The sequence below is a fragment of the Saccharopolyspora taberi genome (assembly GCF_039534165.1).
Lineage (GTDB): Bacteria > Actinomycetota > Actinomycetes > Mycobacteriales > Pseudonocardiaceae > Saccharopolyspora_D > Saccharopolyspora_D taberi.
This window is the reverse complement of the sequence record NZ_BAAAUX010000043.1, coordinates 1-54,384: the sequence shown is the minus strand read 5'-3', so window position 1 is coordinate 54,384 and position 54,384 is coordinate 1. Positions and strand designations below refer to the sequence as shown.

Here is a 54,384-nt window from a genome sequence, read left to right as displayed (position 1 = left end):
CGATCCTCGTCGGCCCTGGCGGGCCGACGCCACCTGCCCGGCACCGGCGAGCCGACGGTGACCACATGGTTGCGATCCTCGTCGGCCCTGGCGGGCCGACGCCACTTCCGGACGTCGCGTCGGTGCGCCGCGGTTCAAGAAGTTGCGATCCTCGTCGGCCCTGGCGGGCCGACGCCACCGGACCGGTGCGGCCACACCCACAGCGGCCCTGCGTGTTGCGATCCTCGTCGGCCCTGGCGGGCCGACGCCACCCTGCCCGAACAGGGGTGATGGGTTGCCGTCCACCACAGCGTTATCCGACTGTGCACAACACACCCGGGAAACGCTTCGGAAGCCCTCGGCGTGTCGGCAAACGCTTACCATTCCGAACCCAGACACAACAACCCCACCCAACACGATCTTGGTTCACCTGCTCGCCATGGCGGCAGTTCTGCACAGTAGAGATCCACGGCGGCCCGAAGATGCCGTCACAGCTGCCGCGCAAACCGCAGCAGCCGGGACGCCAGGGCTGGCGCCCGGCACGTCACGCCAGCGAATGCGCACGCTCGACCACCAGCACCCCACCCGAAAACCGCTGGCCAAACCCGGCCCCACTCTTGGGCGCTCCTGCCAAGGGCACGATAAGTTGAGACACCGATTCGACTGTGGCCATGCCAGAAACGCCGCTGTCCGCACGACGATCCATCCGGGTAATCCGTCACGTCTACCTCGACACCGAGCCAACCCCGTAGGTCTGTTTCAGCACCAACCGCCCACCATCTGGCGTTGCCCCTGCTTTTCGCGCCCTGCTGGGGGCGCATAGCGCCTGGTCGGGACGCCGGGGGTTGATCTCGTTCAAGATCAACCCCCACCAGCGGGTGGGGCGCACGATTCACACATAGCCAGTTCTCCCTGTTTTCAATGGCTTCCGGGTCGGCTTGCGAGTCGGTTCCCGTGTGACCGGCGATCCGCCGAAGGCGAAGAACGCCAGTGCGGGGGCGATCGTGATGGCTGCGCTGACTGCGGCTGTGGTGGCCGGGCCGGCGAGGGTGAGACCGACGGTGGCTGCGGCGGTGACCAGCGCGGCGATGGCGCCGTACGCGGCGACGGTGAGGCGGATCAGGCGTAGCCGTTCTGCTTCCGGCCGCCGGGTACGGCTCAGCAGCCAGGCCAGGGAGGGCAGCAGCAGGACGGCATGCATGGTGACGGCATGGGCAGGGCGCAGGAAGCCCGCCGACTGGTAGGCGTCGGCCGCACGGCCCGCGCTCTCCAGCGTCAGTCCGTAGGCGATCATCACCGCTCCGGCCGCCATGGACAGGGTGAGCGCCACCAGTCCGGCGCGAAGCGCGAGCCGCATGCTGGGGGCGGTTGCCGGGTTGGGGCGCAGTGCGGCGATGGTGAGTGCGATGACGACCGCGATGAGGACGACGCCGCCGAACGCGAGGGCGCGGGTGACTGCGGTGTCGAAGGTGGTCTCGGTGTTGAAGTGCGCGGGAACACCGCGCCATGCCTGAAGGGTTATCAGGCTCGTCTCCAGCAGGGCCGCCGAGGTGAACGCGCCCAGCAGGAGAGCGCGGGTGCGCGCGGCGGGCGGGAGGAGACTGCAGATCCAGGTGACGGTGAGCACGCTGACCCCGAAGGACAGCCCGAACGTGATCGGTTTTCGCCAGGAGACCGGGCCGTCCCACGGACCGCCGACAAGCAGGAGGACCACGGTGTGGAAGGCGGCGGACGCGAGCAGCAGGAAGCTCGCACCGACGGCGAGCCGGTGGGCCGGCGAGGTGGTGGTCACGCGTTCACCTCGGACGCGGTCGGCCGTGGGCGGGCCAGTGCGACCGCGGCCCACACCAGCCATGCGGTGCCACCGAAGCGGACGACAGGCAGCAGGTAGCTGAACCCGAAGACCAGCAGCAAGAGGGTGGCGGCCAGCCCGGCAGCGGCGATGACCAGCCCGGTCGCGGCACATGCCCGCGGCAGCAGTCCGCTCTCGCGGGCTGCCAGGCAGGTGCCCGCCGCCAGGAGGGCGAAGGACACGGCGTACCCGAGACCACCGGCGAGGAAGGACAGGTCTGCCAGGGCGCGGGCCAGGGCCGCGGGGGACTCCTCCGGAAGCCGGCCGAGGGTCCAGCTGAGCGCGGCGCTGGCGGTCAGCGCGCCGCTGGCCAGCAGTCCGCCTGCGAGGGCTGTCGCCGCGGCGGCAGACCCGTCCGCGGGCTTCCCGCGCCGCACCAGCCCGGTCAGGGTGGTGGTGACGGGTACCAGGAGCACGGCGGCTACGACCAGCAGGAAAGCCCCCAAGTTGATCTCCGTGCCGTGGTGGCGCACGTAGTTCAGCAGGATGTCCTGGCCGGGTGTGCCGGGCTGCGGGGTGGCGCGGTTGGCCACGACGTAGGCAGCGGTGAGCACGGTGTAGGAAAGCGAAGCGGCGAGCAGCGCGACGGCGCCGCGCGGGCGCCGGAGGGAGTCCGCGCGGGACTCGGGTGCCGACGTGGGCATGACATCTCCTGGAACGTTGGCGAACGGCTTGGCGTGGAGCCCGATGGAGTCCGGGCGTGGAACGCGGAGCAATGATCGATCGGCCAGGGCCGCCCGCGCGTCGTCGCCAGCGCTGATTCGCGCGTACGCAGGACTGCGTACGGCGCCGCACTTCGTGATCGCCGCCGGGGCGTTGGTGGTGGGAACCGTCAACGCCTGTGGGCGCTCTGGTAACCCGGCGGCCGCATCCGCTGGAACCTGCCCACCGGACACTCCACGCGCTGACCACCATCCGGCAGATGGGTCCATCCGCGCGGCGGCGGGCCGCCAAGCGGCAGCTCGTCCGCACGGCCGTTCAGATGATCTCGCCGAATATCGGTGGATCGCCGATCGGGTTCTGGCAGCATGCGGGACGCCTGCGAGGGCAATTTCGACAATCTGGGGGAATTGATGTCAAGGATCTTGACCGCCCTGCTTGGGGCGGTGGCCGTCAGCGCGCTCTTCGTCGTTCCGGGTTCCGCCGCAGCGGAACCGGTGGCATCGCGGGAAGCGGCGCCCGCGCCCTGCGGGCCGGGCTCCGGCGCGTTCTGCTTCTTCTCCGAAGCGAACTTCACCGGGGCGGCCTTCTCCGTGGGGGACGCGGAGTCGGGCGTCTGCTACGGGATGCCCGAGAACGTCATGAGGTCCGCCCGTTCCATGCAGAACTACGCACCGCTGGAAGAGGGATACTTCTTCGCCGGAGCCGGATGCACGGGCGAGTCGGTGATCGCGGCCAGGGGCGGGGAATCCCGCGATTTCGGCTTCTACGCGGTCAGTTACCTCTCGGCGTGCGTTTCGTGCGCTGCTGAAGATCCGCGGAGCCGCTAACTTCCCGGAACTCCGGGAAGAACGGGCAGCTCCTCCTCCTGGGGCTGGGGCGTCGGTTGTCCAGGGGTGGGAGCGATCGTTCCCGGAACGCTCGGCGAAGGGATCGGCGGCCCGGTCGGCGGCAGCGGTGTTTCGAGCGGCGGTGGCGTGCTGGACGGCGGAGGAACGACCTCCGGCGGACCAGGCGCCACCGGTCGTTCCTCCGCAGGCCGAACCGGGAACGGCGATGCGAGGTACGCGCCCAGCACGCCGCCCGCTCCGGCGATCACCAGACCAATCACCACGAACGCGGAGCGGGCACCCCATCGCCGGTTTGCTTTTTCCCGCTTATCCATGGCGCCACCGTTTCGCCTCGGAACACGACCGCCCGGGAGAATATCCGCCCCGGGATAAAATCGGCGTCGTGCGGCGGATCCGGCATTTACCCGGCGAACTCGGTCAGTTCGCGGTTGAAGCGCGTGGGCTCGTCCCAGAAGGGGGCGTGACCGGCGGTCGGGTAGACCGTGAGCGTCGCGTTCGGATTGAGGCCGAGCACGCGCTCGGCCATGGCGGGGCGGACGATTCCGTCCTTTGACCCGTAAGTGAGCCACAGCCGGCTCGGCGCGGCGAAAGCTTCGTCGATGCCGTCGTTGGTGACCTGGCCGTAGCCGTTGAGCAGCGCCGTGGGCGGCATGGCGTTGAAGGCCAGGGCCTGGAGGTGGTCCGAGTCGTCCAGCGGGGTCGGGAAGGTCAGGGCGAGCGTTTCCCGGATTCCCCTGATGCGTTCGGCGACGTCGGGCGAGGTGACCTTGGGACCGAGCTCGATCGCCTCGGGCTGGAGCAGCTCCGGCGACATCCTGGTGACGGCTCCGGTGAGGGCAACGCCTCGGAGGCGGTCCGGGCCTTGGTGCTTGAGGTAGTGGCCGATCGCGAAGCCGCCGAAGGACCAGCCGACCGCGGTGGGGCGGCGGAGTTCCGCGGCGTCGATGACCGCCTGGATGTCGGCCGCCCACCGGGCGCCGTCGGTGTAGGCGTCCGGTGCGTCCGGGCGGGACGAGGCGCCGTGCCCGCGCAGGTCGAAGGTGACGATCCGGAACCGGTCCGCCAGCGCGTCCACCTGCCGCTGCCAGGACAGCCTGCTCTGGCCGAGGCCGTGCACGAACAGGATTTCCGGCGCGGCCGGGTCGCCGTGGGTCGTCGCCGCGAGGGCGAGGCCGTCCGGAGTGGGCACGGTCAGCGTGGTCATGAGTTCTCCTCCGCGAATCAGGTTCGCGGCTACGCTAAAAGCTGACGTTGACGTCAGGGGCAAAGAACTGAGACCGCCGTCACCGACGCAAGGAGCGCTCGTGCGCATCGGGGAACTCGCCGCGGCCACCGGGGTCAGCGTGCGCGCGCTGCGCTACTACGAGGAGCAGAACCTGCTCACCTCGTGCCGCAGCCGCAGCGGCCAGCGGCACTACCCCGACAGCGCCGCCGACCGCGTCCGGCTCATCCAGGAGCTCTACGCCGCCGGAATACCGAGCAGGAAGATCGCCGAGTTGTTGCCATGCATCGAAACCGGCGAGATCACCCCGGCGCTGCTGGACCGCCTCACCGCCGAGCGCGACCGCATCGACGGCCGGATCCACGAGCTGATCGCCACCCGCGACCGGCTCGACGCGGCCATCGACGCCGCCGCGAACGCCATGCGGCAGGGCGTGCCGTGTCCGCGCCCGAAGGCTTAGCCGATCACCACCCTCGGCTCGACCGGCGACAGCAACCCGCGCGCCCTGATCAGCTCGGCCAGCGCCTCGGCGTCGACGATCCCGGCCGGGGTCCGCACCCGCGCGCCCGGGAACGCGCGCTGCGCGGCGAACGTGGTGATCGCCAGCGTGTAGGTCGCCCGCGGGTCCACCGGCTCGCCGTTTTCCAGTCGCAGCTCGGAAATCCGGGCCCCGGCCGGCGCCGCGGGCGTGTAGCGGAACCGGAATCCGGACGGCCGGGCCTGATCGCCGCCCTCGGACCGCTCGATGCCCGCCGCCAGCTCCGCCCCGGTGACCTCGATGACCGAAACCTGGTTGCCGAACGGCAGGACCGAGTAGGCGTCGCGCAGGGTCACGTCCGGACCGGGGATGTCCGCCCGCGCTCCGCCGAGGTTCATCCAGCCCAAATCGGAGCGCCCCCATGCGCGGAAGGCGTCCGCGGCGAGGTAGCGGGTGTTCTCGCGGTCCAGATGCGCGGTGGTGGTGCCGAGGTGTTCGCCCAGCCTGCGCTCCAGGTCCGCGGCGTAGAAGTCCTCGAACTGCTTGAGCTCCGGATCAGGCGCGATCCGTTCGTCCACGTCGAGCACTTCGGTGCCGAGCCGGACCTCGTCGCCGTCGACCGAGATGTCGAGCCGCAGCACGGTGCCCATGTTCCCCTCGGGCGCGAGCAGGAGCCGCCCGTCCTCCCGCACGGTGATCTCCGAGGGCGTGTCGTAGTCGTCCTCCTCGCGCAGCGCCGCGGAGATCTCGGGGACGTTGTCCAGCAACCGCTGGTTGGCTTCCCGGCTGATCTGGGTGACGGCGATGATGACGTCCACGTCCTGCTCCCGCAGCCGCCGCACGGCTTCCTGCGCCGCGGGAACCGGATCGACATCGGTCAGCGTCCCGGCGGTGACCGTGTTGGCCATGTCCCCGGTCAGTCCTAGGTAGCCGATCCTGACCTGGCCGAGGTGCTGGACGCGGGTCTGCGCGTGGGGCAGGAAGGGCCTGCCCGCGTTGTCGACGATGTTGCTCGACACCCACGGGAAGTCCGCCGCGGCGACCAGGTCCCTGGTGTTTTCGGCGCCGAAGTCGAAGTCGTGCTGGCCGAAGCCAGCCAGCCGCACGTCCATCCGGTTGAACGCCTCCACCATCGGGAATCCGCGGTAGATGCCGCCGAACAGGGTCCCGCCCGCGAGGTCGCCGCCGAAGACCGCGGCGGAGTGCGGGTGTTCGGCCCGCTGCCGGTCGAGGACGGTCCGGACCCGCGCCACACCGCCGCGCCACCCGTCGTCCTGCAGCACCGGGGCCACGTCGTGGGCGTCCTGGAAGTACAGCAGCGACGCCGTCCGCGGCGGCGCGTCCACGGGCGCGGGCAGGGTCAGCAGCACGCCCAGCAGGGCCATCAGCTTCATGGCCCGTTCCTAGCCGGACCCGTTGACACGCGGGCGAAATCGAGCCGAACTTCAGCGATCCCGCAGGCGTTCGAACAGCCTGCGCGCCAGCGGGTGCTTCTTCGGCTTCTTCTTGGCCAGCTCGCGCAGCCACTCGTGCCAGCCCGCCGCGCCGTCGGCGTCGACCGCCCGCAGCAACCTGCTGACGTTGCGGTACTCGACCTGGCCGTGGCCGCCTGCCCACTCCTCCAGGGCCTTGTCGAACTCCGAGCGCATCGTCTGCGACACGTCGTCGGACCAGCCGGTGAGGAAGGCCAGCGCCACCGCCGCGTCCCGGCGTTCGGCGGACGGGTCGTCGGTCCAGACCGCCTTCAGCTCCCGCACCAGGACCTGTTGCAGCACCTCGCCGCCCTTGACGACGGCGGCGACCGCCTTCGCCGTGCCCGCGTCCAGCAGCGCCGCCGCGATGCCCGGCCCGCGGGCCGCCAGAACCGGTTTGGACACGTCCTTGAGCTCGGGTGGCGACTCGGATTCCTTGCCGCGCTGGAGAGAGGTCAGCCAGCGCCGCAGCGTTCCGTCCTCCTTCCACAGCGCCAGCAGGGATTCCGCCCGGATGTGCTCGACCAGCAGCCGCAGCAGATCCAGGTACCGCGCCGACACCTGGGCCTTGCCCAGGACGGATAACGCCTTCTGCGCCAGGGTTTCCGAGACGGTGGCGGTCGGCATCCCGGAGAAGATCCGCAGCATCTCGTCCAACGTGGGGCCGGTGTGGGCGAACAGCGCGTCCCACACCGCGTCGCCGACGCCGGGCCGGTCCGGTTCGCCCAGCGGGACGAGCATCGCCTCGATCGCGTCCTCGCGGCTCCTGCCGCCGTGCTCGACCGCCGCCCCCGCCACCGCGGCGTCGAACCGCGCGAACGGATCGCTGATCGACGAGACGAACAGCGGCCACCAGTGCTCCCGGATCGCGGCCTCGTTCTCGCTCCGCGACGCCAGTCGCTCCCGGAGCAGCCCGATCAGCGGCGGCGCGCAGGACCAGCGCCCGGGGTCGACCGCGCCCGGGTTGTCCGCCCACCAGGCCGCGAATCCGGCGGCGGCCTCGGAGAACCGGGCGGGCCGGGGCTCCAGGCCGTGCCGGGCGGCCAGCCGCAGCAGCGCGTCCAGCCGCTCCGGATCCGCGCCTGCTGCCGCCGCCTCGACCAGGTCGGTGGCCTTCTCCCGCTCCTCCGGCGTCCAGGGCCGCTCCGGCAGCGGGTCGCGTTCGACCGCGACCCCGCGCGCGATCTCGTCCACTTCCGCCCACAGCAGCGCGTAGCGCACCCGGCCCGCCAGCTCGTGGTGTCCATCGTGGACAGTGATGGCGAGCTTGCGCAGCACCGCGACGTCCGGACCCGCCTGCACCACGGCCCTGGCCACCCGCTCCACGGTGTCGGCCGAGGTAGACGACGGCGCGTCGGCCAGCCAGTCGGTGAGCTCCTCGGCGTGCGAGTCGACCGGCTCGCCGAACACCAGCGCGCCCGCCACGATCCGGTCGGCCGCCCGCGCCCGGTCGCTGCCCCGGTCCCGCGCGAACCGGTGGGCCAGCTCGACCGCGTCCACCACGTCGTAGGGGTCGGCCCGCAGGAAGCGCGGCACCCAGTGCACCGCCGACTCGGTCGGTTCCACCGCCGACCAGCTGCCGGTGACGAGGTTGAACACCGCGAAGTCGTCACCCCGACCGGCCTCGGCGAACCGGTCGGCCCAGTCCGGGTGCAGGGCGAGCACCTGGTGGTCGCTGTGCTGCGGATCGGTCGCGTAGACGCGGAAACCGATGCGCAGCGCCCGTTCCTGCGGCATCAGCAGGGTCGCCACCGCGATCCAGCGCACCACCTCGCCGGGATCCGGACCGACGAACACCACGCGCCTGCCGCCCCGGTCGTGCACCCGGTCCAGCGCGGAGAGCAGAGCCGTCAACCGCTGCTCGGCGTCCGGCAGCCCGAGCACCCACTCCCGCAGCAGGTCCACCGCCCACGGCCCGGGTTCGGGTTCGGCGGGCACCTGCTCGCACTCGCCCTCCGGCGGCTCGTCCGACCACCACGGCGCGTCCCACAGCTGCGCGGGGCGGATCGGCCCGTACCGCTGCGGATCGATGGTCGCGACCGCGTGCGTGAAGCGGCTGCCCTCCCACTCGCCGGAGGCCACGTGCACACCGCGGGCGGTGACGTAGACGCCGTCGACCGCGTGGGCCAGCGACGGCGGCCGGTCGGCGGGGTTGGCGTCCCACTGCCAGCCGACCGGGGCCTCGTACACCGCGGCGCGTTCGACCAGGGCGCGCATCTCGCCGGTCGCTCCGGCCGACGAGGCTCGCAGCTCGGCGCCTTCCCGGTCACCCGGTCCGCGGTCGGTGTAGCACAGCGACTCGAACCCACGCCCGCTCATCACCGCTCCGTTCGATCGTCGCCAGGGCCCGACCTTGATCAGAGACCATAGCGCCGATGCTCGGCGGGGCGGAACGCCGTCACCCGTGCGCCGGAGCCGGACAGCGCGACGCGCCGGGACGAGTGGAATCCCGGCGCGTCGCAGTGGTGCCCGGAGCACCTGCCCCGGCCTGTCCGAGACCGGGGGACGCAACTCAACGAAGAGCAGGCACGGCGTCGAGGTACGTCCGGCGTTCCGGCACCACGCCCTGCGCGAAGTTCTGCTCGACCTCCGCGATCTCGGCGTCGTTCGGGTTGGGGTTCTTGCAGCTGGTTCCGGCGCTGGCACCGGACATCAGCTCCTCGCAGATCCCGGTGCGGCGGTCGGGCAGACCGAGGATGTGGCCCAGCTCGTGGGCGGCGATGCGCAGCGTGTCGTGGCCTTCGTCGACCGCCTGCCGACCCATCCAGACGGTGCCGCGGCCCAGCCCGTCGACCTGCGCCCGCGGCCAGCCGTCGTCGGCCAGCACGGTCAGGTCGGCAGGACCGCCGTTGGCGGGCTGGAACTGGACGTTCTTGACGCGCTGGTTCCAGACCTCGGCGCCCTGGTTCACCACGTCGACGAACTCCTGGGCACCGCTGGCGTCGTAGGTCACGACCTCCGCGGCCTGCGGCGCGGCACCCGCCTGCAGCGGGAGGCCGAGCAGCACGGCGAAGGCCATGAGGGCGCCGAGAACGGCACGGATCATTCGGGGCGGGGTCATCTGTCCTCCTCGCGAAAGGCCGGAGTATCGGCAGCCCAGAACCTAGGTCCGCGTCCGGCCGGAAATCAGGAAATGGCGAACTTGTGCCAGCCGGGGCCGCGAAATCGGTGGTACTAATGGGAATTCGGCCGCGAGCTGAACCGTCCGAGCCGGACCGGTTGCCGTTCGTGGTTGGATTAACTGGGAAAACGTCCGTTATTCGAACTGGGGAGATGGCCGTGGTCGTGGACTCCTTGGAACAGGTCTGGCGCGCCTGGGCGGAACTGGGCGCGAGCCTGGACGACGAGGGCTGGAACACCCCGACGCGACTGGACGGGTGGACGGTCAAGGACGTCTACGCGCACTACGGCCCGGCCCTGACCGGTGGCCTCGCCGCCGTCGAAGGCCCCGACGTGGACAAGCCGCTGACGCACTCCACGGCGGCGGAGCTGCTCAGGGAGTTCCAGCGGCCCGGCGGCGTCGCGCACACCCTGGCCGACACCATCCGCGACACGGCGGTGGAGCAGTCCCGGGCGCAGTCCGCCGACGACGTCCTCCGGCCGTTCACCGAGACCGCCCCGCTGCTGGTCGCGGCGATCCGGGAGAACTCGCTCGACCGCCGGATCGACTACCTGGGCGCGGCGGTGCTGACCGCGCACGAGGGGCTGCGCATCGCGCTGATGGAGGGGGTCGTGCACTACCTCGACATCGCCGACGCGCTCGGCCTGCCGGCGCCCGGACCGGTGGGTGGCGAGCCGCTCACCGAGACCGTGCACCTGCTCGCCGACCTCGCCGATCCGGTCGGGTTCGTCGAGGCCGCCAGCGGGCGCGGGACCGCGCAGGTGCTGCCGGTGCTGCGCTGACCAGCGGTGTGACGGAAGGTGGCAACGCGAGTAGCATCGTCGGTATGAAGGTCAGTGTGAGCTTGACCGACGAGGACGTCACCTTCGTCGACGAGTACGCCCAGCAGGTCGGCGCGCCCTCGCGCTCGGCGGTGATCCACCAGGCCATCAACCTCCTGCGCACTGCCGAGCTCGAGGACGCCTACGCCAGCGCGTGGGAGGAGTGGGACGACAGCGCCGACGCACGCCTCTGGGAAACCGCCGCGGCCGACGGCATCGCCGATGCGCCGCGGTGACGTCTACTGGGTCGACTTCGAGCCCATCCGCGGATCGGAGGCGAACAAGACCCGCCCCGCGGTCGTGGTGAGCAACGACGCCGCGAACCGCAGCGCGGAGCGGACCCGGCGGGGCGTGATCACGGTCGTTCCGCTGACCTCGAACACCAGCCGCGTGCTGCCGTTCCAGGTGCTGCTGCCCGCCGCCGAGTGCGGCCTGGCCAGCGACTCGAAGGCCCAGGCCGAGCAGGTGCGCGCGGTCGCCTTCCACCGCTTCGGCGAGCGGATCACCAGGCTCCCGCAGGGCGCGGTGGAGAAGCTGGACAATGCCCTGCGCCTGCACCTCGGGCTCTGAAGACGCGGTCGCACTCGCCGTACGTGGGTGGTCGCTTGGCGGAACCTCAGGCGCCCGCTGGCTCCGGAATCTTTTTCCGACGTATGTCCAATACGACGGAAAAAGCTGTCCTCGCCAGCGAACACCTGAGAACCCGCGGGTGGTCGCCTTGCTCAGGTGGGCTAAGCGGCTGGCGCCGCTTGAGGACGATGGCTGGGTTGCAGAGAGCCCAGGTCAGCCCAGGGCCGGCAGGCCGATGGCGGCGTCGACGGCGATGGCCACGAACAGCAGCGCCAGGTACGAGTTCGACAGGTGGAACAGCTTCATCGGGTTGTAGGCCCGGCCCTGCCGGATCGAGTTGTGCAGCCGCTGCGCCACGATCAGGAACGCGCCGCCCGCCAGCACCGCGAAGGCGACGTAGACCCAGCTCGTCGCGGGCACCAGCAGCAGCGTGCAGGCCACCGTCGCCCAGCTGTAGACCAGGATCCGGGCCGAGACCTGGCGCGGGGTGGCCACCACCGGCAGCATCGGCACCCCGGCCCGGGCGTAGTCGTCGCGGTACTTCATCGCCAGCGACCAGAAGTGCGGCGGCGTCCACAGGAACACCACGCCGAACATCACCAGCGCCGGCCACTCCACCCTGCCCGTGACCGCCGACCAGCCGATGACCACCGGCATGCACCCGGCCGCGCCGCCCCACACGATGTTCTGCGAGGTCCGGCGCTTGAGCACCATGGTGTAGACGAGGACGTAGAACAGGATCGCGGCCAGCGACAGCAGCGCCGACAGCAGGTTCGCGCCCAGCGCGAGCACCGCGAACGACACCACGCCGAGCACGATGCCGAAGACCAGCGCGTGCGCGCGGGGAACCTCGTAGCTGACCAGCGGGCGCTTCTTGGTCCGGTCCATCACCGCGTCGATGTCGGAGTCGACCACGCAGTTGAGCGCGTTCGCGCTGCCCGCCGACATCGCGCCGCCGACCAGCGTGACCAGCACCAGCCACGGCGACGGGATCCCGCGCTGGGCCAGGAACATCGCGGGCACCGTGGTGACCAGCAGCAGCTCGATCACGCGCGGCTTGGTCAGCGCCAGGTAGGCCGCCAGAACCCCGCGGCGGCGGGGCGTGGGTGCGGGGGCCGCGCCGTCGGCGGCTTCGGGAACAGCGGTCATGACTGCGCCGATCCGGTCCCTTCCGCCACCGGCGTCTCGCCAGGCAGCGCCTTGCCGTCGAGCCGCAGCCGCTGCCACAGCGTCACCTTGCGCTCGGCGAAGAACGCTCCGAACGGGATCGTTCCGGCCAGCAGCACCAGGATCATGCGCCCCAGCGGGGCCTTGAGCTGAACCGTCGCCACCAGTGCGATGAACAGGTACACGATGTAGAGGTAGCCGTGCCCGATGCCGATGGTGGTGGTCCAGGTGTCGCCGAACTGCTGCACGGCCGAGCCCTCCGGCCAGGCGTACTTCAGCACCATCGTCAGGCACAGAGCGATCAGCAGCACCGCGGTCACGTAAGCCATGATCCGGTAGAAGGTCAGAACACCAGGCTTCACCACAGATCCCTCAATTCCGCCTCGTGCCTACATACCGGTATCACCAGACCGTACGCCACGGGCGGTGACCGCTCCGCGCAGACCTCGTGCGGAGTGGCGCCGCCCACCTTGCGGCGGATCAGCGCAGCCGGTACGCCTTCGCGACCAGTTCGAAGGAGCGCAGCTTGGCGGCGCGGTCGTAGACGTTGGCGGTGAGCATCAGCTCGTCGGCGCCGGTGCGCTCGCGCAGCTCGTCGAGCTCGGCCCGGACCGTCTCCGGCGAGCCGTACACGGCATCGGCCAGCCAGTTGTCGACGAAGCCGCGCTCCAGCTCGCTGTACTCGTAGGCGGCGGCCTCGGCCGGGCTGGGCAGCCTGCCGGGGTTGCCGCGGCGAAGCCGCAGCATGCTCAGCGCGATCGGCCGCGCCAGGTGCAGCGCCTCCTCGTCGGTGTCGGCGGCGATGGTCTGCACGCCGATCAGCGCGTACGGCTCGTCCAGCACCGTCGAGGGCTGGAACGACTGCCGGTAGAGGTCCAGCGCGGGCAGCGTGTTCTGCGCGCTGAAGTGGTGGGCGAAGGCGAACGGCAGGCCGAGCGCGCCCGCGACCTGGGCGCTGAAGCCGCTGGAACCGAGCAGCCAGATCGGCGGGGTGTCGCCGTGCGGCACCGAGTGCACGTCGGCGTAGGGGTGGTCGATCGGGAACTCGCCGCCGAGGAACGAGATCAGCTCGCCGAGCTGCTGCGGGAAGTCGTCGGCGCTGAGCGGTCCGGTGGTGCGCCGCAGCGCGCGGGCGGTCGCCTGGTCGGTGCCCGGGGCGCGGCCGATGCCGAGGTCGATCCGGCCCGGGTGCAGCGCCTGGAGGGTGCCGAACTGCTCGGCGACGACCAGCGGCGCGTGGTTGGGCAGCATGACCCCGCCCGAGCCGAGCCGCAGCGTGCTGGTGGCCGCGGCGAGGTGGGCGATCACGACGGCGGGGGCGGAACTGGCGATACCGGGCATGCCGTGGTGCTCGGCGACCCAGAACCGGTGGAAGCCCCACTGCTCGGTGGAGCGCGCCAGCTCAGTGGTCGTCTCCAGCGCGTCCGACGGCGTGATCTCGGCCCCCACCGGGGCGAGGTCGAGCACCGAGAGCGGCACCGGCGAGTCGCCCTTGGCGGCTCCGCGGATCGGGTCGGGGTTTTCGGCTGCAGCGTCCATCGGCCGGTGCAACCGCGATCAGCCGCGATGTGTTCCCGCTTTGCCCTGTCACTCCCGCCACGCCGTCACTTCCGCCATGCCGGGGTCAGCTGCCGGTCAGCGCGACCTCGCGCACCGCGGCGCCGCGGGCGGCGAGCACGGAGTCGCGGATCTCGCCCGCGCGGACGGCACCGTTGGACAGCAGCGACGACGAGATCCCGTGCGTGTGCTCGGTGCCGCCCTGGAGGTAGACGCCGCCGGGGAAGTCGGCGCGCAGCCGGTAGTCCCGCTCGACCTGGGGCCTGCCCTGCTCGTCGCGGGCGCAGCGGCGGCCGAGGTCGCCGAGCAGCGCCAGCGGATCCCGCGGCCGGCAGCCGGTCGCGTAGACCAGCACGTCGGACTCCAGCACCGTCCGCTCCCCCGTCGGCAGGAACTCCACGGTGACCGCCACGCCGTCCGGCCCGGTGCGGGTGTCGACCACCCGCGAGGCGTTGAACATCCGCAGCCGCTGCTCGCCGCGCACCTTCTCCTGGTAGGCGCGGGAGTACAGCTCCTCGATGAGATCGAGGTCGACCACCGAGTAGTTGGTGTTGCGGTGGTAGTCCAGCAGCGTCCGCTTGAACTGCTCCGGCGAGGCGTAGAAGTCCTCGACCGCCTGCGGGTCGAAGATCCGGTTGGCGAACGGGCTGTCGTCGGCGGGGCTGTAGCCGTAGCGGCTGAACACCGAGCAGACCTCGGCGTTCGGGAAGCTGCGGTGCAGGTACTCGGTCGCCTCCGCCGCGCTCTGCCCGGCGCCGACGACGGTGAACCGCCGGGACGTCCGCGGGTCGAGCTCGCCGACCCGGTGCATCAGGTCGAGGTTGTGCCACACCCGGTCGCCGAGTTCGGCACCCGCCGGAACGCTGGCCTCCAGGCCGACCGCGACCACGACGTTGCGCGTGCGCCAGGCCGAACCGCCCGCGGTGACGGTGAACAGCCCGTCGGCGTCGAGCCCGACGCCGGTGACCTCCGTGCCGTACCGGACCACCGGGTCCATCCGGGCCGCCGCCCACTCCAGGTAGTCGTGGTACTCGACGCGGGTCGGGAACATCGTCTTGTGGTTGATGAAGTCGACCAGCCTGCCCCTGGCGTGCAGGTACGACAGGAACGAGAAGTCGCTGGCCGGGTTCCGCTGCGTGACGAGGTCCTTGAGGAACGACACCTGCATCGTGGTGCCCTCGATCAGCATCCCGCGGTGCCAGCCGAACCCGGGCTGGCGGTCCAGGAACAGCGCGTCCAGCCGGTCCGCCCCCGCCGCGCGGTTGTGCTCGTCGATGGCGATGGCCAGGGCCAGGTTGGACGGGCCGAAGCCGATCCCGATCACGTCGTGCACGGGGCCCTGCTGGTCTAGTGGCGCAGACACGGTTGTCCCTTCGGGTTTTCCTCGCGGGCTAAGGCATTCCGGGCAGCTGGGGTCTTCCGGGTCCGGGGTCCTCCAGCGACGACGAGTGCGGAGCCCGCCCTTCAGTCGCGGTCGTGGTTGTGCTTGTCGTGGTAGTCGGGCTCGGCCATGCCGTGCTTCCAGTAGCCGACGGCCAGCACCGAGGCCGCGTCGAGCCTGCGCTCGTCGCGCAGGTGCCGCCGGATCCCGCGCACCATCGACGACTCGCCCGCCACCCAGGCCGACGCGCCGCTGGGCACGTCGACGGCGCGGACCGCGTCGGCGAGCAGCGTCGAGCTCCCGGCAGGCACGCCGTCCCGGTGCAGCCAGGTCAGCCGCAGGTCCGGCGGGCAGACCAGGTGCTGCTGCTCGGCGGCGTCGGCGACCTCGACGAACACCTGGCCGCGGGCGGTCACCGGCAGCTGCTCGACGATCGCCGCGATGGCGGGCAACGCCGTCTCGTCCCCGACGAGCAGGTACCAGTCGGACTCGCGGCAGGTCCTGCCGCCAGGCCCCATCACGCCGAGCAGGTCGCCGGGCCGGGCGTCGCGCGCCCAGCTGGAGGCGACGCCGTGGTCGCCGTGCAGGACGAAGTCGATGTCGAGCTCGCCGCGCTCCTCGTCGTAGCGGCGCACGCTGTAGGTGCGCATCGTCGGGCGTTCGTGCGGTTCCGGCCAGCGGTAGCGGCCGGTGGCCGGGTCGAGCACCGGCAGGACCGGACGCGACTGCTCGGGCCGGGGGACGAAGACCTTGATGTTCGGCCCGGTGTGCTGGTCGCGGAAGCCGGCGAGCTCCTCGCCGCCCACGGTGATCCGCCGCATGGACGGGCTCAGCTCCGCCGTGCGCAGCACCTCCAGCGTGCGCGCGGGTGGACGGGTCCGGTTCGCTGCGCTCATCCCGCGTTCCCTCCCTGATCCATTGACTAAGGCTAGCCTAACCATAGATGCAATCGGCAGTCCGGCGCGGCGTGGCCTACTTCACCGCTGACGCCGCCGGTCGCGCGGATTCCTTGACGCGCAAGGCAAGGATCACTCCGGCCAGCGCGAAACCCGCGGACAGCAACATGCCCAGGTGGTAGGTGGCGGGTTCGGTCGGCGCGCCCTGGGTTGCCAGCACCGCCGCCGTGACGGCCACGCCCAGCGCCGAACCGATCTGGCGCTGCACGTTGAACAACGTGGAAGCCGAACCGGTGTCCGCCGACCCGATCGTCGTGAAGGCGACGACCTGCAGCTCCGCCGAGGCCGCCCCGACGAACAGCCCGGACGCGAACTGCACGACGGCGGCGAACCACGGCCCCTGGACCAGGTTCATCAACGCGAAGGACGCGGCGGCACCGAGCATCGCGACCGCGATCAGCCGCCGCGGCCCGAATCTCCGGTGCGCCCACGGAACCAGCTGCGAGGCGACCATCAGCCCGACCGCCTTGGGCAGCGTCACGAGCCCCGTCTCCCACGCCGAGGCGCCGAGCGCCGTCTGGTACATCAGCGTGAACCCGTAGAGGGTGCCCAGGAATCCGGCGACGCAGAGCAGCAGGACCAGGCTCGCCCGCCGGAACGACGCGTCCCCGAACAGCCGCAGGTCCAGCATCGGCGACTCGGACCTGAGCTGCGCGCGAACCAGCAGCGCGAGGCACGCGAGCCCGGCCGCGCCCGCCGCCCAGGATCCGGTTTCCAGCCCGTACATCAGCAGCCCGAGTCCAGGGGCCGCCAGCGCGAACCCGAGCACGTCGAACCTCCGGCCGACCGATTCCACGTGCTCGGCGAGGAAGAACGCGCCGAACAGCAGCGCCAGCACGCCGACCGGGACGTTGACGTAGAAGCCCCAGCGCCAGGTGAGGTGGTCCACGAACAACCCGCCCAGCACCGGCCCGAGCGCGGGCGCGACGGCGGTCGGCAGGATCAGCACCCGGGTCAGCCGGATCCGCTGCTCCGGCGGGTAGGCGCGGAACAGCATCGTCAGCGCCACCGGGCTCATCACACCGCCGCCAGCGCCTTGCAGCACCCGCGCCAGCGTGAGCTGCGTGAGGTCCTGCGCCGCGCCGCACAGCGCCGAAGCGAGGACGAAAACCCCGAAGGCGCCGAGGAAAACCCGCTTGGTGCCGAACCGGTCGCCGAGCCAGCCGGAGACCGGGATGCACACCGCGAGGCTGACCAGGTAACCGATGTTGACCGCGGAGGTCGCGCTCGGCGGCACCGCGAACTCGGCGCCGATCGCGGGGAGCGCCACGTTGACGATCGTGGCGTCCATGCCGTTCATGAACATCGCGGCGACGTAGACGACGCACACCGCGACCCGCGGATCGATCACGTCCCCGGCGCTCCCGCTGGGCGCAGGTCGGTCCAGCTCGCCTCGATGTGCTCCAGGCACGACGCGCGGTCGGCCGGACCGTGCGCGACCGTCCAGCCCGCGGGCACCGCGATCGCCCGCGGCCACAGCGAGTACTGGTCCTGATCGTTGATCAGGGCGTAGAAGGTCCCGTCCGGATCCTCGAAGGGGTTCATCGCTTGCCTCCTCGCAGGCGCTGGTCGACGAGGGCGCCGATCTCGGCGATCGGCCCTCGCTGGGTCATGTCCTTGTGCTCGCAGGCGATCGGGTGGTCCTCGACCACGCCGTCCACGTACGGCTGCCACATCTGCGCGCTCAGCGATTCCTTGGCCGGGTTGACGGTGGCGGTGAAGAACAGCACGTCGCCCCGGAACTTGTCGTGGTCGGCCTCGTTCTCCAGCACCGCGCAGTTGGCGAAGTTGTCGATGACGGCGTTGATCGTGTGCTCTTCGAGGTTGGCCAGCGCGCTGCCCTCGGCCGAGAGCACCTCCATCACCTCGGCCCGGTCCAGCTCCCGGCCGCCGAAGTCGTAGCCGGCCATGTACAGCAGCGCGTTCAGCGCCTCCTGCTCGGTCGGCAGCTCGTCCCAGACGTCCTTGGGATAGGAGTCGAGCATGCACAGGAACCGCACTTCCTCGCCCCGCGCCTGGAGTTGCGTGCTCATCTCGTGCGCGACGACCCCTCCGAACGACCAGCCCAGGAAGTGGTACGGGCCGTGCGGCTGGACCGAGCGGACGTGCTCCAGGTACTCCGCGGCCATCTCGTGCAGGGTCGGCGCGACCGGCGCGGGATCGGCCAGGCCGCGCGACTGGATGCCGTAGATCGGCCGGGCCGGGTCGACGTGGCGCATCAGCGCGGAGAACGGCCACGCCAGACCGGCGGCCGGGTGCACGCAGAACAGCGGTTCGGCGTCGCCGCCGGTGCGCAGCGGTAGCAGGATGTCCAGCGCGTCCCGCTTGCCGCTGTGGTGCAGGTTCGCCGCGAGCGCGGCGACGGTGGGCGCGGCGAACAGGCTGCCGACGTTGAGCCGGATGCCCAGCGCCTCGGCGATCCGGCCGACCAGCCGGGTCGCCAGCAGCGAGTGCCCGCCCAGGTCGAAGAAGCTGTCCTCGACGCCGACCCGCGGCAGGTCGAGCACCTCCGCGAACAGCCCGCACAGGACTTCCTCGGTGGGGTTGCGCGGCATGGTGTTGCCGACCGCTTCGCTGAGGTCCGGCGCGGGCAGCGCCCGGCGGTCGAGCTTGCCGTTGGGCATCAGCGGGAGCTCGTCCACCACGACCACCGCCGCCGGGACCATGTAGTCCGGCAGCGCCGTCGCGGCGTGCCTGCGCAGATCGACCGGGTCGGCCGCACCGACCGCGTAGCCGATCAGCCGCTTGTCGCCGGGCCGGTCCTCGCGCACCACCGCGGCGGCCTGGGTGACGCCGTCGTGCGCGGCCAGCACCGCCTCGACCTCGCCGAGCTCGATCCGGAAACCCCGGATCTTGACCTGGTCGTCGGCCCGCCCCGCGAAGTCCAGCGCACCGTCCCGCCGCCACCGCACCAGATCACCGGTGCGGTACATCCGCGATCCCGGCGGCCCGAACGGGTCGGCCACGAACCGCTGCGCGGTCAGCCCCGGCCGCCCGAGGTAGCCCCGGGCCAGCCCGGTCCCCGACACGTAGAGCTCGCCGACCACGCCGGTCGGCACCGGTTGCAGCGCCTCGTCGAGGACGTACAGGCGCGTCCCCGGGTCGGGCACGCCGATCGGCACCGTCCCGGACACCGGTTCGCACTCCCAGAGCGTGGAGTTGACCGTGGCCTCGGTCGGGCCGTAGCAGTTGATCATCCGCAGCTTCCCGGCCCAGCGCCGGACCAGGTCGGAGGGCACCTTCTCGGCGCCGCAGAGCAGGGTCGCGCCGGGCGGGAACTCGGTGTCGTCCGGGAACATCCCCATCATCGACGGGCCGATCGCCAGGTGCGTCACCCCGTGCCGCCGCGCGTACTCGGCCAGCGGTTCGCCCGGCACCCGCCGCTCGGCGGGCACGACCACCAGCGTGCCGCCGCCGAGCAGGCCCATGCACATCTCCCAGAACGCCACGTCGAAGCTGGGCGAGGCGAACTGGAGCACCCGGCTCTCACCGCTGATCCCGACCCGCTCGGTCTGGGTCGCGATCAGCCCGGCGATGCCGCGGTGCTCGACGACGACGCCCTTGGGCGTGCCGGTCGAACCTGAGGTGTAGATGACGTACGCCGGGTCGTCGACCGCCGCGATCGGCAGCGGACCGCTCGGGTCCCGCGGCTGCGCGCGGCTGCTGATCACGCGCACGGGCAGGTCGGAGGCGCTGTCGGCGATCACGACGCCCGGCCGCGCGTCCTCGACCATGTGCCGCAGCCGGTCGGCCGGGTAGTCCGGATCCAGCGCCAGGTAGGCCGCACCCGCGGTCATGGCCGCGAGCAGCCCGATGATCAGCTCCGGCGAGCGCGGCAGCATGACGCCGACGACGTCACCGCGCCCCACGCCGTGCTCGGCCAGCACCCGCGCCAGCGCGCGGACCCGCTCGTCGAGCTCGCGGTAGGACAGCTGCTCGTCCTCGAAGATCAGCGCGGGCTTGTCCGGGTGTTCGGCGACGCGTTCGGCCAGCAGCGCGGGAAAGGTGCCCGCGCGGCCCTGGACCTCGGCGTCGCCCCATTCCAGGAGGAGCTCCCGCTCGCCGTCGGCGAGGATGTCCAGCCTGCCGATCGGGGTGGCCGGGTCGGCGACGGCCGCGGTGAGCAGGCGGACGAACCGGGCCGCCAGGTCCTCGGCGGTGGACCGCTCGAACAGGTCGGTGCTGTACCGGAGCAGCCCCTCGGCGCCACCGCCGGCGCGCTCGTGCACGCTGACCGCCAGGTCGAACTTGGCCGCCCCGGCATCGGCGGTGTCCACAGTGGTCTCAAGCCCGGGCAGCTCGGCGCGGACCTCCTCGGTGGCGCCCCAGTAGGCGAGCATCACCTGGAACAGCGGGTGCCGCGACAGCGAGCGGACCGGGTTGAGCACCTCGGCCAGCCGCTCGAACGGCAGGTCGGCGTGCTCGTAGGCGGCGAGGTCGGTATGCCGGACCCGGTCCAGCAGCTCGGCGAAGCTCGGCTCGCCGGAGGTGTCGGTGCGCAGCACCAGGCTGTTGACGAAGAAGCCGACCAGCTCGTCCAGCGCCTCGTCGCCGCGCCCGGCCACGGGCGTGCCGATCGGGATGTCGGTGCCCGCGCCGAGCCGGGTCAGCAGCGCGGCGAGCCCGGCCTGCACCACCATGAACGCGCTCGCCTGGTGGTCGGCGGCCAGCGCGCGCAACGCCCCGTGCAGCTCCGCGCCGATGTCGAAGCGGACCTCGTCGCCCGCGTGGCTGGGCACCGCCGGGCGCGGGTGGTCGGCCGGGAGCTCCAGCTGGTCGGGCAGGCCGTCGAGGGTCCGGGTCCAGAACGCGAGCTGGCGGGCGCCCGGGCTCGCCGGGTCCTCCTCGGCACCGAGGACTTCCCGTTGCCACATCGTGTAATCCGCGTACTGGACGGGCAGCGGCTCCCACACCGGCTCGGCACCGCGCAGCCGCGCCGCGTACGCCGCGGAGAGATCGCGCACCAGCGGTGCCATCGACCACTCGTCGGTCGCGATGTGGTGCAGCAGCACGAGGAGCACGTGCTCGTCGGGACCGGTCTCGAACAGCACGGTCCGGATCGGCGGCTCCTCGGCCAGGTCGAAGGCGTACCGCGCTTCCTGCTCGATGTCCCCGCCGCGCACCAGGTGCAGCCGCGGAGTGGTGTTGCGGACCTCCTGGTACGGCTCGCCCAGGACCTCCGGGAACACCGTCCGCAGGCTCTCGTGCCGTTCCACGACGTCGGAAACCGCCGCCTGCAGGGCGATCACGTCCAGGCGGCCGGAAATCCGCAGCGTGAGCGGGAGGTTGTAGGTGGCGCTCGGACCCTCCAGCCGGTGCAGGAACCACAGCCGCTGCTGCGCGAACGACAGCGGGATCCGCTCCGGCCGCCGAACCGGGACCGGCGCCGGCCGCCGCACCTCGGCTTCGAAGCAGGTCACCAGCCCGGCGACCGTGGGGTTGTCGAACAGCGCGCGGATCGTCGGCGCGGCGCCGAACTCCGCGCGGATCCGCGACAGCAGCCGCGTCGCGAGCAGCGAATGCCCGCCCAGCTCGAAGAACCCGTCGTCGATGCCGACCTCCGCGGCCCCGAGCACCTCCGCGAACAGGGCGCACAGCCGGGCCTCGACATCGTTGCGCGGGCCGCGCGCACCGGCTTCGAACTCCGGCGCGGGCAGCGCGGCGGAGTCGAGCTTGCCGTTGGCGGTCAGCGGAATCCCGCCGACCACGACCAGCGCGGCGGGCACCATGTACTCCGGCAGGCGGGCCGCCAGGTGCGCGCGCAGGTCGGCGGGCTCGGCGTCGGTGACGGCGTAGCCGACCAGCCGCCGGTCGCCCGGCCGGTCCTCGCGGACCACGACCGCGGCCTGCGCCACCCGGGGATGTGCGGCCAGGTTCGCCTCGATCTCGCCGAGCTCGATCCGGAACCCGCGCACCTTGACCTGGTGGTCGGCCCGGCCCAGGTACTCCAGCGAACCGTCGGCCCGCCACTTCGCCAGGTCGCCGGTGCGGTACATCCGGGTTCCGGGCCGCCCGTGCGGGTCGGCCACGAACCGCTCCGAGGTCAGCGCGCGGCGCCCGAGGTAGCCGCGCGCCAGGCCCTCCCCGGCGACGTACATCTCCCCGACCACGCCCGGCGGCACCGGCTCCAGGTCGTCGCCGAGCACGTACACCCGCAGGTCCGGGATCGGCCCGCCGATCACGCTGCCCGACTGCGAGCCGTCCAGCTCGGCGTGGGTGACGTGCACCGTCGTCTCGGTGATGCCGTACATGTTGATCAGCTGCGGGCCGTCCGGCCGCCGCTCGCGCCAGGAGTCCAACCTGGACGGTTCCAGCGCCTCCCCGCCGAAGATCACGCAGCGCAGCGCCAGGTCCGCTGGCTCGTCCTCGTCGGCCTGGCTTAGCTGGTAGAACGCCGACGGCGTCTGGTTGAGCACGGTGACCCGCTCGCGCTCCAGCAGCGCCAGGAACTCCTGCGGAGAACGGCTGACCTCGTGCGGCACGACGACCAGCCGGCCGCCGTGCAGCAGCGCGCCCCACAGCTCCCACACCGAGAAGTCGAAGGCGTAGCTGTGGAACAGCGTCCACACGTCCTGGTCGGTGAAGGAGAACCAGTGGTCGGTGGCCGTGAACAGGCGGACCACGTTGCGGTGCGGGATCACCACGCCCTTCGGGCGGCCGGTCGATCCGGAGGTGTAGATGACGTACGCGGCGTGGTCCGGGCCGACCCGCCCGCGCTCGCCGGAGCCCGGATCCCGTTGCGAGTGCCGGGAGATCTCCGCGATCGTCGCGGGGTCGTCGAGCAGCAGGGTGGTGATGTCGCCAGGTAGCCGGGCGGCGTGCTCGGTGTCGCCGATCAGCACCGTCGGTTCGGCGTCGGACACGACGTGGGCCAGCCGCTCGGCGGGGTGCCCGGGGTCCAGCGGCAGGTAGGCCGCACCCGCCTTGAGCACCGCCAGCAGCGCCACGACCAGCTCGACCGAGCGCGGCAGGGCCAGCGCCACCAGGTGTTCGGGGCCCACGCCGTGGTCGATGAGGTGGTGCGCGAGCTGGTTGGCCCGCGCGTCGAGCTCGCCGTAGCTGACGTCGACGCCGTCGAAGGTCACCGCGACCGCCTCTGGACTGCGGCGGGCCTGCTCCTCGAACAGCTCCGGCAGCGTCACCCGTGGCGGGGTGACCGGTTCCGGCGCGGGCAGGACCAGTCGCCGCTCCGCCTCCGACAGCAGCTCGATCCGCCCCACCGGGGTCTCCGGATCGGCACCGGCGAATCCGGCCAGGAAGCCCAGGAACCTGCTTCGGTGCCCGGCCAGCTCGTCCTCGCCGTACAGGCCGGGGTTCGCGTCGAACTCGAACCGCAGGTCGCCGCCGCTGGGGTAGATCGAGATGGTCAGGTCGTCGACCGGCCCGGCGGCCAGGTTGTGCACCGTCGCGCGGGCGTCTCCGAAGTGCAGGTCGTAGTCGAAGGACTTGATGTTGACCATCGGGCCGAACAGCGGCCGGTCCGATCCGAGCGTCCGCAGGTCGCGGCGAAGGTCCTCGCCGCGGTGGTTCTGGTGCTTGCGCAGCAGGCGCACGGCCTTGGCGACCTGCGTGACCAGCTCCTCGCGGGTGGTCTCCGGGGTGATCCGCAGCCGCAGCGGCAGCACGTTGACGACCATGCCGGGAACGCGCAGCGCGGCCGTGCCGATCCGGGCCATCACCGGCAGCCCGAGGACCACGTCCCGAGCCCCGGTCATCCGGTGCAGGTACGCGCCGACCGCGGCGATCAGCGCGTCCGGCCACATCGTGCGGCTGCGCTTCGCGGCTTCGGACAGCGCCTCGGCGGTCTCGGCGGGCGCGGAGTCGGACTGGCGCAGGAAGTGGTGCCCGGTCGCCCGGGACCGGCCCGCGAGCGTGACCACCTCGGGCCGGTCGGCGAGGTGCCGGCGCCAGAACTCCTCGTCCTGCCGCCGCTTTTCGGACTCCCGGTAGTCGCGCTCGGCGTCGAGCAGCGCGCTCAGCGGTTCGAACGGCGAGGGATCGGGCCGCTGACCGGCGACGAGGGCGGAGTAGACCTCGGCCACCCGGCGGATGACGATCGAGAACCCGTAGCCGTCGATCGCCACGTGGTGGATCCGCTGGTACCAGAGCCAGCGGTCGTCCTCGATCCGGAACAGCGCCCCCGCCAGCAGCCCGGAACCGTCCAGCGCTGCCGAACCGTTCAGCCCGGAACCGTCCAGCGCTGCCGAACCGTTCAGCTCGGCGCGCATCCGCTCGACGGCGGTGGCGACGTCGCCGGCGTCGACGACCTCGAACGGGAAGTCGGCCTCCGGCCGCACGAGCTGCCGGGGACCGGCGTCGTCCTCGGTCACCCGGACCCGCAGCGCGTCGGCCTCGGCGACGACCTGCCGCACCGCCGCCTCGAACAGCGCCGGGTCGACCGGCCCGTCGATCTCGACGTACTCGGCGGTGTTGAAGATCGGGTTCGCCGGGTCGAGCTGCTGCGCGAACCAGATCCCCGCCTGGGCCGCCGACAGCGGCAACGACTCGGCAGATCGCTCGCCCATCGTTCTCCCCACAGATCAGAATGAAAGTAAGGCTAACCTTACTTATAATTAACCGGCCGGGCCATGGTGCGCCTGATCACCTGCGCGAGAAGACCATCAGCGCGGAGTTCTTGGCGGGCAGGCCGACCTCGCGCTCGCGGACGAAGCCCGCCCTGCCGAACGCGCCCACCGAAGCTCCATTGTGGACGTTCGGCTCGGCCACCACCCGCTCGCAGACCGGGTCCGCGGCCAGCAGCCCGTCGGCGACCGCGCGCAGCAGCGCGGAGCCGACCCCGCGCCCGATCGCGTCCCGCTCCCCAACCGCGATGTGCACGCCCAGGTCGTGCGGCGCGTACGGGTAGCAACCGGCGAGCTTGTCCCGGCACACCCGGTACAGCTCGACGTAGGCGATTTCGCGCCCGTTGAGCGCGACGACGCACGGAACCGAGTGCGCACCGCCCAGCTGCGTGGCGATCTCCTCCCGCCAGCGCTCCAGCGGCCAGTCCTGGTGCCAGTTGACGGCGACGTGCTCGCTGTTCATCCACCGGTGCACCAGCGCGACATCCGCATCGGTGTCCGCCGGTCGGAGCGACCACTCGCCGCCCAGCTCGGGGATCGGCACACCGGGAACCTCCGGATCACCGGCGTAAAGCGGATTCGGCACCTCGTAGCGGACCGGGGTCACCTCGGGCAGGTAGCGCAGATCCTCGCCCACCAGCACGGCGAGATCCGCGGTGGTCGGGCTGTCCAACCGGCGGCTGCCGGCAGCCCGCAGCCGCTCACCAAGCAGACCGAGGAGTTCGTCCTCATCGGCCAGCCCCGCTCGCCCGAACCGGCCGATCATCGCCAACGGCCCCCGAGCCAGAGCCGCCGGATCGTCCGACTTCAGCAGCGCGTCGGCGTGGTCGTGCAGCGACCGCACGGGATCCGACGGCAACTGCGGATCCGGCCCGAGCGACCGCGCCCACTCGACCGGCGTTCCGGCGTCGGCAGCGTTGATCGCCGCATCCGGCAGCGACCGCCGCCGCGCCTCCTCCGCGCACGCGGCGACCAGCGAATCGCCGCCCTCGACGGAGATCGGCGCGAACGCGTGCGCTCCGGTCGGCGACCTGTAGATCACTTCGGTGTCCACGCGCAGCGACCCGATGGTCAGCCGCAGCGCCCCCTCCGCGACCGGCGTGTGCGTCTCGGACAGCCACCGGCGCAGCACGGCGGAACGGCGCAGGTGTGTCGATCCGGAAGGTTCCACGGCACTCCGTCCTCGGATCAGCGAGGGTCCTCCGATTGGCGAGAATCCTCCGATTAGTGAGCCGAGGCTAACCTAACACCTTGCTCCAACCGGGAACATCGAGTCCGCAGTGGACACGGGCAGTCACCGCGCATTCGGGCAGATCAGGACGAGGTTGTTCTGGCGACATGACATCGGATGAAGATCCATGCCTGATCAGGTGATGATCGCCGTGCTCCGCTGGGCGATCACGCGCGCACGGACCTAACCTCCCAACCAGTGACCATGCCCTCGTCGTCCGGATAAAGGAGTCCCCCATGGAAGACGCCGACGCCGTCGTCCCGCTCCGTCCCGGATTCGACATCCAGATCCGGGGATTCCACCGCAACCAGGTGATCGAGCACATCGAGCTGCTGGAGAACCAGCTCAAGCTCGTGACCATCGACCGGAACGAGGCAGCACAGCTCAACGGCGACCTCCGCCGCCTCTGCGACGACACCCGGGACGCCCTCGAAAACGCCGAGCAGCAGCTCAAGCGGATCGAGTCCTCCGACACCGGGCTTCCCGCCGCGTCCCAGCGGGTGCAGAACATGCTCACCATCGCCGAAGAAGAGGTCCAGACGTTGCGCGACCAGGCCCGCAGGCAGGCCGAGATCATCCGCGGCACCGCCGAGAACGAGGCCAGGGAGCTGATCGCCGAGGCCGAGCAGGCCGCGCGGGACCTGCGCACCGAGTGCGCCGAGCTGATCTCCACCCTCGAGTCCCGCCGCGCGGCGCTGCGCCGCGAGCACGACCAGCGGCTCAGCGAACTGCGCAACCGCGAACGGGCCATGCGGCAGTCGATCCGCGACGAGTACAAGAAGACGATGGCGGCGGCTCAGGAAGAAGCCGACGAACTGCTCGCCCGCACCCGCAAGCAGTGCGGCCAGTGGGACGCCGAGAGCGAGCAGCTCCGGCTCGACGTGCTCGACGAGATCCACCGCCAGAGCACCCAGCTCGAAGAACTGCGCACCGCGACCATGTCGGCGCTCAACAACGCGCGGGAGTCGATCGACTCCTCGGCCGCACTGCTCATCCCCCAGCCCGCCCCGCTGCCCGGAGCACCCGACCGGTCGAAGGTCGAGCTCCCCGCGCAGCGAGACGACGTCCAGACCTTCAACGTCGACCTCACCCCGCACACCAACGGCTCCGGCCCGCAGCTCGAAGCGCTCGACGTGGTCCGGCCGAACTGATCGGAGCACGACGTGGACCTGATCGTTCTGACGTTCGTCGCCGGGTTCGCCGTGGCGACCCTGATCTTCTGGCCGCTGCTGCAGAAGGCGCAGCGCCGGCCGGTTCAGCCGCCGCCGGTCCCGCGGACCCCGAAGCACCGCAAGACCACCCAGAGCTCGCCGGTCGTGGTCCCGCGGCAGACCGCCCCGGCCGAGCAGGAGCCGAAGAAGAAGGAGACCGCCGAGCCGGTGGTCTCGATCGGCTACGCGCCCGAGGCGGTCGAGATGCCCGAGCTGCCGACGGACCTGTTCGCGAAGCGCTACGAAGCCCGGTTCAACCGCACCCGCAGGCGCCTGGAACGCCTGCGGGCCCAGGTCGAGGAGTCGTAGTCAGCTGTTCCGCCAGTTGACGACCAGCTGGTCGCGCTGGCCGAAACGCTCCAGGTGCCTGCCGATCACGTCCCGCACGCTTTCGAGGACCTCGGCGTTCTCCGCCTCGGCGCGCAGTTCGAGCACGCCGGGCCGGTAGACCAGCAGGCAGCTACCCGACCCGCGATCGGCGGGCAGCGTGATCCGGATGCCGCCGTCCTCGTCCGCGACCGCGCACTTGCGGCCGAGGTGCGACGCGAGCTGTTTGCCGTAGCGCTCGGGCTTGTCGGTGTCGACGTCAGCGCTCGCGTGAACCATGAGCATCAGCTCCTCCGCGCGTAGTTAGCCTTACCTTACTGTTAGTTTTCCGCACTACTTTCGCCGTGCCACCGTGTGGGTCGTCACAGCGCGCCCGACCGCAGGCAGGCCGCCGCCACGGCCACCGGCCGCCGGTTGTTACCTTCGGCCGCGCCCCCGCCCCCAACCGGCAGGAGCCCCGTGCCGACCGTCTACCTCGTCGCGACCACCGGCCACCCGAACTACGGCGACGAACTGATCGCCGCGACCTGGCTCAAGCACCTCGCGCGGACCGCACCCGACAGCGAGATCTGGGTCGACTGCCCCAACCCCGGTCCCAGCGCGGTCCTGCTCGGGCACCTGCACCCGCGGGTCCGGTTCACCGACACCTTCTGGCGGCTGTGCTGGGAGGCGCCGTCGGACGATCCGTGGGAGGTCGCGGCCTTCGTCCGCAGCGCCGTCGACGACCCCGGCCTCGCACCCCGCTGGGTCGCCGGGATCGAGCTGGCCGCCCGCGCCGACCTCGTGCACGTCATCGGCGGCGGCTTCATCAACGGCATCTGGCCGCACCACGTCGGCCTGCTCGCCGCGGCCGTCGCCGCGACCCGCCGGTCCGGCGGCCGGGCCGCCATGACCGGCCAGGGGCTGTGGCCGGTGGCCGAGGAGGCCCGGCCGCTGCTGCGGGAGCTGGCCGCGCGGTTCGACGTGGTCGACGTCCGGGACGAGCCGTCCGCCGACCTGCTCGGCTCGCTCGACGGGATCACCGCGACCGGCGACGACCTGTTCTTCGGCCTGGACCCGTCGCTGCACCGCGAGGACGAGCACCGCGAGGTCATGGTCTGCCTGCAGTCGGACCTGCTCGACGTGAGCGTGCCCGGGCTGGCCGGGTTCCTGCTCGACACCCTCCGGGAGTGGGGAGTCCGCCCGGAGCAGGTCGGGTTCGTCGAAGGCATCCCGCGCATCGACCGCGAGGTCTTCGCGCTGGTCGAGCACGAACTCGCGGGCGCCCGCTTCTACCCGTTCTCCGAGATCATCGACGCCGGTCTGCCCGCGGCACCCGGGCAGCGGTGGCTGTCGAGCCGCTTCCACGTGCACCTGGTCGCCGCCGCGGCCGGAGCGGACGGTGTCGCCGTGTCGGTCAACTCCGGCTACTACACCAACAAGCACCGGTCGCTGATCGACCTCGGCTCCGGGTGGTCGCTCAGCGAGGGGCTGGCCGTCCCGGCGATCCCTTCCGGCGGCGGGTTCCCACCGGAGGCGCTGCGGAAAACGCGGCAGGACAAGGAAAAGCTCGCCGGGTCGATCTACGGCTGATCCTGCTCGCGCTTCAGCTCCTCGCGCCTGCGGGCGCGGTGGTCGAGGATGTAGAAGGGCGCGGCAGCCAGCACCGGAACCAGCATGCCGACGAAGATGATCAGAAGCGACCCGCCCACTGCACCGAAACCCTGCCTACGGTGGGCGAACCCACGGCCTGCGACTCCGTTCACGACATCGGCGCGGCCCCGGGTTTTCGTTACGGCCGCAACCACTTCGTGGTAGGCCACTCCTCGCGCTCCCACGCGCTGTTCCAGAACAGCCACTCGTACTCGGTCGCACGGGTGAACGCCGCGAGCATCCGCTCCCGCATCGGCTCGTCGGCAGCCGCGGCGGCGCGGTCGGTGAGCTGCCGGGCCGACAGCACCGCGGCGGCGAACTCGTCGTCGGCGTAGGTGCGGATCCACTTGTGGTACGGGTGATCGGCACTCGCGCCGGTTGCCTCCAGGATCGTGCTGCCCACGTGCTGGTAGACCCAGAAGCACGGCAGCAGCGCCGCCACCAGCACCGGGAACGGCTCGGTGAGCGCCGAGGCGCGGAGAAACGACGTGTACCCCAGGCACGACGGGGACGTGTCCACCCCGGCGATGTCGGCGTCGGAAAGCCCGAACTCCTCTACATAACCGGCGTGCAACCGCCGCTCCTCCAGCAGCGCGCCCTGCGCCGCGCCCGCGAGGAACGCGGCGTCCTCGGCCTCCTCGGCGCGGCTGGCCGCCGCCGCGAGCGCCTGCGCGAAGCCGGCGAGGTAGCGGGCGTCCTGGACGATGTAGAAGGCGAACCGCTCGCGGTCCAGCGAACCGTCGGTGAGCGCGGCGTTGAACGGGTGCTCGACGATCGCCTGCTGGAGCTCGGCGGTGTGGGCCCAGGCGCGCGCGCAGAAGCCGTCGGCGGGCGGGGCGGGGAGCTTGCTCATCGGATCAACTCTCGCTCTCTACGCAGTGCTTGCCGGATCCGGGGCATCGCGGGCGCGTCACCACCACTGGTGGAAGTGGTGCACCGGGCCGTGACCGTGACCGACGTCGAGGCGGTGCGATTCGCGCAGCGCGGCGGTCAGGTACTGCTTGGCCTCCCGCACCGCGGTCGGCCAGTCCGGGCGCTGCGGGCGCAGGGCCGCGATCGCGGCCGACAGGGTGCAGCCGGTGCCGTGGTCGTTGTTGGTGACGACGCGTTCGCCGGGCAGGAACTCGCAGACCCCGTCCCCGGACAGCAGGTCCACACTGGACTCGCCGGTGAGGTGGCCGCCCTTGAGCAGGACCTGCTTCGCGCCCAGCTCCGCCAGCCGCTCGGCCTGCGCGGGCATGTCGTCGGCGCGGCGGATCTCCCGCTCTCCCAGCAGATCCGCGGCCTCCGGCAGGTTCGGGGTGATCAGGTCGACCCGCGGCAGCAGCTCGTCCCGCAGCACCGCCACCGCCTCCGGCGCGAGCAGCCGGTCGCCGCTCTTGGCCACCATGACCGGGTCCAGCACGACGTGCGGCGGCGCGTACCGGTCGAGCGCGGCGACCACGGCCCGGATCACCCCGGCGTTGGCCAGCATGCCGATCTTGACCGCGTCCACCCGCACGTCGTCGAGCAGCGTGGTGAGCTGGGCGGTCACGAACTCCGGCGGCACCTCGCGCACCTCGGCGACCCCGGTGGTGGTCTGCGCGACCAGCGCGGTGATCACCGACATCCCGTAGGCGCCGTTCGCCGAGAACGCCTTCAGGTCGGCCTGGATGCCGGCGCCGCCGCTGGGGTCGGTACCCGCGATGGTCACGACGTTGACGATCATGACGTCCCTCCGCTAGTGCGAGCTAGGTCAGGTTCAACGGGTCTGTTCTCAGCCCGGACCACTCCCGGGCACCCCGCGTCAGTGCGACCAACCTACAACCCGGCAGCGCCCCCGGACCACACCCGTCTTCCGCCGCTCCGGCCCAACGCCGTGTCCCCCGTCCGGGTCATGTACATCAGGCAGATGCGCGACGAAACTGACCGGATCGCCCAAGCCGAGCCGGATTCCGGCGGCATCCGCGGTCCCCGTGCAACCGATCGCGCCGGACCGCCGTCCCTGGGGCAGACGAGGATCGACCGAGGGGGTTCGACCGTGTTCGACCGCGAGCAGGTGTGGTGGATCGTCCCGCCCGGGCAGCGCATCAGGCACGCCGTGACCGACCGCCCCGGCGCCCGCCCGGCGGGCGACGTCGTGCCCGCCCTGTGCTCGGCGGCGGTCAAGATCCCCTACGAGACCTACCCCCCATCGCGTGAACCTCGCAGCCGCGCCATCACCGAGCGTTGCCCGGAATGCGAGCGGCAGGTCGCCGACCAGCTGCGGCGCAGCGCCGATCTCGTGGTCAGCGTCTGGGACAGCTGATCGCCGCGAGCGATCTCACAGTCACCATCCGGTGAGGCGACCCTCAGCCGCCGATAGGGTGGGGGCGATGGACACCACGACCGAAGCCACCCAGTACGCCCGTTCGCGCCGGGCCAAGCGGCCGGATCCCGCGGAAGTCTGGGGCCCGCTGGCCGGTCTCGCCGACGCCGCGGCGGGAGCCGCGGCCAACTCCGGGGCCGTTGCCATCACCCGCGGATTCGACCGCAAGAGCAGGCAGCGCGCGAAAGCGCTGCGGGAACTGCTCGCCGAACGCGGTGTCGCGGCCGTCGAGGTCACCGCCGCTTCGGGCAGCGAACGGCTGCTGGCGGGCAGCGAGGTGGCGGCCGTGGTCAACCTGGTCGGCGCCGGATCGTGGCAGCCCTACCGGCTGGGCGCCAAGCTGCGCGCCGCGGTGTTCAACCCCGGTGGCGGCGACGAGCCCGTCGGCCGCGACGTGATCGGCATGGCAGGCGAGTCCGGCCGCCGCGACGTCGCGCTGTCGCACGTGGCGGTCCGCCCCGAGGACCCGGCGAACGGCAGCATCACGGTCATCAGCAACGGCGAACCGCTGTCGGTACCCGGCGGCCGGATCACCGTCACGCCGGCGGGCCCGCGGCTGGAGGTCAACCTCAGCGGCCCGGACTACGCCGCGCAGACCTTCAGCTCCGCCGAGATCCGGGTCGAGACCTTCGACGGCCCGCACCGGCTGGTCCGCGACGAGCTGCCCATCGCCGAGTTCGAGGGCGCGGTCACCTTCACCGCCGAGCCGGAGGGCCTGCGGATCCAGTCCGTCTGAACACCTCGCGCGCCCGTTCGAAGATCAAGAACGTGCGCTGAGCAGCGCTTACCTACTGGCGGGTCGCCAATTCGGCGGCCCGCCATCACATCCGCCGACCTGGCGCGTCTCACGATCGACCGCCCACCAGAGGGTGGGCCGAAGGAGGTCGGGGATACGTGGACGCCACTGGGGAATGGCGGGTGAGCTGCCGCGACGTCGCGGGGCGGCGCAGGGACGTGTCGGTGTTGGTCAACCAGGGCAACGTCGTGGTCGTCGCACCGCCCGGGGAGACGGCCGTCCTCTCCCCGCTCGAAGTCGGACGGCTGCGCGCCGCGCTGCGCGACGCCGTGGTCGCCGCCGCCGCGAACGCGCCGTGATCGCGCAGGTCAACGGGGTCCGGCTGATCCGCATCCGGCCGCACCCTTCCCGGAACGCCGCGCGGGAGGCATTATCTACTCTCGGTAGCTTCCGATCGGCGAGGGTGGACGCGTGGCGATTCACGGGTTGGTGCGAAGGCTGCGGGCGAGGGTGCGGCCGGACTGGATCCAGGGGCCGCAGACGGCCTACATCCTGGCCAGGCAGGGCGTGCTGCGGCCGATGCGCCCCGACAAGCTCCTGCGGATCTTCCGGGCCTGGCTGCGCTGGGGGATCACCCCGCCGCTGGCCTACGCCGTCGGCGCCATCCGGCACGCCGACCGCCCGGCTGTCATCGACGAGCGGGGCGCGCTCAGCTACGCCGAGGTCTCCCAGCGCACGACCCGGCTCGCGAACGCGCTGCGCGCCCGCGGCATCGGCGACACCAGCAAGGTCGCGATCCTGTGCCGCAACCACCACGGGCCGATCGAGACGATCATCGCCTGCGGCAAGCTCGGCACCGACGTGGTGCTGCTCAACACGGGGCTGAGCACCCAGCAGCTGGCCGCCGTCGTCGCCGAGCAGCAGGTCGACCTGCTAGTCGTCGACTCCGAGTTCTCCGCGCACCTGCCCGAACTGCCCGAGGACCTGGACGTGGTGCTGGCCTGGACCGAGGGCAGCACCCGGCACGACACGGTGGAGCACCTGATCGCGACCGCGTCCGCCAGGGCCCTGCCCCGAAGGCCCCGGCACGCCCGCATGATCGTGCTGACCTCGGGCACCACCGGCACGCCCAAGGGTGCCCGCAGGCCGGACCCGCCGGGCATCGGACCGGCCGCGACGATCATGTCCCGGATCCCGCTGCGCAGCGGCGAGCGGATGCTGGTGTGCGCACCGGTGTTCCACACCTGGGGGCTGGCCGCGTTCCAGCTCGGTGCGGTGCTGGGCGCGACGCTGGTGCTGCCCCGCAAGTTCGAGCCCGCCCGCGCGGTCAACGCGCTCAAGCGCCACCAGTGCACCTCGATGTTCGCGGTTCCGGTGATGCTGCAACGCATCCTCGACCTGCCCGCGCAGGACCGGCAGCGCGAGGGCCTCGGCGCGCTGCGCATCGTCGCCTCCAGCGGTTCGGCGCTGCCCGCCGAGCTCGCGGCGAACTTCCAGCGGGCCTTCGGCCCGGTGCTCTACAACGTCTACGGCTCGACCGAGGTGTCGTGGGTGAGCATCGCGACCCCCGCGGAGCTGAACCGGGAGCCGAGCACCGCGGGCCGCCCGCCGCGCGGAACGGTCGTGCGGATCCTCGACGAGGACGGCAAGCCCGTCCGCGGCGGCGCCACCGGCCGCATCTTCGCGGGCAACGACATGCTCTTCGAGGGCTACACCAACGGCGGCGGCAAGGAGGTCCGGGACGGCCTGATGTCCACCGGTGATCTTGGTCGCACGGACTCCGCCGGACGGCTGTACGTGGTCGGCCGGGAGGACGACATGATCATTTCCGGCGGCGAGAACGTGTACCCGAAGGAGACCGAGGACGCCATCGCCGCGCTGCCCGAGGTGGCCGAGGTCGCGGTCATCGGGGTGCCCGACGACGAGTTCGGCCAGCGCCTGGCGGCCTTCGTCGTGCCCGCCGCGGGAGCCGAGCCGGACGCCGACGGCCTGCGCGAACGCGTCCGCGGCTCGCTGTCGCGGTTCGCCATGCCCAGGGACGTGGTGTTCCTCGACGAGCTGCCCCGCAACGCCACCGGCAAGGTCGTCCCCCGCGAGCTGCGCGCGCACGGAGCGTCCGGGCACGTGGCCGAACGGTGACCGGGCCGCGAGGACCGCGATCGCACGATCATCAGCCCGCCCGCGTTAGGCTCACGCGGGTGAACGACCGTCTAGTGTGGATCGACTGCGAAATGACCGGTCTCGACCTGGGCAAGGACGCCCTGATCGAGATCGCCGCCCTGGTCACCGACGCCGACCTGAACGTCCTCGGAGAGGGCGTGGACATCGTGATCCACGCCGACGACGAGGTGCTCGCCGGGATGCCCGACGTGGTGCGCGAGATGCACGAGCGCTCCGGGCTCACCGAGGAGGTCCGGCGTTCGGCGGTGACCCTGGCCGAGGCCGAGCAGCGCGTCCTGGACTACATCCGCCAGCACGTGCCCGACGGCCGGTCCGCGCCGCTGGCGGGCAACTCCATCGCCACCGACCGCGGTTTCATCGCCAGGGACATGCCGACGCTCGACGGCCACCTGCACTACCGCATGGTGGACGTCTCGTCGATCAAGGAGCTGTGCCGGCGCTGGTTCCCGCGGATCTACTACGCGCAGCCGGAGAAGGGCCTGGCCCACCGCGCGCTGGCCGACATCCGGGAGTCCATCCGCGAGCTGGCCTACTACCGGCGGACCGCGTTCGTCCCCCAGCCGGGGCCGAGCAGCGAGCAGGCGCAGGCGGTGGCCGCCGAGCTGCTCAACGGCGACAACGTCGAGGGCGGCACCGAAAAGGCCAGGCAGGAGCAGGCGGAGCAGGACGGCTGAGCCGCTGGGGAGAGCCGGTGTCAAACCCTTCGACAGCACCCGTTAGGATATGAACGTCGCTGCGGGACAGGCCGAGCATCAGCTCGGGTAACGGCCCCCGGGTAACCGCTCGGAAACGGCCCAGTCCGGAGCAGCCGCGGTGGGTGTAGCTCAGTCGGTAGAGCACTGGGTTGTGGTCCCAGGTGTCGCGGGTTCGAATCCCGTCACTCACCCCAGCGAAAAGGCCCCGTTCCTCGGAACGGGGCCTTTCGGTTTTTCCGGACCGGCTTCGCCTCGGGTGCTCCTCCGGTGCGGAGCAGCGCCCGAGGCGGATTCGATCAGCGGTTGCCCGCCTTCCACTGGTCCCACGGGATCTGCCAGTCCCCGAAGCCGTCCCACGCGCGCAGCGACGGGCCGCCGGAGTTGGTGATCTCCACGATGTCGCCCTTCTTGAGCAGGTCGAAGACCCACTTGGCGTTCTCGGTGCTCATGTTGATGCAGCCGTGGCTGACGTTGCTGTTCCCCTGCTGCCCGACCGACCACGGGGCCGCGTGCAGGAACTCACCGCCGTTGGAGATCCGCACGGCCCACTGCACCGGGGTCTTGTAGCCCCCGGCCTCGACCGGCAGGCCGTAGGTCGACGAGTCCATGATCTTGGTCGCGTGGTGCTCGGTGACCACGTGCACGCCGTTGTTCGACGGGAACGACGGCTTGCCCAGCGACACCGGCATGGTGCGCTGCACGGCCCCGTTGACCTCGATCGACATCTGGTGCGACGCCCCGTCCGCGCGCAGGATCACCGCGTCGCCGATCGTGATCGTCGCGGTGCGGTCCTCCTGGCCCCAGACTCCGTTGCCGAAGTCCTTGCCGTAGACGTCGACGTCGACGGTCACCTTGGTGCCCGGCTTCCAGTACTCCTTCGGCCGCCAGTGCACCTCGCGGCTGTTGAACCAGTAGAACGCCCCCTCCACGGCGGGCTCGGTCCTGACCTTGATCGCTTCCTCGGCCTTGGCCTTGTCCGGAGCGGGCGCGTCCTTGCTGAAGTAGAAGGCCAGCGGCTGGCCGATGCCCACGGTCTGCCCGTCGAGCGGGTTCATCGACACGTAGGTCTGCTCCTTCGGCGTCACCGTGCTGAAGGTGGCCTGCTGGGTGATCGGCGGCCCCTCCGCACCCTGCACGGTCGCGACGAAGGCGTAGTCCTTGCCGTAGCCGAGCGCTTCGGTGGCCGTCCAGCTCAGCCCGTCCGGTGCGGTCGCGCCCGCCACCGGCTTGCCGTCCGGGTTGGTCAGGACGGCGTTGGTGATCTTCCCGTTGGTCACCTTCACCGAGATCGGCCCGGTGGGTGACACGTCCCGAGCGCCGTTCTGCGGCGCGAATTCCACCGTGGGCGCGGGCGGTGGAGCGGGCGGCTGGTCCGCGAGGTCGGAACCGGCCCCGCTGCAGCTCGCGATCAACATGGCGATCAGGCCGAAGACCGAGAGCGGCAGCAGCCGGGTCAGCAGCCCCGACTGCTTCCCGACCGGGTTAACTGACAGCTTCATGGGCGACAATCCGTTCGATCAAGTGCACCACTTCCCCCTGCTGACAGTGTGCAGGAAGATCCCGACAGTGTGTTTTTCGATCTCCCACACACGCAGAGTGATCGCCCCCGATGGCAATCCCCTCCACCCGGCAGACGTGCGACTCGGCCCGGGGTTGCTCCGTGACCAGGCAGAACTTCGAAAGGACACCCCCTTGAAATGACCCGATCGGGGGTTGTGCTAATGTTTTCCACGTCGCCAGGGAGAGCCGGAAAGCTCAAGAATGCAGAGCGGACCGGATCGAACGGAACGACAATCCAGCGCCAATAGCTCAACTGGCAGAGCAGCTGACTCTTAATCAGCGGGTTCGGGGTTCGAGTCCCTGTTGGCGCACAGCACGAAGGCCCGACCGGTTTCGGTCGGGCCTTCTTCGCGTCTCAGTCCCCAGTGCGCACCGGCGTTGAGCCGTATCACGGAACGAGAACGATTCGCGCCCCGGTGGTCGAGTCGGCCCGCCACGCCGATTCGACGGCGTGCAGCGGGATCGAAACCGCGTGCACGGTCAGGTCCGCCGCGGGCAGCCGGTTGATCAACGCCGTCAGCTCCGCGAGCCGCTCCTGAGGTGGCAGCGAGCGCGACTCGACGGTGGAGAACTCGACGCCGAGGTCGGATAACGCCTCGACCGAACGGCCCATCCGCGCACCGGCCGCGGTCCCGGCGCGCACCCAGCGGAGCCTGCGACCGCCGGCCAGCGAGTCGAGCGCGATCTCCGCCGGCCTCCCCCACAGGAAGTCGAGCACCACGTCGACGTCCGAAGCCGCGTCGGCCAGCGCCTGCCCGGCGGACTCGTCCGCGCGGTCCAGCGCGACGACCTCGTCCACGCCCAGTTCGAGCAACCGGTCGAGCATGGCCTTGTTCCGCCCTGCCGCGACGACCCGGCCCGCGCCGAGGAGGCGCGCGATCTGGACCGCCATCCGCCCGGCGTTGCCGGTCGCCCCGAGCACCAGGACGGACTCACCCGGTTCGAACGCGGACCGCAGCGCCAGCCAGGCGGGCATCGCCGGGTGCACCGACGCCGCGACCGTCACGTCGTCGACGTCGTCAGGAATCGGAACGCAGTCCTGTGCCCGGACCACCGCGCGTTCGGCCATGCTGCCGGACGGCGCCTCCAACCCGGCGAAGAACACCCGGCTGCCGCCGGGCATCCTGCCGACTCCGTCGGATCCCGGGATGAACGGAGTCGCCAGCCTGCCGCACGCCCGGACGGACGGGTGCAGACCTGCGGCGACGACTTTCAACACGACCTCGTCATCGGCTGCGACCGGGTCGTCGAACTCCTCGTAGCGTGGCGAACGGGTGAATGAGCGGACGATGGCTGCACGCATGGTTGATCCCTCCGCCGGCGGAACAAGTGTGAGAGCAGCAATCTACGCTTGATCATCCGCCGATACCGGGCATTGGGGGAGTCCCACGCGGCGCCGCGCGTCAGTCCCGGGAGCGGGCGGGTTCCCGGTCGAGGCCGTCAAGCACGATCCGGAGGTTGCGCCGCCACTGCTCGGGCCCGGCCCGCAGCCCGATGGTCCGGTCCGCTGGGATCACCGAGCTGAGCAGGAACGGTACGTCCTGCCAGACGAGGTCCGAGCGGATCGCACCGGCCTCCTGCGCTCGCTCGACCAGCTGCCGGAACCGGTCTCGCAACGCGGTCAGCGAACTGTCGATCTCCAGCGGGCACTGCCCGCCGAGCGCGTCGTTGATCCCGCAGCTCGTGGCGCGGAGGCCGACGTAGTCCTCGGCGAAGTCGCGGAATCCCCGCCACGGGTCCGGATTCCGCAGAGCCCGGTCGGCGAGGGCCACGATCTCGTCGAGCGTGTCCGCCAGGACAGCCCCGAGCAGCGCTTCCCGGGAAGGGAGCCGCCGGTAGAAGGTCCCGATCCCGACCCCGGCCCGGCGCGCGATCTCGTGCGCGGTGACGTCCACCCCGACCTCGGCCACCGCCTTGCGGGCGGCGTCGACCAGCCTGCGCACGTTCCGCTGGGCGTCGGCGCGGGGTCGCTGGCCGAGCTCGGCCGCCAGAAGTCGCTCCACGGCGCTGTCGCTGCTGCTCACGGACCAAATCTAACACCAAATGGACTTGACGAGTCCGGTTAGGCCGAGGTAAAACGGACCAGTCAAGTCCGTTTTCAAATCCAGGAGGTGCGTCATGGCTGTCGGTCAGATCAAGGTGGGAATCATCGGTGCGAGTCCCGAGCGCGGCTGGGCGCAGCGCGCGCACGTACCAGCGCTGCGGGCCCTGCCGCGGTTCACGATCACCGCGGTCGGCACCACGCGCGCCGAGAGTGCGGCCAGGGCCGCCGAGCAGTACGGCGCTGCCCACGCCTTCACCGATCCGCGCAGGCTCGCCGAACATCCGGACGTGGATCTGGTCAGCATCACGGTGAAAGTGCCGGGCCACGCCGAACTGGTGCGGGCCGCGCTGGACGCGGGCAAGCACGTGTACTGCGAATGGCCATTGGCGCTCACCACCACCGAAGCCGAAGAGCTCGCCAGGGCAGCGGAAGCCGCCGGGGTGCACAACGTCGTTGGATTGCAGGCGCGGCAGTCTCCAGCGTTCGCGCGCGCCCGCGAACTGATAGCCGAGGGCCACCTCGGCCGGGTCACCTCGGTGAACGCCTATGTCTCGCGCAGCAAAGGAGCCGCTGAGCGGATTCCCGGGTGGAGCGCCTACACCTACGACGTCGCCAACGGAGCCGGCCTGCTGGAGGTCTCCGGGGGTCACACGCTGGACCTGCTGGAACAGCTCACCGGCGGCATCGGCGAACTCTCGGCCACGCTCTCCGTGCAACACCCGCACCACGTCGTCGCCGAGACCGGCGAGCCGATCGAGGCGACCAGCCCGGACCATCTCGTGCTCAACGCGACGACGACGAGCAGTGCGGTGATGTCGGCCGTCGTCCACGACGGCGCGACAGCGCAACCAGAAACGCGGATCGAGGTCCGCGGCACGAGAGGCGACCTCGCGCTGACCTCCCCCGGCGACGAAAGCCTGGAGGACACCCAGCTCCAGGTCAGCGAACTCCGGCTGCGCGAAAGGCGGGAGCCCGGTCAGTGGCGCGATCTCGACGTTCCGAACGGACTGCCCACATCGCTCACGGCAGCAGCCCCGCGCAACGTCGCGCGGTTGTACGCCGAGATCGCCGAAGGCATCGACAGCGGAACCCAGACGGCACCGGACTTCGCCGCAGGCGTGCGGCTACACCGATTACTCGATGCCATTCGGCTTTCCGCCGACTCCGGAATGCGACAACAGGTGGAGTAACTGAGAAGTAGCCACGACGTTATATACGGTACGGGGGTATATATGAACCCATGAAACCGCAGAAGCGAGTCCAGTTCCGGCGGGAGGGCCGCCTCGGACCGGTGCTGATGACGATGGAGCTGGCAGCACGGCTGTGCTGCGGCGTGCTGACTGCTTCCGGCCTCATCGAGGCCCGGCGCGCAGGCACGCTTGGCCAGTTGTCGGCACGGGTTTCGGCGAGCACGTCCTGCGGCGGACGCGGTCAGCCGTCGGCTCCGCGAGGCGCACGGCTGCCGTGAACCCCCACGCCTTCGCGGGTGGGACCCACTCGCGGCCGACCACTGGTTCGGCCGTCCGGATGAGATGGACGACACTTCATACCCCAAGCGGGTATGAGCGCTGCGCAGGGAGGAGGCGGGCCGAAAGTGATCGATTATCGTGGGCTCGACAGCTGCCCGCGTCGGAATGAGTGAGCCCGCATGTCGCTCGACGAACAAGGAGCACGGCCCGCCGTCCCCGCGGAAGTCGACACGTCGAGACCGAACATCGCCCGGATCTACGACGCCGGTCTCGGCGGCAAGGACAACTTCGAGGTCGACCGCCAGGTGATGCGCGCGATCCTGGAGGTCGCCCCGGACGCGGGTGTCGCGGTGAGGGACAACCGGGAGTGGCTGATCCGGGTCACCCGGTTCCTCGCCGAGAACGCGGGCATCCGGCAGTTCGTCGACCTCGGCTCGGGTCTCCCGACGGCGGAGAACACCCACGAGATCGCGCAGCGGATCGCTCCGGACTCCACCGTGGTCTACGTCGACAACGACCCCGTCGTCGAGGCGCACAGCCGTGCCCTGCTGGAGGAGAACGAGCAGACGCACTTCGTCCGCGGCGATCTCACCGACCCCGGTGAGTTGCTGTCCGAGTCGGTGCTGGGCCGCATCCTGGACCTCTCCGAACCGATCGCGCTCTACCAGATCGGCATCCTGCACCACTTCGCCGACATCGACCGGTTGCGCGCGATCATGCGCACCTACGTCGACGCGCTGGCTCCGGGCTCGTACGTGGCGATCAGCCACTTCCACAACCCGGGCGGCGAGTACGACGAAATCGCCAAGCGGGTGGGCAAGATCATGCTGGACAGCGGGATGGGTGGCGGCTACTTCCGCAGCCGCGAGGAAATCGCGTCACTGTTCGCGGGTGTCGAACTGGTCGAGCCCGGGCTGACGCTGGCCCCGGACTGGTGGCCGGACGGTCCCCGGACCGCGCCGCTCGTCGTCCCGCAGCGGATGTTCCTGGTCGGGCTCGCTCGCAAGAACGGTTGACCACACGGGCAAACGGGTAACCAGGCGCACACCCAGTGCCACGACCTGCGGCGATCGACACCTTGCCCTGGCCACTCCTTGATCCTTAGGTTAGGCTCCCCAAACCCTAGCCGACGGACAAACAGGGAGTGCCATGTCCCGCCCCCGAAGAATCCTCGCCACGGTGGCCGCCACCCTCGCACTGGCCGCGACCGCAGCGTGCGGTACTTCGAGCCCCGAGCCGAACGCGGCGCCGCAGCAGGGCGAGCGCGTCATCACCCATGCGAAGGGCCAGACCACTGTCAGCGGCGCGCCGCAGCGCGTCGTCGTGCTCGACACCGGAGAACTCGACGCCGTGCTCGCGCTCGGCATCAAGCCGGTCGGCACGGTCCAGCCGGACGTCAACATCCCCCTCCAGCCGTACCTCGCCGACAAGGCCGGCAACCCGGAGATCGTCGGCACCATCGGCAACGCGAACCTGGAGAAGATCGCCGCGCTCAAGCCGGACCTGATCCTGTCCAGCAAGGTCCGCGACGACGACAAGTACGACGCGTTGAGCAAGATCGCCCCCACCGTCTTCGCCGAGACCGCCGGGGTGACCTGGAAGGAGAACTTCCTGCTCGACGCCGACGCACTGGGCCGCAAGGCAGACGCCGAGCGGATCCTGGCCGACTACCAGAAGCGCGCCGCCGACATCGGCAAGCAGGTGGGCAATCCGGGTGCGGTCAAGGTCGGCACCATGCGGTTCATCAGCGGTGGCAACGAGATCCGGCTCTACAACAGGGGATCGTTCATCGGCACCGTGCTCGCCGACGCCGGGTTCAACCGCCCGGACAACCAGCTCGGCGAGAAGGGCACCTTCACCAAGATCAGCCGTGAGCAGGTGTCGCAGGTCGAAGCCGACCTGCTGTTCTACAGCGCCTACGGTGACGCCGCGCAGCAGCGGCTCATGGAGCTGACCGCCTCCGACCAGTGGCGCAACCTCAACGTGGTGCGCAACGGCAAGGCGATCGCCGTGCCCGACGACCGCTGGTTCCTCGGGCTCGGCCCGATCGGCGCGAACCTCGTGCTCGACGACCTGCAGACGTACGTCGCTCCGAAGTAACCCGGATCCCGTGATCCGGTCCCGGGTCCCGTGATCCGCTCCCGGATCCCGCGATCCAGCGCGGAATCCTGTTGCAGCGCGGAATCCGCTGTCCAGCACGGGAATCCGCAATCCAGCGCGCCGCCCGGTCCACCGACCGGGCGGCGCGCCGCGTTTCACCTGGCGCGCCGCACCCGGCTCTCGTCCCACACCGGTTCGTCCACTTCGGCCACCACACCGTCGGCGCGGAACACCAGGTAGCGGTCGAAGGACCTGGCGAACCAGCGGTCGTGCGTGACCGCCACGACGGTTCCGGTGAACTCGGCCAGCGCCTCCTGCAACGCCTCCGCCGAGGCCAGGTCCAGGTTGTCGGTCGGCTCGTCGAGCAGCAGCAGCGTCGCCCCGGACAGTTCGAGCAGCAGCACCTGGAAGCGCGCCTGCTGCCCGCCCGAGAGCGTCTCGAAGCTCTGGTCACCGGACGCGGCCAGGCCGTACCGGCTCAGCGCCGGGATCGCGTCCTCCCGGCCCCTGCCGGGCCGGTCCCCCTCACCACGGCCGAGGATGTCCACCAGCGTGCGCCCGATCCACTCCGGATGGTGGTGGGTCTGGGCGAACAGCCCCGGCACGATCCGCGCCCCGAGCCTGCACTGCCCGCTGTGCGCGACCGACTCCCGGTCCAGCAGCAGTCGCAGGAAGTGGCTCTTGCCGGACCCGTTGGACCCCAGCACGCACACCCGGTCGCCGAAGAACACCTCCAGGTCGAACGGCCGCATGAGACCGCTCAGTTCGAGCTCTTCGCAGGTGATCGCCCGCAGTCCGGTGCGCCCGCCGCGAAGCCGGGGCCGCAGCCGTTGCTCCTTCGGCGGCAGCGGCGGCGCGCCTTCTTCCTCGAATTTGCGCAATCTGGTCTGGGCCGCTCGGTACCGGGACGCCATCTCGTCGCTTATGGTCGCGGCGCGCTGCAACGAGCGCACCAGTTCCTTGAGCTGCTCGTGCTTGTCGTCCCAGCGCCGTCGCAGCTCCGCCATCCGTTCCCTGCGGGCGGCGCGCGCCTGGTGCCAGGTGCCGAAACCACCGCCGTGTACCCACGCGGTCCGGCCTTCGAGGGTGACGATGTGGGTCGCCGCGGTCGCCAGCAGTTCGCGGTCGTGGCTGACCACCAGCACCGCCTTGCCCGACTCCGCCAGCCGCTCCTCCAGCCAGCGCTTGCCCGGGACGTCCAGGTAGTTGTCCGGCTCGTCGAGCAGCAGCACCTGGTCGCTGCTGCGCAGCAGCGCCTCCAGCACGAGCCGCTTCTGCTCGCCGCCGGACAGGGTGTTCACCCCGCGGAACTTCGCCCGGTCGTAGCCCAGCCCCAGCGACTGCGTGGTCACCGCGTCCCACAGGACTTCTGCTTCGTAACCACCGGCCTCGCCCCATGCGGTGAGCGCTTCGGCGTAGCGCAGCTGGGTCTTCTCGTCGTCGGTGTCCATCAGCACCAGCTCGACGTCGTCGAGTTCCGCCGCCGCGGCGCGCAATGCGGGCGACGCGACCGTCAGCAGCAGATCGCGCACCGTCCGGCCGTCCCGGACCGATCCGATGAACTGCGGCATCACCCCGAGCCCGCCCTGCACGTTCACCGCGCCGGAGCCGGGTTTGAGCTCCCCCGCCAGGATCCGCATCAGCGTGGTCTTGCCCGCGCCGTTGTCCCCGACGACCGCGACGACGTTGCCCGCGCTGACGCGGAACGACACCCCGTCGAACAGCTCGCGGCCGTCGCCGAGCCGGTAGGACAGCGACGACGCTTCAAGAAACCCCATTTGCCCGATTATGGTGCGGCGGGCAACCGTTTTTCGGCGCGAGCGGGCTCAGTCGCAGCCGACCACGTTGTCCGCCGGGCTCACGTGGTCGAGCCTGCGCACGAACGAGTCACCGGCCACCGAAGCCCGCTTCGCGCACGCCTCCGCCTTGCCGCCGTAGGGGCCGTAGTAGACCGAGTAGATCTCCGCGCCGTTGAGGTGCGTGCGCAGCGATTCGCAGCCGGTCGACGGCGAATGCTGGTAGCTGGTCCCGGGGTGCTTTTCGAGGTGCTGCTGCACCTGCTGCGTGTAGCTGCCGGGCGTCACCGCCGAACCGACCATCACGATGTACCCGCCGTCGCAGGCGGGTTTGCTGATCGGCACCGAAAGCCCGAGGTCGCCGGGCAGCCGCGGCTGCTTCGGCTGGTTCGTCGGCTGAGCGTTCGGCGTCCCGGTCGTCGTCGGCGGCGGGTACATCGCGAACGCCGCACCGCCCGCGACGGCCGCGACCGCCGCCACCCCGATGCCGACGTGCCACCACCGGACGCGGCTCTTCGGACGTGCGGGCTCGTGCCGGGTCGGCACCACCGGGGGTGCCTGCATCGTCGCGGGCATCTGCACCGACACCGGCGCGGTCACCGCCTGCCGGACCGCCCGCGCGAACTCCCCCGCGCTGGCGAAGCGCTGGTTGGGGTCCTTGGCCATGCCGATCTCCACCAGCCGGTCGAAGACCGGCGGCAGCGCCGGGTTGTGCTCGCTCGGGCGCGGCGGCTCCTTGTTGATGTGCGAGAACATCAGCGCTTCCGCGGTGTTCCCGCCGAACGGCTTGGCTCCGGTCAGGCACTGGAAGAACACGCACGCCAGCGAGTACACGTCGGCGCGGTGGTCGATCTGCCCGGTCCCGAACCGCTCCGGCGCCATGTAGTCGAGGGTGCCGATCGCGATGCCGGTGGTGGTCAGGTTGGTGTTGGTCCTGGCCCAGTGGGCGATGCCGAAGTCGACGAGGTAGGCGAATCCGCCGCGGCCGATGATGATGTTGGACGGTTTGACGTCCCGGTGCACCATGCCTTCCTCGTGCGCGGCGTCGAGCGCCTGCGCGACCTGGTGGATCACGTCGGCGGCCTCGGCGGGCGGCATCGGGCCGCGCTCGGCGAGCAGCCTGCTCACGTCCTGGCCCTCGATGAGGCGCATGTCCAGGTAGAGCCTGCCGTCGATCTCGCCGTAGGAGTGGATCGGGATGACGTGCGGTTCGCTGAGCCGGGCCGCCGCGTGGGCCTCCCGCTTGAACCGCTCGCGGAACTCGGGGTCGGACGCCGTGCGGTCCCCGAGCACCTTCAGCGCGACGATCCGGTCGTGGCGGGTGTCGTAGGCGCGCAGCACCTCGCCCATCCCGCCGCGGGCGATCAGCCCTTCCACTCGATACGGACCGAACTGCGAGACCACGGTGTCGGACTCCCCTTCGGATCGCTGGCGCGCACTCGACCGGTCATCATTCTATTGGTTGAAGCCGACAGCCTAATGGTTGACGACGACCGTTAGCCGGATGTCACCGGTGGACCTGCCCGCCAGCAGCCTGCACTCCCCCTCCGGGAGCCGGACCCCGACGACCGCCTCCGCCTCCTGCCCGGCTTCCGCCTCCACCACCGCGAATCCCGCCAGCCACGGCGGGCGCCCTTCGGTCGCGACGTAGACCTGCACGACCTCGCGCCCGGCGCGGTCCCCGGTGTTGCGGACGGTCACGCGCAGCGCTCCCCCGTCCTCGACGGCGTCGACGTACTCCCAGGTCGTGTAGCCGAGCCCGTGTCCGAAGTAGAACCCGGGCCGGGTGTCCCGCGCCGCGTACGCCCGGTAACCGACCAGCGTTCCCTCGGTGTAGTGCAGTTTCCCGTCCATGGGCTGCACTCTCGGTAGCGGCACGGGCACATCGGCGAGCTCGGCGGGGAAGGTGGTCGGCAGCCGGCCGCCGGGCTCGGCCGCTCCGGTGAGCACGTCGGCGAGCGCGTCGCCGTACTCCTGGCCGCCGAACCACGTCCACAGCAGAGCCGACGCGTCCTGCGCCCACGGCATGAGAACCGGTGACCCCGCGTTGACCACGACCACCGTGCGCGGGTTGGCTTCCAGCACCGCGCGGACCAGTTCGTCCTGCGCCCCGGGCAGATCCAGCGTCGTGCGGTCGCGGCCCTCGGTCTCGGCCTCGTCGTTCGTCCCGACCACGACGACCGCGACGTCCGCCTCGCGCGCGGCTTCGAGCGCGGCCTCCAGCTCCGCCCGGTCGTCCCACCCGTCGGGATCGTGCCCGATGCCGAGCCCGACGATCGAGTCCAGCTCGCGCGGGGTGAACTCGACGGTGACGGGAACCGTCCCGTCCGGGCGGATGTCGCTGTCGACGAGCACGACGTGCACCCGTTTTTCCGGCGGTTGCAGCAGGTCGCCGAGCGGATCGTCACCCGCGGCGGCAGCGGTCACGTCACCCTCGAACACCGAGCGCCCGGCCACTTCGACGCGGAACTTCCCAGTGCCGTGCACACCGAAGGCGTGCTCCCCCGGCGACACCTTGAGGTTCCCGCGCAGGCGGAATCCCGCGGTGCCTTCCGGAAGACCGGATCCCCCCATCCACAGCAGGGTTTCCGTGCCGCGCACCTCGGAGTCGATCACCGAGCCGGAGGTGTCGAGGAACTCGACCCGCAACCCGGCGGGATCGCTGAGGAGTTCCGGCGGAATCGGGTCGAGCAGCCGCCGATGCCGGACGCCACGGCGGTAGACCACGTTCGACTCGCCGAAGGCGCGGCGGATTCCCGCCAATGGCGTGACCACGTGCGGCGGGCAGACGTGCGAAGAGCCCCCGCCCTGCACCGCGGGCAGAGCAGCGTTCTCCCCGATCACGGCCACCTTCCCCGGCTTCCCGCCGAGCGGAAGCAGCGGCGCGTCCCCGACCCGGACGTTGCGCAGCAGCACGAAACCCCGCGTGGCGATCCGGCGGATCACCGGACGCGCGGACTCCGGCGGGCCGTCGGAGTCCACTTCGGACTCCTCTTCGAAGGCGCCGGTGCGGACGGCCAACCGCAGCAGCCGCAACACCTTGTCGTCGAGCACGTCCTCGCCTACCCGGCCGCTGTCGACCGCTTCGGCGAGCTTCCCGCCGCTCCACGGGCTTTCCGGTCCCGGCATGGCGAGGTCCAGCCCGCCCAGCGCGGCGCCGTCGCAGTCCCGGGTGGCGAACCAGTCCGAGATGTTGACCCCGTCCCACGACCACTCGCCCTTGAGAATCCCGTTCACCAGAGCGGAGTTCTCCGTCATCGTGCGCCCGTTGACCGAGTTGTAGGCGGTCATGATCGCCCACGGAGACGCTTCGTCCACGATGCGCCGGAACGGCTCCAGGTACACCGCCCGCAGCGTCCGCTCATCGACGACCGCGTCGTAGGTCAGCCGCTCGGTTTCGCTGTCGTTGGCCACGAAGTGCTTCGGCGTGGCCGCCACCCCGCGCGACTGGATCCCGGCGACGACCGCTGCCCCCATCTCGCCGACCAGCAGCGGGTCTTCCGAGAAGTTCTCGAAATGCCGCCCGCCGAAAGGACTTCTGTGCAGGTTCACCGTCGGCGCGAGCACCACGTGCACCCCACGGCGGCGGGCTTCGTCCCCGAAGATCTCACCGACCGTCCGCGCGACGGAGACGTCGAAGGTCGCCGCCACTGCCGATGCGACGGGCACGAGCAACGACGTGTCCCGCTCGTCCCACGCCGGACCCCGGACCCCGTTCGGCCCGTCCGACAGGACCAGCGACCGCAGGCCGATCTCGGGCACCGGGTGCAGCGTCCAGAAGTCGGCGCCGGTGAGCAGCCGCGCCTTCTGCGCCGTGGTCAGCCGGCCCAGCAGCGACCGCAGCCACCGCTCGTCGGGCTCCGGTCGTCCCGCACCAGCTACCATCACCAGCCCCTTCCGTCGGGGACCACGGTGGGCCCGCCCCTCCCCGATGTCTATTCCAGCGCACCGACACGCCGATATCTAGACCGCTTCGCAGCCGCCGAACCCAACATGTAGTGTGTGCCCCGCCGATGGATCACTACGAGGTGAGGCAACAGGGAACCCGGTGCGAATCCGGGACTGCCCCGCAGCGGTGAACGGGAACGACCGTCGTGACCGGCTGGACCGGTACGGCACTGGGCGCGAGCGCCTGGGAAGCCACGACCAGTAGGTGGCCCGTGAGTCCGAAAACCTGCCATCGGTGCGCGCACGACCGTGCGCGCCGTCCGGGGCTTCGAGGGTGAGCCCGCGCGGACCGCAGGCGACCCGTGCCGTCGTCGTGATCCCGCGTGCCCTCCTGCGCCCCGGCCGAGACCGTTCGAGCCAGTGAGGAGACAGCGCAGTGACCGAAACGCTCACCGCACCCGCGCCGCACAACACACCCGACTGGGACCGGGTCGCCGCCGTGGTCCAGCAGGCGTGCGAGGGCTTGTCGGGAGTGTCGGCCGACGCTGTGCTCGACGAGATCCGCCGGACCAGCTACGACGGCATCACCGCGGACGAGCTGGAACTGGCCCAGATCATGGCCGCGCGCACCAAGGTCGAGGCGGAGCCGAACTACTCCCGGGTCACCGCCCGGCTGCTGCTGGACCGCCTCCGCCGCGAAGCCCTGAGCCACCTCGAGGGCGCGCCGCAGGACGCCGACCAGCAGCAGATGCGCACCCGGTACGCGAGCTACTTCCAGGACTACGTCGCCCACGGCGTCCGGCTCCAGCAGCTCGACCCCGAACTCGCCGCCTTCGACCTCGCCCGGCTCGGCGCCGCGCTGCTCCCCGAGCGCGACCTGGCCTTCGACTTCCTCGGTCTGCAGACGCTCTACGACCGCTACCTGCTGCATGACGACGGCACCCGCTACGAACTGCCGCAGGCGTTCTTCATGCGGGTGGCCATGGGTCTGGCGCTGCGCGAGGACGACCGCGAGGCCAGGGCCATCGAGTTCTACCGGCTGCTGTCGTCGTTCGACTTCATGTGCTCGACGCCGACGCTGTTCAACGCGGGAACCACCCGCCCGCAGCTGTCCTCCTGCTTCCTGACCACGGTGGACGACGACCTGCACGGCATCTTCCACTCGATCAGCAACAACGCGCTGCTGTCGAAGTACGCGGGCGGCCTCGGCAACGACTGGACCCCGGTGCGCGGCATCGGCGCGCACATCAAGGGCACCAACGGGCAGTCGCAGGGCGTGGTGCCGTTCCTGAAGATCGCCAACGACACCGCGGTCGCGGTCAACCAGGGCGGCAAGCGCAAGGGCGCGGTGTGCGCCTACCTGGAGACCTGGCACGTCGACATCGAGGAGTTCCTCGACCTGCGCAAGAACACCGGCGACGACCGCCGCCGCACCCACGACATGAACACCGCGAACTGGGTTCCGGACGAGTTCATGCGCCGGGTGGAAGCAGACGAGATGTGGACGCTGTTCTCCCCCGACGAGACCCCTGACCTGCACGATCTCTACGGCGCGGCGTTCGCCGAGCGGTACCGCGCCTACGAAGCCGCGGCCGAGCGCGGCGAGATCCGGATCCACAAGCAGGTCCGCGCGGTCGACCTGTGGCGACGCATGCTGACCATGCTGTTCGAGACCGGCCACCCGTGGATCACGTTCAAGGACCCGTGCAACGTGCGCTCCCCGCAGCAGCACGCCGGGGTCGTGCACTCGTCCAACCTGTGCACCGAGATCACGCTCAACACCAGCGTCGACGAGGTCGCGGTGTGCAACCTCGGGTCGATCAACCTCGCCCAGCACGTCACCGCCGACGGCATCGACCACCAGCGGCTGGAGCGGACCACCCGCACCGCGGTCCGGATGCTGGACAACGTCATCGACATCAACTTCTACACGGTCCCCGAAGCGCGCCGGTCCAACCTCCGGCACCGCCCGGTCGGACTCGGTCTCATGGGCTGCGCCGACGCCCTTTTCGCGCAGCGGATCCCGATGTCGTCGCAGGAAGCGGTGGACTTCGCCGACCGCAGCATGGAGGAGATCAGCTACTACGCGATCTCCGCGTCCGCCGAGCTGGCGGCCGAGCGCGGCAGCTACGAGAGCTTCGACGGGTCGCTGTGGAGCCGGGGAGTGCTGCCGATCGACTCGCTCCGGATGCTCGCGGAGACCAGGAACGGCGATGTGGAGCTGGACTTCGGCACCACCCTGGACTGGGACGCCGTGCGCGAACGCGCGCGCAAGGGCATGCGCAACTCGAACGTCATGGCCATCGCGCCGACGGCGACCATCGCCAACATCTGCGGTGTCGGCCAGTCCATCGAGCCGCTGTACCGGAACCTGTACGTGAAGTCGAACATGTCCGGCGACTTCACCGCCGTCAACCCGCATCTGGTCGCCGATCTCAAGGAAGCCGGCCTTTGGGACGAGGCGATGATCTCGGACCTGAAGTTCCACGACGGCAGCCTCGCGCCGATCGAACGGATCCCGGCACGGCTCAAGGAGCTCTACGCCACCGCCTTCGAGATCGAACCGCGGTGGCTGATCGAGGCGGCGGCCCGCAGGCAGAAGTGGATCGACCAGGCCCAGTCGCTGAACCTCTACGTCGCCGCGCCCAGCGGCCGCAAGCTGGACGCCCTCTACCGGGCGGCCTGGCGCAAGGGCCTCAAAACCACGTACTACCTGCGCTCCACCAGCGCGACGCACGTGGAGAAGAGCACCCTGCGCGGCACCGACGGCAAGCTCAACGCCGTGCCCACCGAAGCCGCGGCCTGCTCGGTCGACAACCCCGACGAGTGCGAAGCCTGCCAGTAATCCAGGAGCCGGCCAGTAATACTGCTCCATCGAAACGTTCAGGGGGATTTTCCTGATGAGTGCTGACCCGATGACCGCAGCCACCGGTCTGGGCGAGATCGACCGCGCCGGGGGCCGGGTCGACGTCACCGAGAAGGCGATGATCAACTCGCGGGCGGACGTCAACCAGCTGCTGCCGCTGAAGTACGGCTGGGCCTGGGACAAGTACCTCGCGGGCTGCAACAACCACTGGATGCCGACCGAGGTCTCGATGCAGGCCGACATCGCGCTGTGGAAGTCCCGCGACGGCCTCACCGACGACGAGCGCCTGATGCTCAAGCGCAACCTCGGGTTCTTCGCCACCGCGGAGTCGCTGGTGGCCAACAACATCGTGCTCGCGGTCTACCGGCACATCACCAACCCCGAGTGCCGGCAGTACCTGCTGCGCCAGGCGTTCGAGGAGGCCGTGCACACCCACACCTTCCAGTACATCTGCGAAAGCCTCGGCCTCGACGAGGGCGAGCTGTTCAACATGTACCGGGAGATCCCGTCGATCGCGGACAAGGACGCCTGGGCCCTGCGCTACACCCAGAACCTGGAGAATCCGGACTTCGCGACCGGCACCGCGGAGGCCGACCAGGCGTTCCTGCGCGACCTGGTCGCGTTCTACGTGATCTTCGAAGGGATGTGGTTCTACACCGGTTTCGCCCAGATCCTGTCGCTGGGCAGGCGGAACAAGATGGTCGGCATCGCCGAGCAGTACCAGTACATCCTGCGCGACGAGTCGATCCACCTGAACTTCGGCATCGACTGCATCAACCAGATCAAGCGGGAGAACCCGCACCTGTGGACGCCGGAGTTCCAGGCGGAGGTGCGGCAGATGCTCGCCGAAGCCTGCGAGCTGGAAGTCGCCTACGGCCGCGACACCATGCCCCGCGGCATCCTCGGCCTCAACGCCGACCTGTGCGAGCAGTACATGCACTTCATCACCAACCGCCGCTGCGGCCAGCTCGGCCTGGAACCGGTGTTCCCGGAGACCGACAACCCGTTCCCGTGGATGTCGGAGGCGATGGACCTGAAGAAGGAGAAGAACTTCTTCGAGACCAGGGTGATCGAATACCAGTCCGGCGCGGCGCTGGACTGGGACTGAGCTTCCGCGGCCGGGCGCCCACTCCCACCAGCGCCCGGCCGCGGATCCCTGTTCACCGAACCGCCGCGGCACGGCGGTTTCGGTGAAAGCGCCGTGGCACGGCTCCGGCTCGCGTACCGTCCTCCGGGGTCCGGTCAGCAGATCAGGGAGACTCGACGTGATCATCTTCGGTTCCCGGCGGACGGTGCGGCGGGTGGCGAACCTGCTGCTGCTCTGCCGGTGCTGCAACGGCGTCTACGCCACGACGCTGAACAAGGCCGTCACGAAGTTCACGCTGTTCTTCGTCCCGCTGTTCCCGATCTACGTCAAGCACGCGCTCACCTGCACCTGGTGCGGCACGACCACCGAGATCTCCCGCGCCGAGGCCGACCGGCTCGTCCAGCAGGCCCAGGGCCAGGCCCCTCAGCAGCCGGGGCCGATGCAGCAGTTCCCCGGCGGCCGGCTCCCTCGCCAGTAGCGGACGCGGCCCTCAGCAGCAGACCGCACGTCCCTGGCAGACCGCGCGTCCGTAGCAGACCCAGCCCGGTAGCGGACCGCGCGTCAGTAGCAGACGCGGCCTGGTAGCGGACGGCGCGTCCGAAGCAGATGCGGCCCGGTAGCGGGCCGCGCGTCAGTAGCAGACCGCGCCCACCGCGGCGGACCGCACCAGCTGCGCGTACTTGCCCAGCACACCGCGCCGGAACTTCGGCTCGGGCGGTGTCCAGTTCTCCTTGCGCCGGGCGAGTTCGTCGTCGTCGACCACCAGGTCCAGGGTGCGGCGGGCGAGGTCGAGCCGGATCCGGTCGCCGTCGCGGACGAACGCGATCGGGCCGCCGTCGGTGGCCTCCGGCGCGACGTGCCCGATGCACAGTCCGGTGGTTCCGCCGGAGAAGCGCCCATCGGTCAGCAGCAGGACGTCCTTGCCGAGCCCGGCGCCCTTGATCGCCCCGGTCACCGCCAGCATCTCCCGCATCCCCGGACCGCCGCGAGGCCCCTCGTAGCGGATCACCACGACGTCGCCGGCTTGCAGCGACCCGTTCTCGACCGCGTCCATCGCGCCCTGCTCACCGTCGAAAACCCGCGCGGTGCCGTCGAAGGTGGCCGAGTCGAAGCCCGCGCTCTTCACCACGGCACCTTCCGGAGCCAGCGAACCCCGCAGGATCGTCAGCCCGCCGGTCGGGTGCAGCGGATCCGACAGCTTGTGCAGGACCTCCCCGTCCAGCTCCGGCGGATCCAGCTCGGCGAGGTTCTCCGCCACCGTCCGCCCGGTCACGGTCATGCAGTCGCCGTGCAGCAGACCGGCGTCGAGAAGCGCCTTCATCACCACCGGCACACCGCCGATCCGGTCCACCGCGGTCATCACGTGCCGGCCGAACGGTTTCACGTCCGCCAGGTGCGGAACCCGGTCGCCGACCCGGTTGAAGTCGTCGAGCGACAGCTCGACCTCGGCTTCCCGGGCGATCGCCAGCAGGTGCAGGACGGCGTTGGTCGAACCGCCGAACGCCATCACGACCGCGATCGCGTTCTCGAACGCCTCCTTGGTCATGATCTGCCGAGCGGTCAACCCGCGCTCCAGCATCCCGACCACAGCACGACCGGCCTCCCGAGCCCCGGCATCCCGTCGCCGGTCCACCGACGGCGGACTGGCCGAGCCCGGCATCGACATCCCCAGCGCCTCGGCGGCGCAAGCCATGGTGTTCGCGGTGTACATGCCACCGCAGGCACCTTCACCGGGACAGATCGCCCGCTCGATGCGATCCACCTCGGCCTCGCTGATCAGCCCCCGCGCACACGCACCGACCGCCTCGAATGCGTCGATGATCGTGACCTCCCGGTCGCCGACCTTGCCCGGCAGGATCGACCCGGCGTAGACGAACACCGACGCGAGGTCGAGCCGCGCAGCGGCCATCAGCATCCCCGGCAGGCTCTTGTCGCAGCCGGCCAGCAGCACCGATCCGTCGAGCCGCTCGGCTTCCATCACCGTCTCCACCGAGTCGGCGATGATCTCGCGTGATACGAGCGAGTAATGCATGCCGACGTGACCCATCGAGATCCCGTCGGAGACCGAGATGGTCCCGAACTCCATCGGGAAGCCGCCGGCCGCGTGCACGCCTTCCTTGCTGGCCTGCGCCAACCGCTGCAACGACAGGTTGCACGGCGTGATCTCGTTCCAGGACGAAGCCACCCCGATCTGCGGCTTCGCGAAGTCGGCGTCCTGCATCCCGACCGCGCGGAGCATCCCCCGCGCCGCGGCCCGCTCAAGACCGTCGGTGACCTCACTGCTGCGGGGTTTCAGTCCGGCCCGCTCCGCGCGCTCATCATCCACGCCGACACTGTAAACCCGCTCCCGCCCGGGCGGCCCCACCGTCGTCCGGACAGCCCAGCACTTCGCCCCAGACCAGGCACAGCCGCGGGGTGTTGGGATACGAAAATAGGGAGTGGCGGGGAAACAGTGTGTCCTGTTTCCCGCCACTCCCCTTTTGTTTGATTGTCGGCGGTGTCCTACTCTCCCACACCCTAACGAGTGCAGTACCATCGGCGCTGG

Annotated in this window: 46 protein-coding genes, 2 tRNA genes and 2 riboswitches; of the genes, 22 read left to right on the top strand and 26 right to left on the bottom strand. The window is 70.8% G+C overall.

The genetic code is table 11. The annotated features are described in order from the left end of the window. Positions 1–871 precede the first annotated feature (871 nt). Together ABD691_RS32795 and ABD691_RS32790 are read right to left on the bottom strand one after the other, a co-directional pair. On the bottom strand, positions 872–1,771 hold the full coding sequence (locus ABD691_RS32795; protein ID WP_344686256.1) for a hypothetical protein: 900 nt from the start codon (positions 1,769–1,771) through the stop codon (positions 872–874). Continuing rightward, positions 1,768–2,475, bottom strand: coding sequence for a hypothetical protein (locus tag ABD691_RS32790; protein WP_344686255.1), 708 nt, complete (start codon positions 2,473–2,475; stop codon positions 1,768–1,770). Before ABD691_RS32790 ends, ABD691_RS32795 begins: the two co-directional genes overlap by 4 nt. A 429-nt stretch (positions 2,476–2,904) precedes the next feature. Here ABD691_RS32790 and ABD691_RS32785 point away from each other — a divergent pair, with 429 nt between their 5' ends. After that, positions 2,905–3,321 carry a peptidase inhibitor family I36 protein gene (locus tag ABD691_RS32785; protein WP_344686254.1) on the top strand — a complete coding sequence of 139 codons (417 nt, stop codon included), beginning with the start codon at positions 2,905–2,907 and terminating at the stop codon, positions 3,319–3,321. 421 nt (positions 3,322–3,742) lie between these two features. Here ABD691_RS32785 and ABD691_RS32780 read toward each other — a convergent pair whose 3' ends face one another. Next, positions 3,743–4,546 (bottom strand): alpha/beta fold hydrolase, encoded by an 804-nt coding sequence (locus tag ABD691_RS32780; protein ID WP_344686253.1) that lies wholly within the window; start codon positions 4,544–4,546, stop codon positions 3,743–3,745. 100 nt (positions 4,547–4,646) lie between these two features. Between ABD691_RS32780 and ABD691_RS32775 the strand changes: the two genes are divergently transcribed. Further along, the gene (locus tag ABD691_RS32775; RefSeq protein ID WP_344686252.1) at positions 4,647–5,024 is read left to right on the top strand and encodes a MerR family transcriptional regulator; all 378 of its coding nucleotides are present in this window, start codon (positions 4,647–4,649) and stop codon (positions 5,022–5,024) included. Here the strand turns inward: ABD691_RS32775 and ABD691_RS32770 are convergent. From ABD691_RS32770 to ABD691_RS32760, 3 genes are all read right to left on the bottom strand, one after another. Next, positions 5,021–6,436: a bifunctional metallophosphatase/5'-nucleotidase gene (locus tag ABD691_RS32770; protein ID WP_344686251.1), complete on the bottom strand. Its 1,416-nt coding sequence runs from the start codon at positions 6,434–6,436 to the stop codon at positions 5,021–5,023. The two genes, ABD691_RS32775 and ABD691_RS32770, sit on opposite strands and share 4 nt — an antisense overlap. Positions 6,437–6,487: 51 nt before the next feature. Then, positions 6,488–8,833, bottom strand: a complete 2,346-nt coding sequence (locus ABD691_RS32765) for a GTPase-associated protein 1-related protein (RefSeq protein WP_344686250.1) — start codon at positions 8,831–8,833, stop codon at positions 6,488–6,490. 193 nt (positions 8,834–9,026) lie between these two features. After that, complete coding sequence (locus ABD691_RS32760; protein WP_344686249.1) at positions 9,027–9,575, bottom strand: snapalysin family zinc-dependent metalloprotease; 549 nt, start codon at positions 9,573–9,575, stop codon at positions 9,027–9,029. A 212-nt stretch (positions 9,576–9,787) separates the two neighbouring features. Here ABD691_RS32760 and ABD691_RS32755 point away from each other — a divergent pair, with 212 nt between their 5' ends. From ABD691_RS32755 to ABD691_RS32745, 3 genes are read left to right on the top strand one after another with little or no spacing between them, the layout of a single operon-like run. Then, entirely contained in the window at positions 9,788–10,417 is a 630-nt protein-coding gene (locus tag ABD691_RS32755) for a maleylpyruvate isomerase N-terminal domain-containing protein (protein ID WP_344686248.1), read from the top strand. A 44-nt stretch (positions 10,418–10,461) separates the two neighbouring features. Further along, positions 10,462–10,692, top strand: a complete 231-nt coding sequence (locus ABD691_RS32750; RefSeq protein ID WP_344686247.1) for a ribbon-helix-helix domain-containing protein — start codon at positions 10,462–10,464, stop codon at positions 10,690–10,692. After that, positions 10,679–11,026 (top strand): type II toxin-antitoxin system PemK/MazF family toxin, encoded by a 348-nt coding sequence (locus ABD691_RS32745; protein WP_344686246.1) that lies wholly within the window; start codon positions 10,679–10,681, stop codon positions 11,024–11,026. The genes ABD691_RS32750 and ABD691_RS32745 overlap by 14 nt, the downstream gene beginning before the upstream one ends. Before the next feature lie 213 nt (positions 11,027–11,239). Here ABD691_RS32745 and ABD691_RS32740 read toward each other — a convergent pair whose 3' ends face one another. The 9 genes from ABD691_RS32740 to ABD691_RS32700 form a co-directional block, all read right to left on the bottom strand. Beyond that, positions 11,240–12,175, bottom strand: a complete 936-nt coding sequence (locus ABD691_RS32740; protein WP_344686245.1) for a heme o synthase — start codon at positions 12,173–12,175, stop codon at positions 11,240–11,242. Then, positions 12,172–12,555 (bottom strand): DUF3817 domain-containing protein, encoded by a 384-nt coding sequence (locus ABD691_RS32735; RefSeq protein WP_344686244.1) that lies wholly within the window; start codon positions 12,553–12,555, stop codon positions 12,172–12,174. Before ABD691_RS32735 ends, ABD691_RS32740 begins: the two co-directional genes overlap by 4 nt. Positions 12,556–12,673: 118 nt before the next feature. Then, the gene (locus ABD691_RS32730; RefSeq protein ID WP_344686243.1) at positions 12,674–13,732 is read right to left on the bottom strand and encodes an LLM class flavin-dependent oxidoreductase; all 1,059 of its coding nucleotides are present in this window, start codon (positions 13,730–13,732) and stop codon (positions 12,674–12,676) included. Between the two features lie 85 nt (positions 13,733–13,817). Then, complete coding sequence (locus ABD691_RS32725; protein WP_344686242.1) at positions 13,818–15,113, bottom strand: lysine N(6)-hydroxylase/L-ornithine N(5)-oxygenase family protein; 1,296 nt, start codon at positions 15,111–15,113, stop codon at positions 13,818–13,820. 101 nt (positions 15,114–15,214) lie between these two features. Then, on the bottom strand, positions 15,215–16,027 hold the full coding sequence (locus ABD691_RS32720) for a siderophore-interacting protein (protein WP_344686241.1): 813 nt from the start codon (positions 16,025–16,027) through the stop codon (positions 15,215–15,217). A 76-nt stretch (positions 16,028–16,103) separates the two neighbouring features. Next, a complete protein-coding gene (locus tag ABD691_RS32715; protein ID WP_344686240.1) occupies positions 16,104–17,438 on the bottom strand; it encodes an MDR family MFS transporter in 1,335 nt (444 codons plus the stop codon). Next, positions 17,435–17,632, bottom strand: coding sequence for an MbtH family protein (locus tag ABD691_RS32710; RefSeq protein WP_344686239.1), 198 nt, complete (start codon positions 17,630–17,632; stop codon positions 17,435–17,437). Before ABD691_RS32710 ends, ABD691_RS32715 begins: the two co-directional genes overlap by 4 nt. Beyond that, positions 17,629–24,612: an amino acid adenylation domain-containing protein gene (locus ABD691_RS32705; RefSeq protein ID WP_344686238.1), complete on the bottom strand. Its 6,984-nt coding sequence runs from the start codon at positions 24,610–24,612 to the stop codon at positions 17,629–17,631. The genes ABD691_RS32710 and ABD691_RS32705 overlap by 4 nt, the downstream gene beginning before the upstream one ends. A gap of 76 nt (positions 24,613–24,688) precedes the next feature. Then, on the bottom strand, positions 24,689–25,840 hold the full coding sequence (locus tag ABD691_RS32700; protein WP_344686237.1) for a GNAT family N-acetyltransferase: 1,152 nt from the start codon (positions 25,838–25,840) through the stop codon (positions 24,689–24,691). A 296-nt stretch (positions 25,841–26,136) separates the two neighbouring features. On the opposite strand from ABD691_RS32700, the gene ABD691_RS32695 reads away from it, so the two are divergent. Together ABD691_RS32695 and ABD691_RS32690 are read left to right on the top strand one after the other, a co-directional pair. Next, positions 26,137–27,051: a coiled-coil domain-containing protein gene (locus tag ABD691_RS32695; protein WP_344686236.1), complete on the top strand. Its 915-nt coding sequence runs from the start codon at positions 26,137–26,139 to the stop codon at positions 27,049–27,051. A 12-nt stretch (positions 27,052–27,063) separates the two neighbouring features. Then, positions 27,064–27,420, top strand: a complete 357-nt coding sequence (locus ABD691_RS32690; protein ID WP_344686235.1) for a hypothetical protein — start codon at positions 27,064–27,066, stop codon at positions 27,418–27,420. Here the strand turns inward: ABD691_RS32690 and ABD691_RS32685 are convergent, their stop codons facing one another. Further along, positions 27,421–27,723, bottom strand: coding sequence for a DUF2218 domain-containing protein (locus tag ABD691_RS32685; protein WP_344686234.1), 303 nt, complete (start codon positions 27,721–27,723; stop codon positions 27,421–27,423). A 174-nt stretch (positions 27,724–27,897) separates the two neighbouring features. Here ABD691_RS32685 and ABD691_RS32680 point away from each other — a divergent pair, with 174 nt between their 5' ends. Then, entirely contained in the window at positions 27,898–29,010 is a 1,113-nt protein-coding gene (locus ABD691_RS32680) for a polysaccharide pyruvyl transferase family protein (RefSeq protein WP_344686233.1), read from the top strand. On the opposite strand, the gene ABD691_RS32675 is transcribed toward ABD691_RS32680, so the two are convergent. From ABD691_RS32675 to thiD, 3 genes are all read right to left on the bottom strand, one after another. Continuing rightward, entirely contained in the window at positions 29,001–29,129 is a 129-nt protein-coding gene (locus tag ABD691_RS32675) for a hypothetical protein (RefSeq protein WP_344686232.1), read from the bottom strand. The genes ABD691_RS32680 and ABD691_RS32675 overlap by 10 nt on opposite strands. An 80-nt stretch (positions 29,130–29,209) precedes the next feature. Further along, the gene (tenA, locus tag ABD691_RS32670; protein WP_344686231.1) at positions 29,210–29,923 is read right to left on the bottom strand and encodes a thiaminase II; all 714 of its coding nucleotides are present in this window, start codon (positions 29,921–29,923) and stop codon (positions 29,210–29,212) included. A gap of 57 nt (positions 29,924–29,980) precedes the next feature. Continuing rightward, the gene (gene thiD / locus ABD691_RS32665; protein WP_344686230.1) at positions 29,981–30,778 is read right to left on the bottom strand and encodes a bifunctional hydroxymethylpyrimidine kinase/phosphomethylpyrimidine kinase; all 798 of its coding nucleotides are present in this window, start codon (positions 30,776–30,778) and stop codon (positions 29,981–29,983) included. Continuing rightward, positions 30,766–30,864, bottom strand: a riboswitch (TPP riboswitch). (Overlaps the previous gene by 13 nt.) Positions 30,865–30,961: 97 nt before the next feature. Here thiD and ABD691_RS32660 point away from each other — a divergent pair. From ABD691_RS32660 to ABD691_RS32635, 6 genes are all read left to right on the top strand, one after another. Further along, positions 30,962–31,357 carry a hypothetical protein gene (locus ABD691_RS32660; RefSeq protein ID WP_344686229.1) on the top strand — a complete coding sequence of 132 codons (396 nt, stop codon included), beginning with the start codon at positions 30,962–30,964 and terminating at the stop codon, positions 31,355–31,357. A 67-nt stretch (positions 31,358–31,424) separates the two neighbouring features. After that, positions 31,425–32,153, top strand: a complete 729-nt coding sequence (locus ABD691_RS32655) for a hypothetical protein (RefSeq protein ID WP_344686228.1) — start codon at positions 31,425–31,427, stop codon at positions 32,151–32,153. 158 nt (positions 32,154–32,311) lie between these two features. Then, on the top strand, positions 32,312–32,512 hold the full coding sequence (locus ABD691_RS32650; protein ID WP_344686227.1) for a hypothetical protein: 201 nt from the start codon (positions 32,312–32,314) through the stop codon (positions 32,510–32,512). A gap of 112 nt (positions 32,513–32,624) precedes the next feature. After that, positions 32,625–34,292: an AMP-binding protein gene (locus ABD691_RS32645; RefSeq protein ID WP_344686226.1), complete on the top strand. Its 1,668-nt coding sequence runs from the start codon at positions 32,625–32,627 to the stop codon at positions 34,290–34,292. 59 nt (positions 34,293–34,351) lie between these two features. Next, the gene (gene orn, locus ABD691_RS32640; protein WP_344686224.1) at positions 34,352–35,008 is read left to right on the top strand and encodes an oligoribonuclease; all 657 of its coding nucleotides are present in this window, start codon (positions 34,352–34,354) and stop codon (positions 35,006–35,008) included. 139 nt (positions 35,009–35,147) lie between these two features. Next, positions 35,148–35,223, top strand: a tRNA-His gene (locus tag ABD691_RS32635). A 102-nt stretch (positions 35,224–35,325) separates the two neighbouring features. On the opposite strand, the gene ABD691_RS32630 is transcribed toward ABD691_RS32635, so the two are convergent. Next, entirely contained in the window at positions 35,326–36,528 is a 1,203-nt protein-coding gene (locus ABD691_RS32630) for a L,D-transpeptidase (RefSeq protein ID WP_344686222.1), read from the bottom strand. A gap of 299 nt (positions 36,529–36,827) precedes the next feature. Between ABD691_RS32630 and ABD691_RS32625 the strand changes: the two genes are divergently transcribed. After that, positions 36,828–36,900: transfer RNA gene (locus ABD691_RS32625), tRNA-Lys, on the top strand. A 77-nt stretch (positions 36,901–36,977) separates the two neighbouring features. Here ABD691_RS32625 and ABD691_RS32620 read toward each other — a convergent pair. Together ABD691_RS32620 and ABD691_RS32615 are read right to left on the bottom strand one after the other, a co-directional pair. Further along, the gene (locus ABD691_RS32620; RefSeq protein ID WP_344686221.1) at positions 36,978–37,892 is read right to left on the bottom strand and encodes a quinone oxidoreductase family protein; all 915 of its coding nucleotides are present in this window, start codon (positions 37,890–37,892) and stop codon (positions 36,978–36,980) included. 100 nt (positions 37,893–37,992) lie between these two features. Continuing rightward, positions 37,993–38,613 (bottom strand): TetR/AcrR family transcriptional regulator, encoded by a 621-nt coding sequence (locus ABD691_RS32615; protein WP_344686220.1) that lies wholly within the window; start codon positions 38,611–38,613, stop codon positions 37,993–37,995. A 94-nt stretch (positions 38,614–38,707) separates the two neighbouring features. Between ABD691_RS32615 and ABD691_RS32610 the strand changes: the two genes are divergently transcribed. The 4 genes from ABD691_RS32610 (at position 38,708) to ABD691_RS32595 (ending at position 42,202) form a co-directional block, all read left to right on the top strand. After that, positions 38,708–39,823 carry a Gfo/Idh/MocA family protein gene (locus ABD691_RS32610; protein WP_344686219.1) on the top strand — a complete coding sequence of 372 codons (1,116 nt, stop codon included), beginning with the start codon at positions 38,708–38,710 and terminating at the stop codon, positions 39,821–39,823. A 50-nt stretch (positions 39,824–39,873) separates the two neighbouring features. Beyond that, positions 39,874–40,101 carry a hypothetical protein gene (locus tag ABD691_RS32605; protein ID WP_344686218.1) on the top strand — a complete coding sequence of 76 codons (228 nt, stop codon included), beginning with the start codon at positions 39,874–39,876 and terminating at the stop codon, positions 40,099–40,101. A 180-nt stretch (positions 40,102–40,281) separates the two neighbouring features. Then, positions 40,282–41,118, top strand: a complete 837-nt coding sequence (locus ABD691_RS32600) for an SAM-dependent methyltransferase (RefSeq protein WP_344686217.1) — start codon at positions 40,282–40,284, stop codon at positions 41,116–41,118. A gap of 133 nt (positions 41,119–41,251) precedes the next feature. After that, the gene (locus tag ABD691_RS32595) at positions 41,252–42,202 is read left to right on the top strand and encodes an ABC transporter substrate-binding protein (protein WP_344686216.1); all 951 of its coding nucleotides are present in this window, start codon (positions 41,252–41,254) and stop codon (positions 42,200–42,202) included. Between the two features lie 155 nt (positions 42,203–42,357). Here the strand turns inward: ABD691_RS32595 and ABD691_RS32590 are convergent, their stop codons facing one another. The 3 genes from ABD691_RS32590 to ABD691_RS32580 all read right to left on the bottom strand — a co-directional run bounded on the left by ABD691_RS32590 (position 42,358) and on the right by ABD691_RS32580 (position 47,883). Then, a complete protein-coding gene (locus ABD691_RS32590) occupies positions 42,358–43,980 on the bottom strand; it encodes an ABC-F family ATP-binding cassette domain-containing protein (RefSeq protein ID WP_344686215.1) in 1,623 nt (540 codons plus the stop codon). Positions 43,981–44,028: 48 nt separating this feature from the next. After that, positions 44,029–45,402 (bottom strand): serine/threonine-protein kinase, encoded by a 1,374-nt coding sequence (locus ABD691_RS32585; protein ID WP_344686214.1) that lies wholly within the window; start codon positions 45,400–45,402, stop codon positions 44,029–44,031. Positions 45,403–45,474: 72 nt separating this feature from the next. Further along, complete coding sequence (locus ABD691_RS32580; protein ID WP_344686213.1) at positions 45,475–47,883, bottom strand: glycoside hydrolase family 3 protein; 2,409 nt, start codon at positions 47,881–47,883, stop codon at positions 45,475–45,477. 112 nt (positions 47,884–47,995) lie between these two features. Further along, positions 47,996–48,194: riboswitch (cobalamin riboswitch) on the top strand. Between the two features lie 128 nt (positions 48,195–48,322). Between ABD691_RS32580 and ABD691_RS32575 the strand changes: the two genes are divergently transcribed. The 3 genes from ABD691_RS32575 to ABD691_RS32565 all read left to right on the top strand — a co-directional run bounded on the left by ABD691_RS32575 (position 48,323) and on the right by ABD691_RS32565 (position 52,317). Continuing rightward, positions 48,323–50,731 (top strand): ribonucleoside-diphosphate reductase subunit alpha, encoded by a 2,409-nt coding sequence (locus ABD691_RS32575; RefSeq protein WP_344686212.1) that lies wholly within the window; start codon positions 48,323–48,325, stop codon positions 50,729–50,731. A gap of 55 nt (positions 50,732–50,786) precedes the next feature. Further along, positions 50,787–51,860 (top strand): ribonucleotide-diphosphate reductase subunit beta, encoded by a 1,074-nt coding sequence (locus ABD691_RS32570; protein WP_344686211.1) that lies wholly within the window; start codon positions 50,787–50,789, stop codon positions 51,858–51,860. A gap of 157 nt (positions 51,861–52,017) precedes the next feature. After that, positions 52,018–52,317 carry a zinc ribbon domain-containing protein gene (locus tag ABD691_RS32565; protein ID WP_344686210.1) on the top strand — a complete coding sequence of 100 codons (300 nt, stop codon included), beginning with the start codon at positions 52,018–52,020 and terminating at the stop codon, positions 52,315–52,317. Between the two features lie 153 nt (positions 52,318–52,470). Here the strand turns inward: ABD691_RS32565 and ilvD are convergent, their stop codons facing one another. Continuing rightward, complete coding sequence (gene ilvD / locus ABD691_RS32560) at positions 52,471–54,165, bottom strand: dihydroxy-acid dehydratase (protein WP_344686209.1); 1,695 nt, start codon at positions 54,163–54,165, stop codon at positions 52,471–52,473. Positions 54,166–54,384: the final 219 nt, after the last annotated feature.

Bases quoted from the DNA above. Each gene is read 5' to 3' on its own strand.
- ABD691_RS32790 (WP_344686255.1), bottom strand. From the start codon at position 2,475: ATGCCCACGTCGGCACCCGAGTCCCGCGCGGACTCCCTCCGGCGCCCG.
- ABD691_RS32655 (WP_344686228.1), top strand. From the start codon at position 31,425: ATGGACACCACGACCGAAGCCACCCAGTACGCCCGTTCGCGCCGGGCC.
- thiD (WP_344686230.1), bottom strand. From the start codon at position 30,778: ATGATCGTCAACGTCGTGACCATCGCGGGTACCGACCCCAGCGGCGGC.
- ABD691_RS32755 (WP_344686248.1), top strand. From the start codon at position 9,788: ATGGCCGTGGTCGTGGACTCCTTGGAACAGGTCTGGCGCGCCTGGGCG.
- ABD691_RS32570 (WP_344686211.1), top strand. From the start codon at position 50,787: ATGAGTGCTGACCCGATGACCGCAGCCACCGGTCTGGGCGAGATCGAC.
- ABD691_RS32720 (WP_344686241.1), bottom strand. From the start codon at position 16,027: ATGAGCGCAGCGAACCGGACCCGTCCACCCGCGCGCACGCTGGAGGTG.
- ABD691_RS32770 (WP_344686251.1), bottom strand. From the start codon at position 6,436: ATGAAGCTGATGGCCCTGCTGGGCGTGCTGCTGACCCTGCCCGCGCCC.
- ABD691_RS32710 (WP_344686239.1), bottom strand. From the start codon at position 17,632: ATGAACCCCTTCGAGGATCCGGACGGGACCTTCTACGCCCTGATCAAC.
- ABD691_RS32695 (WP_344686236.1), top strand. From the start codon at position 26,137: ATGGAAGACGCCGACGCCGTCGTCCCGCTCCGTCCCGGATTCGACATC.
- ABD691_RS32605 (WP_344686218.1), top strand. From the start codon at position 39,874: ATGAAACCGCAGAAGCGAGTCCAGTTCCGGCGGGAGGGCCGCCTCGGA.
- ABD691_RS32730 (WP_344686243.1), bottom strand. From the start codon at position 13,732: ATGGACGCTGCAGCCGAAAACCCCGACCCGATCCGCGGAGCCGCCAAG.
- ABD691_RS32780 (WP_344686253.1), bottom strand. From the start codon at position 4,546: ATGACCACGCTGACCGTGCCCACTCCGGACGGCCTCGCCCTCGCGGCG.
- ABD691_RS32610 (WP_344686219.1), top strand. From the start codon at position 38,708: ATGGCTGTCGGTCAGATCAAGGTGGGAATCATCGGTGCGAGTCCCGAG.
- ABD691_RS32705 (WP_344686238.1), bottom strand. From the start codon at position 24,612: ATGGGCGAGCGATCTGCCGAGTCGTTGCCGCTGTCGGCGGCCCAGGCG.
- ABD691_RS32765 (WP_344686250.1), bottom strand. From the start codon at position 8,833: ATGAGCGGGCGTGGGTTCGAGTCGCTGTGCTACACCGACCGCGGACCG.
- ABD691_RS32685 (WP_344686234.1), bottom strand. From the start codon at position 27,723: ATGCTCATGGTTCACGCGAGCGCTGACGTCGACACCGACAAGCCCGAG.
- ABD691_RS32620 (WP_344686221.1), bottom strand. From the start codon at position 37,892: ATGCGTGCAGCCATCGTCCGCTCATTCACCCGTTCGCCACGCTACGAG.
- ABD691_RS32750 (WP_344686247.1), top strand. From the start codon at position 10,462: ATGAAGGTCAGTGTGAGCTTGACCGACGAGGACGTCACCTTCGTCGAC.
- ABD691_RS32630 (WP_344686222.1), bottom strand. From the start codon at position 36,528: ATGAAGCTGTCAGTTAACCCGGTCGGGAAGCAGTCGGGGCTGCTGACC.
- ABD691_RS32745 (WP_344686246.1), top strand. From the start codon at position 10,679: ATGCGCCGCGGTGACGTCTACTGGGTCGACTTCGAGCCCATCCGCGGA.
- ABD691_RS32660 (WP_344686229.1), top strand. From the start codon at position 30,962: ATGCGCGACGAAACTGACCGGATCGCCCAAGCCGAGCCGGATTCCGGC.
- ABD691_RS32590 (WP_344686215.1), bottom strand. From the start codon at position 43,980: ATGGGGTTTCTTGAAGCGTCGTCGCTGTCCTACCGGCTCGGCGACGGC.
- ABD691_RS32580 (WP_344686213.1), bottom strand. From the start codon at position 47,883: ATGGTAGCTGGTGCGGGACGACCGGAGCCCGACGAGCGGTGGCTGCGG.
- ABD691_RS32785 (WP_344686254.1), top strand. From the start codon at position 2,905: ATGTCAAGGATCTTGACCGCCCTGCTTGGGGCGGTGGCCGTCAGCGCG.
- ABD691_RS32760 (WP_344686249.1), bottom strand. From the start codon at position 9,575: ATGACCCCGCCCCGAATGATCCGTGCCGTTCTCGGCGCCCTCATGGCC.
- ABD691_RS32600 (WP_344686217.1), top strand. From the start codon at position 40,282: ATGTCGCTCGACGAACAAGGAGCACGGCCCGCCGTCCCCGCGGAAGTC.
- ABD691_RS32740 (WP_344686245.1), bottom strand. From the start codon at position 12,175: ATGACCGCTGTTCCCGAAGCCGCCGACGGCGCGGCCCCCGCACCCACG.
- tenA (WP_344686231.1), bottom strand. From the start codon at position 29,923: ATGAGCAAGCTCCCCGCCCCGCCCGCCGACGGCTTCTGCGCGCGCGCC.
- ABD691_RS32595 (WP_344686216.1), top strand. From the start codon at position 41,252: ATGTCCCGCCCCCGAAGAATCCTCGCCACGGTGGCCGCCACCCTCGCA.